Source organism: Xanthomonas sp. LMG 12460 (assembly GCF_009192895.1).
Lineage (GTDB): Bacteria > Pseudomonadota > Gammaproteobacteria > Xanthomonadales > Xanthomonadaceae > Xanthomonas_A > Xanthomonas_A sontii.
Genome location: NZ_NKUH01000073.1, coordinates 1 through 55,560 on the forward strand (window position 1 = coordinate 1; position 55,560 = coordinate 55,560).

53 protein-coding genes and 4 tRNA genes (1 of these 57 only partly in view) are annotated in these 55,560 nt (G+C 71.0%); 28 read left to right on the forward strand and 29 right to left on the reverse strand.

Annotated elements, in window-relative coordinates; all coding sequences use genetic code 11:
* Positions 1–411 precede the first annotated feature (411 nt).
* The 10 genes from CEK66_RS14505 (at position 412) to CEK66_RS14550 (ending at position 9,677) form a co-directional block, all read left to right on the forward strand.
* Positions 412–1,119 carry a response regulator transcription factor gene (locus tag CEK66_RS14505; RefSeq protein WP_017908858.1) on the forward strand — a complete coding sequence of 236 codons (708 nt, stop codon included), beginning with the start codon at positions 412–414 and terminating at the stop codon, positions 1,117–1,119.
* Complete coding sequence (locus tag CEK66_RS14510) at positions 1,116–2,540, forward strand: sensor histidine kinase (RefSeq protein ID WP_152237387.1); 1,425 nt, start codon at positions 1,116–1,118, stop codon at positions 2,538–2,540. Before CEK66_RS14505 ends, CEK66_RS14510 begins: the two co-directional genes overlap by 4 nt.
* A complete protein-coding gene (locus CEK66_RS14515) occupies positions 2,537–3,967 on the forward strand; it encodes an efflux transporter outer membrane subunit (protein WP_152237388.1) in 1,431 nt (476 codons plus the stop codon). The genes CEK66_RS14510 and CEK66_RS14515 overlap by 4 nt, the downstream gene beginning before the upstream one ends.
* The gene (locus tag CEK66_RS14520) at positions 3,967–5,100 is read left to right on the forward strand and encodes an ABC transporter permease (protein ID WP_017910964.1); all 1,134 of its coding nucleotides are present in this window, start codon (positions 3,967–3,969) and stop codon (positions 5,098–5,100) included. The genes CEK66_RS14515 and CEK66_RS14520 overlap by 1 nt, the downstream gene beginning before the upstream one ends.
* Positions 5,097–5,861: an ABC transporter ATP-binding protein gene (locus CEK66_RS14525; protein ID WP_152237389.1), complete on the forward strand. Its 765-nt coding sequence runs from the start codon at positions 5,097–5,099 to the stop codon at positions 5,859–5,861. Before CEK66_RS14520 ends, CEK66_RS14525 begins: the two co-directional genes overlap by 4 nt.
* Positions 5,858–6,757, forward strand: coding sequence for an HlyD family efflux transporter periplasmic adaptor subunit (locus CEK66_RS14530; RefSeq protein ID WP_148828404.1), 900 nt, complete (start codon positions 5,858–5,860; stop codon positions 6,755–6,757). Before CEK66_RS14525 ends, CEK66_RS14530 begins: the two co-directional genes overlap by 4 nt.
* A gap of 92 nt (positions 6,758–6,849) precedes the next feature.
* Positions 6,850–7,677 (forward strand): alpha/beta fold hydrolase, encoded by an 828-nt coding sequence (locus tag CEK66_RS14535; RefSeq protein WP_017910935.1) that lies wholly within the window; start codon positions 6,850–6,852, stop codon positions 7,675–7,677.
* Positions 7,677–8,039 (forward strand): EamA family transporter, encoded by a 363-nt coding sequence (locus CEK66_RS14540; RefSeq protein WP_017914162.1) that lies wholly within the window; start codon positions 7,677–7,679, stop codon positions 8,037–8,039. Before CEK66_RS14535 ends, CEK66_RS14540 begins: the two co-directional genes overlap by 1 nt.
* Positions 8,036–8,434, forward strand: a complete 399-nt coding sequence (locus CEK66_RS14545; protein WP_152181106.1) for a DMT family transporter — start codon at positions 8,036–8,038, stop codon at positions 8,432–8,434. The genes CEK66_RS14540 and CEK66_RS14545 overlap by 4 nt, the downstream gene beginning before the upstream one ends.
* Complete coding sequence (locus CEK66_RS14550) at positions 8,424–9,677, forward strand: DegT/DnrJ/EryC1/StrS family aminotransferase (RefSeq protein WP_152237390.1); 1,254 nt, start codon at positions 8,424–8,426, stop codon at positions 9,675–9,677. The genes CEK66_RS14545 and CEK66_RS14550 overlap by 11 nt, the downstream gene beginning before the upstream one ends.
* A gap of 146 nt (positions 9,678–9,823) precedes the next feature.
* Here the strand turns inward: CEK66_RS14550 and CEK66_RS14555 are convergent, their stop codons facing one another.
* Together CEK66_RS14555 and CEK66_RS14560 are read right to left on the reverse strand one after the other, a co-directional pair.
* The gene (locus CEK66_RS14555; RefSeq protein WP_152237391.1) at positions 9,824–10,702 is read right to left on the reverse strand and encodes an arginase family protein; all 879 of its coding nucleotides are present in this window, start codon (positions 10,700–10,702) and stop codon (positions 9,824–9,826) included.
* A 1-nt stretch (position 10,703) separates the two neighbouring features.
* The gene (locus tag CEK66_RS14560) at positions 10,704–11,771 is read right to left on the reverse strand and encodes a GNAT family N-acetyltransferase (RefSeq protein ID WP_152237392.1); all 1,068 of its coding nucleotides are present in this window, start codon (positions 11,769–11,771) and stop codon (positions 10,704–10,706) included.
* A 112-nt stretch (positions 11,772–11,883) separates the two neighbouring features.
* Here CEK66_RS14560 and CEK66_RS14565 point away from each other — a divergent pair, with 112 nt between their 5' ends.
* Together CEK66_RS14565 and CEK66_RS14570 are read left to right on the forward strand one after the other, a co-directional pair.
* On the forward strand, positions 11,884–12,159 hold the full coding sequence (locus CEK66_RS14565) for an acyl carrier protein (protein WP_010342598.1): 276 nt from the start codon (positions 11,884–11,886) through the stop codon (positions 12,157–12,159).
* A gap of 6 nt (positions 12,160–12,165) precedes the next feature.
* Entirely contained in the window at positions 12,166–13,404 is a 1,239-nt protein-coding gene (locus CEK66_RS14570) for a beta-ketoacyl-[acyl-carrier-protein] synthase family protein (protein WP_152237393.1), read from the forward strand.
* Positions 13,405–13,469: 65 nt separating this feature from the next.
* Here CEK66_RS14570 and CEK66_RS14575 read toward each other — a convergent pair whose 3' ends face one another.
* Both CEK66_RS14575 and CEK66_RS14580 read right to left on the reverse strand, forming a co-directional pair.
* Positions 13,470–14,825, reverse strand: coding sequence for an aminotransferase class III-fold pyridoxal phosphate-dependent enzyme (locus CEK66_RS14575; protein ID WP_198526533.1), 1,356 nt, complete (start codon positions 14,823–14,825; stop codon positions 13,470–13,472).
* A 122-nt stretch (positions 14,826–14,947) separates the two neighbouring features.
* Positions 14,948–15,640, reverse strand: a complete 693-nt coding sequence (locus tag CEK66_RS14580; protein WP_026143941.1) for an MtnX-like HAD-IB family phosphatase — start codon at positions 15,638–15,640, stop codon at positions 14,948–14,950.
* Positions 15,641–15,837: 197 nt separating this feature from the next.
* On the opposite strand from CEK66_RS14580, the gene CEK66_RS14585 reads away from it, so the two are divergent.
* Both CEK66_RS14585 and CEK66_RS14590 read left to right on the forward strand, forming a co-directional pair.
* Positions 15,838–15,924 (forward strand) — tRNA-Leu (locus tag CEK66_RS14585).
* Between the two features lie 313 nt (positions 15,925–16,237).
* Complete coding sequence (locus tag CEK66_RS14590; protein ID WP_152237394.1) at positions 16,238–16,474, forward strand: hypothetical protein; 237 nt, start codon at positions 16,238–16,240, stop codon at positions 16,472–16,474.
* Between the two features lie 180 nt (positions 16,475–16,654).
* Here the strand turns inward: CEK66_RS14590 and hemN are convergent, their stop codons facing one another.
* Both hemN and CEK66_RS14600 read right to left on the reverse strand, forming a co-directional pair.
* Positions 16,655–18,061 carry an oxygen-independent coproporphyrinogen III oxidase gene (gene hemN / locus CEK66_RS14595; RefSeq protein ID WP_193312666.1) on the reverse strand — a complete coding sequence of 469 codons (1,407 nt, stop codon included), beginning with the start codon at positions 18,059–18,061 and terminating at the stop codon, positions 16,655–16,657.
* A 44-nt stretch (positions 18,062–18,105) separates the two neighbouring features.
* Positions 18,106–18,636 carry a group III truncated hemoglobin gene (locus tag CEK66_RS14600; RefSeq protein WP_152237395.1) on the reverse strand — a complete coding sequence of 177 codons (531 nt, stop codon included), beginning with the start codon at positions 18,634–18,636 and terminating at the stop codon, positions 18,106–18,108.
* 142 nt (positions 18,637–18,778) lie between these two features.
* Between CEK66_RS14600 and CEK66_RS14605 the strand changes: the two genes are divergently transcribed.
* From CEK66_RS14605 to CEK66_RS14615, 3 genes are all read left to right on the forward strand, one after another.
* Positions 18,779–19,084: a hypothetical protein gene (locus CEK66_RS14605; protein WP_051067605.1), complete on the forward strand. Its 306-nt coding sequence runs from the start codon at positions 18,779–18,781 to the stop codon at positions 19,082–19,084.
* Between the two features lie 101 nt (positions 19,085–19,185).
* On the forward strand, positions 19,186–20,217 hold the full coding sequence (locus tag CEK66_RS14610; RefSeq protein ID WP_152237396.1) for a 4Fe-4S dicluster domain-containing protein: 1,032 nt from the start codon (positions 19,186–19,188) through the stop codon (positions 20,215–20,217).
* A 135-nt stretch (positions 20,218–20,352) separates the two neighbouring features.
* Positions 20,353–20,428, forward strand: a tRNA-Gly gene (locus tag CEK66_RS14615).
* A 145-nt stretch (positions 20,429–20,573) separates the two neighbouring features.
* Here the strand turns inward: CEK66_RS14615 and CEK66_RS14620 are convergent.
* Positions 20,574–21,020, reverse strand: a complete 447-nt coding sequence (locus CEK66_RS14620; RefSeq protein WP_226978618.1) for a DUF4087 domain-containing protein — start codon at positions 21,018–21,020, stop codon at positions 20,574–20,576.
* 63 nt (positions 21,021–21,083) lie between these two features.
* Here CEK66_RS14620 and CEK66_RS20390 point away from each other — a divergent pair, with 63 nt between their 5' ends.
* The 4 genes from CEK66_RS20390 (at position 21,084) to CEK66_RS14635 (ending at position 26,553) form a co-directional block, all read left to right on the forward strand.
* Positions 21,084–21,224 carry a hypothetical protein gene (locus tag CEK66_RS20390; RefSeq protein ID WP_193312667.1) on the forward strand — a complete coding sequence of 47 codons (141 nt, stop codon included), beginning with the start codon at positions 21,084–21,086 and terminating at the stop codon, positions 21,222–21,224.
* Between the two features lie 163 nt (positions 21,225–21,387).
* A complete protein-coding gene (locus tag CEK66_RS14625) occupies positions 21,388–23,058 on the forward strand; it encodes a hypothetical protein (RefSeq protein ID WP_152237397.1) in 1,671 nt (556 codons plus the stop codon).
* 98 nt (positions 23,059–23,156) lie between these two features.
* Positions 23,157–24,353, forward strand: a complete 1,197-nt coding sequence (locus CEK66_RS14630; RefSeq protein WP_152237398.1) for a DUF3142 domain-containing protein — start codon at positions 23,157–23,159, stop codon at positions 24,351–24,353.
* Between the two features lie 34 nt (positions 24,354–24,387).
* The gene (locus CEK66_RS14635) at positions 24,388–26,553 is read left to right on the forward strand and encodes a hypothetical protein (RefSeq protein ID WP_152237429.1); all 2,166 of its coding nucleotides are present in this window, start codon (positions 24,388–24,390) and stop codon (positions 26,551–26,553) included.
* Between the two features lie 345 nt (positions 26,554–26,898).
* Here the strand turns inward: CEK66_RS14635 and CEK66_RS14640 are convergent, their stop codons facing one another.
* Together CEK66_RS14640 and CEK66_RS14645 are read right to left on the reverse strand one after the other, a co-directional pair.
* On the reverse strand, positions 26,899–27,204 hold the full coding sequence (locus CEK66_RS14640; protein WP_152237399.1) for a hypothetical protein: 306 nt from the start codon (positions 27,202–27,204) through the stop codon (positions 26,899–26,901).
* 9 nt (positions 27,205–27,213) lie between these two features.
* A complete protein-coding gene (locus CEK66_RS14645) occupies positions 27,214–27,681 on the reverse strand; it encodes an STY0301 family protein (RefSeq protein WP_152237400.1) in 468 nt (155 codons plus the stop codon).
* A gap of 227 nt (positions 27,682–27,908) precedes the next feature.
* Here CEK66_RS14645 and CEK66_RS14650 point away from each other — a divergent pair, with 227 nt between their 5' ends.
* The gene (locus tag CEK66_RS14650) at positions 27,909–28,304 is read left to right on the forward strand and encodes a DUF2628 domain-containing protein (RefSeq protein WP_152237401.1); all 396 of its coding nucleotides are present in this window, start codon (positions 27,909–27,911) and stop codon (positions 28,302–28,304) included.
* 159 nt (positions 28,305–28,463) lie between these two features.
* Positions 28,464–30,626 (forward strand): TonB-dependent siderophore receptor, encoded by a 2,163-nt coding sequence (locus CEK66_RS14655; protein WP_152237402.1) that lies wholly within the window; start codon positions 28,464–28,466, stop codon positions 30,624–30,626.
* Positions 30,627–30,723: 97 nt separating this feature from the next.
* On the opposite strand, the gene CEK66_RS14660 is transcribed toward CEK66_RS14655, so the two are convergent.
* Complete coding sequence (locus CEK66_RS14660) at positions 30,724–31,908, reverse strand: hypothetical protein (protein WP_150408925.1); 1,185 nt, start codon at positions 31,906–31,908, stop codon at positions 30,724–30,726.
* Between the two features lie 388 nt (positions 31,909–32,296).
* Between CEK66_RS14660 and CEK66_RS14665 the strand changes: the two genes are divergently transcribed.
* The 4 genes from CEK66_RS14665 to CEK66_RS14680 all read left to right on the forward strand — a co-directional run bounded on the left by CEK66_RS14665 (position 32,297) and on the right by CEK66_RS14680 (position 36,140).
* Positions 32,297–32,370 (forward strand) — tRNA-Cys (locus CEK66_RS14665).
* Between the two features lie 192 nt (positions 32,371–32,562).
* Entirely contained in the window at positions 32,563–33,852 is a 1,290-nt protein-coding gene (locus CEK66_RS14670) for a divalent metal cation transporter (RefSeq protein ID WP_193312668.1), read from the forward strand.
* Positions 33,853–33,999: 147 nt separating this feature from the next.
* Positions 34,000–34,584 carry an SOS response-associated peptidase family protein gene (locus CEK66_RS14675; RefSeq protein WP_152237403.1) on the forward strand — a complete coding sequence of 195 codons (585 nt, stop codon included), beginning with the start codon at positions 34,000–34,002 and terminating at the stop codon, positions 34,582–34,584.
* A 224-nt stretch (positions 34,585–34,808) separates the two neighbouring features.
* Complete coding sequence (locus CEK66_RS14680) at positions 34,809–36,140, forward strand: sigma-54 dependent transcriptional regulator (protein ID WP_152237404.1); 1,332 nt, start codon at positions 34,809–34,811, stop codon at positions 36,138–36,140.
* Positions 36,141–36,217: 77 nt separating this feature from the next.
* Here the strand turns inward: CEK66_RS14680 and CEK66_RS14685 are convergent, their stop codons facing one another.
* The 17 genes from CEK66_RS14685 to kdsB form a co-directional block, all read right to left on the reverse strand.
* Positions 36,218–36,997, reverse strand: a complete 780-nt coding sequence (locus CEK66_RS14685) for a TIGR04290 family methyltransferase (protein WP_017912651.1) — start codon at positions 36,995–36,997, stop codon at positions 36,218–36,220.
* A gap of 31 nt (positions 36,998–37,028) precedes the next feature.
* Entirely contained in the window at positions 37,029–37,301 is a 273-nt protein-coding gene (locus tag CEK66_RS14690) for a hypothetical protein (protein WP_017917327.1), read from the reverse strand.
* Complete coding sequence (locus CEK66_RS14695; protein ID WP_052250951.1) at positions 37,288–38,406, reverse strand: glycosyltransferase; 1,119 nt, start codon at positions 38,404–38,406, stop codon at positions 37,288–37,290. The genes CEK66_RS14690 and CEK66_RS14695 overlap by 14 nt, the downstream gene beginning before the upstream one ends.
* Entirely contained in the window at positions 38,403–39,494 is a 1,092-nt protein-coding gene (locus tag CEK66_RS14700; RefSeq protein ID WP_226978619.1) for a glycosyltransferase, read from the reverse strand. The genes CEK66_RS14695 and CEK66_RS14700 overlap by 4 nt, the downstream gene beginning before the upstream one ends.
* Positions 39,487–40,611 (reverse strand): glycosyltransferase, encoded by a 1,125-nt coding sequence (locus tag CEK66_RS14705; RefSeq protein WP_017912646.1) that lies wholly within the window; start codon positions 40,609–40,611, stop codon positions 39,487–39,489. The genes CEK66_RS14700 and CEK66_RS14705 overlap by 8 nt, the downstream gene beginning before the upstream one ends.
* Positions 40,608–41,771, reverse strand: a complete 1,164-nt coding sequence (locus CEK66_RS14710; protein ID WP_043095831.1) for a glycosyltransferase family 4 protein — start codon at positions 41,769–41,771, stop codon at positions 40,608–40,610. Before CEK66_RS14710 ends, CEK66_RS14705 begins: the two co-directional genes overlap by 4 nt.
* Complete coding sequence (locus CEK66_RS14715; protein WP_043095832.1) at positions 41,761–42,774, reverse strand: Gfo/Idh/MocA family oxidoreductase; 1,014 nt, start codon at positions 42,772–42,774, stop codon at positions 41,761–41,763. Before CEK66_RS14715 ends, CEK66_RS14710 begins: the two co-directional genes overlap by 11 nt.
* On the reverse strand, positions 42,771–43,733 hold the full coding sequence (locus CEK66_RS14720) for a zinc-binding dehydrogenase (RefSeq protein WP_150408919.1): 963 nt from the start codon (positions 43,731–43,733) through the stop codon (positions 42,771–42,773). The genes CEK66_RS14715 and CEK66_RS14720 overlap by 4 nt, the downstream gene beginning before the upstream one ends.
* A complete protein-coding gene (locus tag CEK66_RS14725) occupies positions 43,730–45,850 on the reverse strand; it encodes an NAD-dependent epimerase/dehydratase family protein (RefSeq protein WP_152237405.1) in 2,121 nt (706 codons plus the stop codon). The genes CEK66_RS14720 and CEK66_RS14725 overlap by 4 nt, the downstream gene beginning before the upstream one ends.
* Positions 45,847–47,004, reverse strand: coding sequence for an NAD-dependent epimerase/dehydratase family protein (locus CEK66_RS14730; protein ID WP_226978620.1), 1,158 nt, complete (start codon positions 47,002–47,004; stop codon positions 45,847–45,849). Before CEK66_RS14730 ends, CEK66_RS14725 begins: the two co-directional genes overlap by 4 nt.
* Entirely contained in the window at positions 46,991–47,998 is a 1,008-nt protein-coding gene (locus CEK66_RS14735; protein WP_052250961.1) for a UDP-glucuronic acid decarboxylase family protein, read from the reverse strand. Before CEK66_RS14735 ends, CEK66_RS14730 begins: the two co-directional genes overlap by 14 nt.
* A 524-nt stretch (positions 47,999–48,522) precedes the next feature.
* Positions 48,523–48,598 (reverse strand) — tRNA-Gly (locus tag CEK66_RS14740).
* 36 nt (positions 48,599–48,634) lie between these two features.
* Positions 48,635–49,270, reverse strand: coding sequence for a CDP-diacylglycerol--glycerol-3-phosphate 3-phosphatidyltransferase (pgsA, locus tag CEK66_RS14745; protein WP_017912639.1), 636 nt, complete (start codon positions 49,268–49,270; stop codon positions 48,635–48,637).
* A gap of 9 nt (positions 49,271–49,279) precedes the next feature.
* Positions 49,280–51,139, reverse strand: coding sequence for an excinuclease ABC subunit UvrC (uvrC, locus tag CEK66_RS14750; protein ID WP_152237406.1), 1,860 nt, complete (start codon positions 51,137–51,139; stop codon positions 49,280–49,282).
* Complete coding sequence (locus CEK66_RS14755; RefSeq protein ID WP_152237407.1) at positions 51,136–52,557, reverse strand: redoxin domain-containing protein; 1,422 nt, start codon at positions 52,555–52,557, stop codon at positions 51,136–51,138. Before CEK66_RS14755 ends, uvrC begins: the two co-directional genes overlap by 4 nt.
* Positions 52,554–53,042, reverse strand: coding sequence for a low molecular weight protein-tyrosine-phosphatase (locus CEK66_RS14760; RefSeq protein WP_017917314.1), 489 nt, complete (start codon positions 53,040–53,042; stop codon positions 52,554–52,556). The genes CEK66_RS14755 and CEK66_RS14760 overlap by 4 nt, the downstream gene beginning before the upstream one ends.
* A complete protein-coding gene (gene kdsB, locus CEK66_RS14765) occupies positions 53,039–53,818 on the reverse strand; it encodes a 3-deoxy-manno-octulosonate cytidylyltransferase (protein ID WP_152237408.1) in 780 nt (259 codons plus the stop codon). Before kdsB ends, CEK66_RS14760 begins: the two co-directional genes overlap by 4 nt.
* Before the next feature lie 77 nt (positions 53,819–53,895).
* Between kdsB and CEK66_RS14770 the strand changes: the two genes are divergently transcribed.
* Positions 53,896–54,120: a hypothetical protein gene (locus tag CEK66_RS14770; protein WP_152237409.1), complete on the forward strand. Its 225-nt coding sequence runs from the start codon at positions 53,896–53,898 to the stop codon at positions 54,118–54,120.
* A 192-nt stretch (positions 54,121–54,312) separates the two neighbouring features.
* Here CEK66_RS14770 and lpxK read toward each other — a convergent pair whose 3' ends face one another.
* Positions 54,313–55,347 (reverse strand): tetraacyldisaccharide 4'-kinase, encoded by a 1,035-nt coding sequence (gene lpxK / locus CEK66_RS14775; RefSeq protein WP_152237410.1) that lies wholly within the window; start codon positions 55,345–55,347, stop codon positions 54,313–54,315.
* Positions 55,344–55,560, reverse strand: partial view of a lipid A export permease/ATP-binding protein MsbA gene (gene msbA, locus CEK66_RS14780; protein WP_152237411.1) — the 3' end only. 1,556 nt of this gene lie beyond the right edge of the window; only the last 217 of its 1,773 coding nucleotides appear in the window; the start codon falls outside the window, past its right edge; it ends in the stop codon at positions 55,344–55,346. The genes lpxK and msbA overlap by 4 nt, the downstream gene beginning before the upstream one ends.

Here is a 55,560-nt window from a genome sequence, read left to right on the forward strand (position 1 = left end):
CATGCCGGGGCCTCGTGCGTTTTCTTCCCTTCGATTCCGATCGCAGTGGCGCTGCGCCGATCCGTCGGCGCCTGCGGGAGCGAAACGTGGCCGGCGAATCGAGATCCGTTCGATTCCGTGCGAGCCGTCTCCCTGGCGCGGGAGCGGTGACGTTGCCGACCCGTTCATGATGCCGCGGACCCGGGGGCGTGAGGATCGGCGGATGCCGCGGCCGGCTATAGGGTTTTTCCTACCCGGCGGGGTCAGGACCGGCGAGCGCGCAGCGATGTCATGGATGATAATGGTCATCACCGCATCGCAGAATCTGGATACACACTCCATCGAAGCTACATCGACGTATGTGAACGTAGTGACTTCGCCGCCGCCGATTACGACGGTTTTCCCACATCCCCGTTGCAAGCATTTCGCATCATGCGCATCCTGGTCGCCGAAGACGATACGTCCATTGCCGTTGCATTGCGCGACTCGCTCGCCGAGTGCGGCCACGTAGTGGACCATGTCGGCGACGGTGCCGCCGCCGAGCGCGCGCTCGGTAGCGAAAGCTATCAACTGCTGGTGCTGGACCTCGGTCTGCCGCGCCGCGACGGGCTACAGGTGCTGCAGCGCCTGCGCGCGCGCCGCGACGAGATCCCGGTGCTGGTGGTGACGGCGCGCGATGCCGTGGAAGACCGCATCCACGCGCTCGACCAGGGCGCCGACGACTACCTGATCAAGCCCTTCGAACTGTCCGAGTTCCTCGCCCGCACCCGCGCGCTCCTGCGTCGCAGCAGCAGCGGTGGCGTACCGGAACTGGTGCTGGGACAGCTGCGCATCAATCTGGCCGGGCGCCGGGTATGGCTGCAGGACCAGCCGCTGGACCTGACCGCGCGCGAGTTCGCGCTGCTGGAGACCCTGCTGCTGCGCAGCGGTCGCGTGGTCAGCCGCAGCCAGCTGACCGAAGCGCTGTGCGACTGGCAGCACGAAATCACCGACAACGGCCTGGACATCTCCATGCACCGCCTGCGGCGCAAACTGCACGGCGCCGGCGTCGGCATCCGGACCATCCGCGGCCTGGGCTATCTGCTGGAGGAGTCGCGCGCCGCCTCACCGGCCGCCGACCACGCACAGATGCCGCAGTGAGCGCGACCGCGGCCGCGCAGTCGCCGGCATACCGCCACCCCAGCCTGCGCCAGCGACTGCTGGCGTTCCTGCTGATTCCGACCATGCTGCTGATGCTGGTGGTGTCGGCGCTGTTCTACCTGCTGATGCTCAAGTACACCAATCACGTCCACGACATGGACCTGAAGGAGGACACGCAGGGCCTGGCGAATGCGGTCAACGACCCCGGCGAGCGCATGCCGCTGACCCTGCAGGCGCGGCAACTGCTGGAGTACAGCAGCGACGGCCGGGTGTTCTTCAAGCTCGACAGCCGCCGCCACGGGGTGATCAGCGGCAGCACCCAGCCGATTCCGGCGCATCCGGATCCGGCCGAAGTCGGCCGGGTGATGCTGTACGACGACCGCATGGACAACGGCGTGCCGGTGCGTGTGGCCAGCCTGTTGCTGCCCTCGGCGCTGGAGCCGGGCGACTGGCTCACCGTGTCGGTGGCCGAGACCCTGGACGACCGTCACCGCCGCGCCCGCGAGATCCTGGTGCTGATGCTGCCGACCGAACTGCTGCTCACCTGCTCGCTGCTGGTGCTGGTCTGGCATGGCGTGCGGGTCGGCCTGCGCATGCTGGAGCCGGCGGTGCGGCGGCTCGACGACAGCCAGCGCGACCTCAGCCCGGTGTCCGGTCCCGACATCCCGATGGAGATCGTGCCGCTGACCCAGGCCATCGACGGCCTGCTCGGCCGCCTCAAGCACATGATGGCGCTGCAGGAACGCTTCCTCGCCGACGCCGCGCATCAACTGCGCACGCCGCTGGCCGGGCTGAGCATGCACGTGCAGCGCGCCCAGGCCAGCCAGCGCCCGGAGGACACCGCGCAGGCGCTGCAGCACATCCGCCAGCTGACCGACCGCGCCACCCGCACCTCCACCCAGCTGCTGGCGCTGACCCGCACCCAGGCCCCGCGCGAGAGCATCCGCCCGCTGCTGCCGCTGGATCTGGCGCAATGGCTGCCGCAGGCGCTGGCCGAGCGCATCCCCGACGCCCTGCACGCCGGCGTGGACCTGGGCTACGACGGCGGCGACGACGACGCGGCTGCGGCCTGGGTCGCCGCCGACGCCTATGCGCTGCGCGAACTGCTCGACAACCTGCTGGACAACGCGTTCCGCCACGCCGCCGGCCGTGTGGTCACGGTCAGCCTGCGGCGCGATCCGCTGTCCGTGCGCCTGGCCGTGGACGACGCCGGCAGCGGCATCGACGAGGCCCTGCTGCCGCGCCTGGGCGAGCGCTTCTTCCGCGCCCCGGACGCGCCCGAAGGCGGCACCGGCCTGGGCCTGGCGATCGTCGCCAACATCGCCGCCCGCCACCACGCCACGCTGCGCTACCGGCGCTCGGCGCTGGGTGGCCTGCGTGCGGAGCTGGACCTGCCGGCCGGCGCGGAGCCGCAGGCATGAGCCGGAGCCGGATCCGCCCGGCCAGCGTGCTGACGCTGGCCGCCGTACTGGCCCTGGCCGGCTGCGCCAGCACGCCGTTGCCTGACCTGCCGCAACAGTCGCTGCCCGCGCGATGGAGCAGCCCGACGCCGCAGGCCGCGGTCCCGCGCCCACCCGGCACGGCCTGGTGGCAGGACTTCCACGACCCGCAGCTCGATGCGCTGGTCGCGCAGGCGCTGCGCGACGACCTCAACGTCGGCCAGGCACTGGCCAAGCTGCGCGCGGCGCGGCGCCTGGATACCGTGGCCGGCGCATCGCAACGCCCGCAGCTGCGTGCGCGCACCCTCGACCCGATCGATCCCGACGCCAGCGCCTCGTTCCTGGTGGTCGGGCTCGACTCGGAATGGGAGTTGCCGCTGTTCGGCCGCGGCGAGGCGACCCGGCGCATGGCCCGCGGCGATCTGGACAATGCCCAGGCCGACCTGGCGCAGGTACGCGCGGCGACCATCGCCGAGGTGACCCGCAACTGGATCGACCTGCGCCACGCGCAGCAGGCGGAGCGGCTGCAGCAGGATGTCGTCGCCGCCCGCCAGCGCCAGGCGACCCTGCAGGCGACGCTGGTCGACCTGCATCTGGCCACGCCGGCTTCCGCGGCGCAGGCGCAGGCTGCCGCACTGCAGGCGCAAACCGCCCTGGACGAGCCGCGCGATGCCGCCGCCGCAGCCGCGCGGCGCCTGGCGGTGCTGCTGGGCCGCGACACGCCCGACCCGGCATGGAGCACGGCCGCGGCCAGCGCCGCGCCGACGGCGTTGCAGATCGCCGCGGTCGACAGCGTCCCGGCCGACCTGCTGCGCCGGCGCCCGGACATCGCCACGCGCGAAGCCGAGGTGCTGAGCGCGGCCGGCGCGCTGGATCTGGCCCGCGCCGATCAGTACGGCAGCATCGGCCTGGGCGGTTCGATCCGCTGGTCGACCACCCTGCTGAGCCATCGCCGCACCGCCACCCACGGCATCGCCTCGTTCGGCCCGGTGATCGACATTCCGCTGTTCGACTGGGGCATCCGCCATGCCAAGGCCAAGGCGCGCGGCGACCTGCTGGAAGCGGCCACCCTGGCCTACCGGCAGACCGTGCTGGAGGCAGTCAACGAGGTCGAGGACGCGCTGACCGCACTGGAACAGCAGCGGCGCAACGTCGAGACCCAGCAGCAGGTGCTGCAGGCACAGCAGCAGGCCAGCGAGGTCGCGCAGCAGCGCCGGCGGCTGGGCCTGGGCAGCGACCTGGACGTGGCCACGCAACAGGCCGCGCGCGACCAGGCCGCCCTGGAACTGCTGGAAGCGCAGCGCCAGCGCGACCTGGCCTACGTCGCCCTGCACACCGCACTGGGCAGCGCCACTGCGCCGATCCCCGGCACCGGCGCCGTCAGCAACCACGAAGGCGCGCAGCCCTGATGGTCGCGCTGGCCCGCCAGACCCTGCGCTACGAGTGGCGCCGCTTCCTGCCGGTGGTGGTGTCGGTGGGCTTCGCCAGCCTGTTGCTGCTGCTGCAGACCGCACTGGTGCTGGGCATCTTCGGCAGCGCCAGCGTCTATGTGTCCGGCTCCGATGCCGACCTGTGGCTGGGCTATCCCGGCACGCAGAGCGTGGACCAGGGCCGCGCCATCGATCCGGACGCGGCCGCGCCGCTGTACCTGGACCCGCGGGTGGCGCAGGTCGAGCCGTTCATCTGGTTCGACGGCGACTGGCGCGGCCCCGGCGACACCGGCGCGGTGTCGGTCTACATCTCCGGCATCGACACCCGCGACGGCGGGCTGATGTTCTCCCGTCTGCTCAGCCCCGCCCTGCGCGCGGCGCTGCGCGAACCGGACACCGTGGTGGTGGACCGCGCGGAACTGGACAAGCTCGGCGTCGGCGTCGGCAGCAGCGCGCGCATCAATGGTCATCGCGTGCGGGTGATCGGAGTCGGCCGCGGCCTGCGCGCGCTGGGCGGGGTCAACGTGCTCGCCTCGCTGGACACCGCGCGCGCGCTCAACAGCGACACCGCGCATCCGGACTGGCCGACCTACATGGTGGCCAGGCTGCGCCCCGGCGCCGACCCGCAGGCGGTGGCGCAGGCGATCGACAGCGCGGTCACGCGGCCGCGCGTGGAAGCCTGGAGCGCCGACGATTTCGCCCGGCGCAGCATCCTGTTCTGGATGTTCGACACCGGCGCCGGCTCCGGCGTGCTGTTCCTCGGCGGCATCGTGCTGCTGGTCGGCGTGGCCATCACCAGCCAGACCCTGCTCGGCACCGTGCTCGGCGCCGCGCGCGAGTACGCCACGCTCAACGCGCTGGGCGTGAGCATGCGCAATCTGCGCTGGGTGGTGCTGGAACAGGCCGCCTGGGTCGGTGCGCTGGGCCTGATCGGCGCCAGTGCGCTGGGCGCGGCGCTGGTCGCGCTGGCCCGCGCGCACGACGTGCCGGTGGCGTTCAACGCCAGCGGCTGGGGCCTGTGCGTGTGTGCGGTGATGCTGCTCACCGTGGTCTCGGCCCTGGCCGCGCTGCGCGGGCTGCGCCGCGCCGATCCGGCGTTGCTGCTGCGATGAGCCGCATCGTCGCCCCCGCCGCGCTGCACCCGGCCGCCGCCACCCTCAGCGGCAGCGGACTGTGCAAGAGCTTCGTCTCCGGCAGCCTGCGCACGCCGGTGCTGCGCGACGTGGAACTGCAGGTGTGGCCGGGCGAGCTGACCCTGATCTCCGGCCCGTCGGGCTGCGGCAAGAGTACCCTGCTGTCGATCCTCAGCGGCCTGCAGCGCGCCGACGCCGGCCAGGTGCTGGCGCTGGGCGAGGAACTGGGCGCGCTCGGCGCCACCGCGCTGGAGCAGTTCCGCCTGCGCCACACCGGCTTCATCTTCCAGGGCTTCAACCTGTTCCCGGCGCTGTGTGCGCTGGACCAGGTGCGGCTGCCGCTGCAGTACATGGGCCTGGCCCCGGCCGAAGTGCGCAGCCGTGCGGAGGAAGCGCTGGCCGAGGTCGGCATCGCCCACCGCCAGCACCTGCGCCCGGCCGAACTGTCCGGCGGCGAGAAGCAGCGCGTGGCGATCGCCCGCGCGCTGGCCAAGCACCCGGCACTGCTGTTCGCCGACGAACCCACCAGCGCGCTGGACGCCGGCAACGGCCAGATCGTGATCGACCTGCTGCACCGCATCGCGCGCCGCCACAACACCATGGTGCTGTGCGTGAGCCACGACCCGCGCCTGATCCGCCATGCCGACCGCGTGCTGTCGATGGAGGACGGCCGCATCCTCGACGACCGCCGCGTCAACGCGCCGCCCTCGCCCCTGCCCACACGGAATCCCGCACCATGAAAGCGTTCGCCGCCGCGCCCCTGCTGAGCCTGCTGCTGGCCGCATGCGCGCCCTCGGACCGCACGCCGGCCCCGGCGCCGGCCGCCACCCCGGCCTACCTGGCGGTGGCGCGCGGCCGCATCGATGTGGAAGGCGGCGTGCTCAAGCTCGGCCTGCCGGTCGCCGCGACCCTGCGCGAGGTACCGGTGCACGAGGGCGACGCGGTGCAGAAAGGCGCCGTGCTGGTCGCCGGCGACGACCGCGCCGCCGCGGTCGAGCTGGACATCGCCCGCACCCGCGCGCAGGCCGCGGCGACCCACCTGAAACAACTGCAGCAGCGCCTGCAAAGCGCCCAGCAGAAGCAGCGGCGGCTGGCCGAGGCCGCGCGCCTGGGCGCCGGCGACGGGCAGACCGCAGACGATGCCAGCGACGCGGTACAGAGCCTGGCCGACGCGCTGGACACCGCGCGCAGCGACGCGGCCCTGGCCGACGCGCAGGTACGGGCGGCAGAGTTGCAGCGCGCGCAGTACCGGCTGCAGGCGCCGGTCGCCGGCCGCGTCCTGCAGTTGTCGGCCGCGGTCGGCGCGCGCAGCGAGGCCAACGCGCCGCTGCTGACCCTGCTGCCGGACGCGCCGCGCCTGGTCCGCGCCGAATTGAACGAAAGCTATGCCGGCAGCGTCACCCCGGGCATGGCCGCCGAGGTCATCAGTGACGACGGCCGCCAGACCGTGCTTGGTCAGGCGGTGGTGCGTTGGCTGGCGCCGGCCTACGGCCCGACCCAGTTGCACGACGACGCCACGCCCGCCGGCAACGACCGCAGCGTGGCCTGCGTGCTGGCCTTCACCCAGCCCTCGACCCTGCGCCTGGGCCAGCGCGTACTGGTGCGCTTCCGCAACCCGGCCGCGGCCAAGCATTGAGCTTGCACGCCGCCGCGGCGGCGAAAGGCTGCTGAAACGCGCAGCGGCGACCCTGCACGGATTGCCGAGACTGCGCAGCCGCGCCCATTCACATGATCCAATCTGCCGAGTTCCACTTCGAAGGCGGCCGCAACGGCGTGCTGCTGATCCATGGCCTGACCGGCACGCCCAGCGAAATGCGTCTGCTCGGCAAGAGCCTGAACCGCGAAGGCTTCAGCGTCCATGGCGTGCAGCTGGCCGGCCACTGCGGCGACGAGGACGATCTGCTCGCCACCAACTGGCGCGACTGGTACGCCAGCGTCGAGGCGGCGGCCGCGCGCATGCGCCCGCAGGTCGACCGGCTGTTCGTGGCCGGGCTGTCGATGGGCGCGGTGCTGGCGCTGCGCCTGGCGCAGGAGCGTCCGCAGTGGGTGGACGGCGTCGGCGTGCTCGGCGCCACCTTCCGCTACGACGGCTGGAACATCCCCAAGCGCGCGCGGCTGGCGTTCCTGCTGCCCTGGTTCAAGCGCCTGGGCATCGGCAAGCGCCGCATGTTCCTGGAAGAGCCGCCGTACGGCCTGCGCGACGAGCGCATCCGCGCCCAAATCAGCAGCGCGATGCTCGGCGGCGACAGCAGCGCCGCCGGCCTGCCTGGCAACCCCTGGCACGCCCTGGCCGAGATGTACCTGCTCGCGCGCGCGGTGCGCCGCGACCTGCCCAAGGTCGTCGCGCCATGCCTGGTCGCGCACGCGACCGAGGACGACATCGCCGACCTGCGCAATGCGCGGCTGGTGATCGCCAACGTGTCCGGGCCGACGGAGCTGCTGCTGCTGCACGACAGCTATCACATGATCACCCTGGACCGCGAACGGCGCGTGCTCGGCGCGCGCCTGGCGCAGTTCTTCGCCGCCCTGTGCGCGCCGCAGCAGGCCGCCGCCTGATGGCGATGACCGGCTCGGTAGTGGGCATCTGGCTGGCGACGGTGGCGCTCGACACCGCCGGCCAATTGGCCTTCAAGTACGTGGCCAGCCACCCGCAGGGCACCGGCATGGCGCGCTGGCAGCGCATGGCGCGGCAGCCGCAGCTGTGGTTCGGCGTGGCCTGCTACGTGCTCGAATTCCTCGCCTGGACCGCGTTCCTGTCGCTGGTGCCGCTGGGCCGCGGCGTGCTGCTGGGCTCGATCAACATCGTGGCGATCATGCTGGCCGGGCGCTGGCTGTTCGGCGAACGCCTGGGGCGCATGCAGGTGGCCGGCATCTGCCTGGTCAGCGCCGGCGTGGCCGTGGTGGGGCTGGGCTCATGAGCCGGCCGCCGCTGCATCGCTATGCGGTGGGCTTCGCCCTGCTGCTGAGCTTCGACACCCTGGCGCAGATCGGCTTCAAGCTGGCCGGCACGCACGCGTTCCCGCCGCAGGCCGAACTGGCGTGGGTGCTGCGCCTGCTCGGCAGCCCATGGCTGTACGCCGCGTTGCTGGGCTACGTCGGCGCGTTCTTCACCTGGATGAAGCTGCTCGAGCATGCGCCGATCGGCCCGGCGTTCGCCGCCTCGCACCTGGAGGTAGTCAGCGTGATGCTGCTGTCGGCCTGGTGGTTCAACGAACACATCGGCCTGCTGCAGGCGCTGGGCGCGGCGCTGATCGTCGGCGGCATCGTCTGCCTGGCGATCGGCGAACGCGCGGATCCCGCCGATGCGCACTGAAATCCCACCGACCGCCGGCCTGCCGCTGCAGTGGGGCGACCTGTGGCCAGGCCGGCCGCGCGAACGCCTGGCCAGCGCGCTCGGCCTGCCGCAGGCCCTGCTGACCTGCTCGGGCACCGCCGCGCTGATCGTGGCCCTGCGCACCCTGACCGCGGCCAACCGGCGCCGGCAGGTGCTGGTGTCGGCCTATACCTGCCCGCTGGTGGCGCTGGCGGTGGCGCACTGCGGCCTGCAACTGGTGCTGTGCGATCTGCTGCCCGGCTCGCTGGAACTGGACCCGGTGCAGCTGGCGCAGCGCTGCGGCAGCGACACCCTGGCCATCATCGCCACCCATCTGGGCGGGCGTCTGATCGACCTGGCACCGCTGCGCCGCGCCGCCGAAGGCTGCGGCGCGCTGCTGATCGAGGACGCGGCGCAGGCGCTGGGCGGCGTGCACGCCGACGGCCGCCCGGCCGGCCTCGGCGGCGACATCGGCTTCTGCAGCCTGGCCGCCGGCAAGGGACTCACGCTGTACGAAGGCGGGCTGCTGATGTCGCGGCATGCGCCGCTGCAGCGCAGCCTGGCCGACACCGCCGCGCGCCTGGGCCAGCGCGACTGGCGCTGGGAACTGCGGCGCAGCCTGGAACTGCTCGGCTACGCCGCGCTGTACCGGCCGCAGCCGCTGCGCTGGGCGTACGGCGCACCGGTGCGCCGCGCGCTGCGCCGCGGCGACCGCATCGGCGCGGCCGGCGACCGCTTCGGCACGGCCATCGCCCAGCACGCGGTCGGCGCCTGGCGCGAAGGCGTGGGCGTGCGCGCCAGCGCCCGCTGGCCGGCATTTCTTGCGCAGATCCGCGAACAGGGCCGGCGCCGCAGCGCACGCCTGGCCGGCATCCCCGGCCTGAGCGTGATCGCCGATACCCCCGGCGCCCAGGGCAGCTGGCCGATCCTGATGGTGCTGCTGCCCGATACGGCCGCACGCGAATCGGTGCTGGGTGCGCTGTGGCCGCGCGGACTCGGGGTGGCGGTGCCGTTCGTGCATGCCCTGCCCGAGTACGACTACCTGGACGGCATCGTCGAACGCACGCCGATGCCCAACGCCAGCGACTTCGCCGCGCGCTGCCTGAGCATCAGCAACAGCCCCTGGCTGGACGAGGCGCGCTTCGAGACCATCGTGGCCACGCTGCAGGCGGCCTGCGCCGGCGCGGTCGGGCCGGCGCCGCTGGATGTCGACCTGGTGCACGCCGCTGCGCCGAGCGCTTGATCGGGCGACGTGCGACTTCGCCAGCGTCGCGATGACAACGCGCCGGTCGTAACGACGACAAAATCCTGCAGGCGCAGCTTCATCCGCGAGAAGCGTTACCGGTCATGCCCTCGCGGCGGAAGCCGCGCCCACAGAAACAGGCCGCGCTAGCCGACGCTGGCCGCATCCAGCGCCGCCAGCAGCCGCAGGTTCAACGCGTGCTGCTGCGCCTGCCACGCCGCCAGATCCGCCGGCGACGGTTCGGGTTGCGCATCCAGCGCCGCCAGCTTGCGCTTCCACCATTGCGGGTAATGGGCCAGCGAGACTTCGCCGGTGATGTCGCTGCCGCACACCTGCCCGCGCAGCGCCTCGATCGCCTGCAGCAACTGCGGCACGCGCAGTTGGCCCTGGTCCCAGTTGGTGCGCACGTCCTGCGGATCCAGCACGTCCTTGTCCAGCGACAGATAGGTCGGCATCGGCGTGCGCTTCAGGTGCTCGACGAAAGCATCGCTCAGCGCGCTCACGCTGTCGAAGCCGCGCACCGCCTGGCCCAGGCCCAGCCGCCGCGCCCAACCCACGTCCACGCCGCTGCACCAGTAGCGCAGCTTGCCGCGGTACAGCGGCAGCAGATGGTTTTCCCAGGCATGGCCCGGGCCCACGTCGCCGGAGGTGATGCCGGCCACCTCGACCTGCGCCACCTGCGGCAGCGCGGCGATGCGGCGCACCCACGACCCGCAGTGCACGCCGAACGGGAAGCGCATGTTGTCCGGATGGTTGTCGAACACCACCACCCGCAACGGCGCCTGCGCGCGCTGCGCCAGGCGCACGATCAACGGCAGGCTCAGGTGATGGAAATCGCCGCTGCCCAGCAGCACGGTGCCGTACTGCGCCGGCAGCGCCTGCTCCAGCGCCGCGCCGAAGCGGCGCAGCCGCGCCATCGAGCAGGCGAAGCGCAAGCCGTCGCACCAGTCGCGCAGCGGCAGGTGCACGGCATCGGGTACGACGCCCAGCGAATCATCGAGATCGAGCAGGACCGGGGTGCGCATCTCAGTCCTCCTCGGCGGCATCGGCGGCCGGCCCGACGTCGTCGGATTCGAACAGCGGCCGCAGCCGCCGCAGCACGGCGCGCAGCAACGGATTGCGCAGGTACACCGCATGCCAGGTATAGGTGAAGCTGGCGCCGAGCTGGGCCTTCACCTCCGGATCGGTCCAGCCGGCGACGTAGGCGGTGAGGCCATGGCGGCAGGCATAGTCGAGGTTCTCGATCCAGCTCAGCGCGTACAGGTTGTGGTCGCGCGCATCCGGGTAATGCAGGCCGATGTACTTGTCGAGCAGCCGGCCCTCGTGCACGTAGCACAGGTTCCAGCCGATGATGCGGCCCTTGTGCCGGTACACGAATACCTGCCCACCCGAGTCGGCGTCGGTCAGCAGCGCGTCGAAGAACGGCTCGGTCAGCAGGTCGAAATGGATCTCGCTCTGCGCGTACACCTCCTGGTACAGCGCATAGCAGTGCGCGCGCAGCGCCGGGTCGGCGAAGGCCGGGCCGGTCGGCAGCACCTCGATCTCCAGATTGGCGCGCGAGCGCAGCTTGCGGCGGATGTTGCGCCGGCGCCCGCGCGAGAGCCGCGCCAGGTACTCGTCGGTGGAGGCGAAGTCGATCGGCACCCAGGCCAGCGCCTGCCCGCGCAGCAGCACGTAGCCGTTGCGCTCGCAGGCGTCCAGGAACGCCTGCGCCCAGGCGTTGTCGGCCTCATCCAGCAACGGCGAACGCTGCGGCACGTCCTTGACGATCATCAGCGCGCGGCGCCGGCCCAGTTGCGTACGCCACTGCCGCGGCAACTGCGCCGGGTCGGCCGCGCGCGGCAGCCAGGCGTACTCGCTCACGGTGCTGCCGACGAAGCTGGTGCGCGGCCGCAGCAGGCGCTGCCACAGGCGCTGCAGCGGCAGCCGCGCCACCTTCGCGCGCAGCGCGGGTTCGGCGGTGGTGAGCAGGTCGAACTCGGCCTCGAAGGCCGGCACCCCGTGCTCCAGGGGCTGGATCAGGAAACCGGCTGGCGGGTGCTGCAGGAACTGCCGCTGCAAGGCCTGCGGCTCGAGTTGGTTGACGAAAGGCATCTGCAAGATTGATCGTCTAGCGTGGAGAATGGATGCTGCGGCCCAGGCCGCAGCGTGCGATCCACCGGCGGCGGGCGCCGCACGGTGGCCCTTCATTTCGCGGAGCACTGCCATGACCCCGTCCATCGAGTCGCAAATCCACAGCATCGTCGCCAAGCATGGCGAGATCGACCCGGCGCGCCTGACCCCGGATGCCAAGCTGCAGGACCTGGGCGTGGATTCGCTCGAGGCCATCGAAATCCTGTTCGACATCGAAGAACACTTCGACATCACCTTCCCGCAGCGCGACCCGAACCTGGACGACGGTTCGCTCGGCAAGCTGGTGCAGGCGGTCGAGGACGCGCTGGCGGCCAAGGCGGCGGCCGGCGCGGCGCAACCGGCGCACTGACGCGCCATGGGCGCCTCCCCGCACGCGCGGCGCGTCGTGGTCACCGGCATGGGCGCGGTCAGCGCGCTCGGCCTGGGCGCCGAGGCGCTGTGGAGCGCGATGCGCGAGGGCCGCAGCGGCATCGCCGCCCTGCCCTCGCCCGATCCGCTCAGCACGTTGAAGATGCGCGTGGCCGCGACCCTGCAAGGGTTCGCTCCGGATGCCACGCAGACCGGCGGCATCGCCCCCGGTCAACTCGACCGCATGACCCAGATGGCGCTGGTCGCCGCCCGCGAGGCGATCGCCCAGGCCGGTCTGCCGCACGGCGATGCCGCGCTCGGCGCGCGCTGCGCGGTGGTGGTCGGCACCGGCGTCGGCGCCGAACTCAGCCGCGACGAACAATCGCGCCGGCTGTACCGCGACCAGGCCGAACGCCTGCATCCGCTGACCATCGTGCGCAGCATGGCCAACGCGCCGGCCAGCCAGATCAGCATCGCCTTCGGCCTGCGCGGCCCGGCCTTCGCCGTGTCCAGCGCCTGCGCCTCGGCCAATCACGCCTTCGCCCAGGCCGCGCTGATGGTCCGCCATGGCCTGGCCGACGTGGCCATCGCCGGCGGCAGCGAAGCCTGCCTGAGCCTGGCGCTGATCCGCGCCTGGGAAGCGATGCGGGTGGTCAGCGACGACACCTGCCGGCCGTTCTGCGCGCAGCGCAGCGGCCTGGTGCTGGGCGAAGGCGCCGGCATGTTCGTGCTGGAAAGCGCCGAGCACGCGGCCGCCCGCGGCGCGCTGCCGCTGGCGGAACTGGCGGGGTTCGGCATGAGTTCCGATGCCGGCGACATCGTCGCACCCAGCGTCGACGGCGCCGCCACGGCGATGCGCCTGGCGCTGCAGGACGCCGGCCTGGCGCCGGAGCAGATCGATTACGTCAACGCCCACGGTACCGGCACGCAGGCCAACGACCGCTGCGAAACCCAGGCGCTGCGTCAGGTGTTCGGTGCGCACGCCGAGGCGCTGGCGGTCAGCTCCACCAAGGCGGTGCACGGCCACGCGCTCGGTGCGGCCGGCGCGCTGGAACTGCTGGCGGCGATCGGCGCGCTGCGCGAGCAGGTGGTGCCGCCCACGGCCAACTTCCTCGATGCCGATCCCGAATGCGATCTGGACTACGTGCCCAACCAGGCGCGCGCCCGCAACGTGCAAGCGGTGCTGAGCAATTCCTTCGCCTTCGGCGGACTCAATGCGGTGATCGCGCTGCGCGCGGCGGGCTGAAGCGCCCGCCGCCGCAAACAACGGCGGGAGGCAACGCGAACCGCGCGCGTCGTCTCCCGCCCGGCTCATGCGACCTGCTTGGCGCGGGTCAGCAACTGGTCCAGCAAGGACAGGCCCAGGTCGATCTCTTCGTGGCTGATGTGCAGCGACGGCGCCAGCGTGATCACGTTCTTGTAGTAACCGCCCACGTCCAGGATCAGGCCGATGCGCTTGCCGTTGTGGCGCAACTCGCCTTCCAGGCCCATGTCGACCATGGTGTCGAGCAGCTTGCGGTTCGGCGTGAAGCCGTCCGCCTGGCAGATTTCCGCACGCAGGGCCAGGCCCAGGCCGTCGACGTCGCCGATTTCCGGGTGACGCTTCTGCAGGTCGCGCAGGCCGTCCAGGAAGTGCGCGCCCTTGGCCATCACCATCGACTCGTAGTCGGTCTCGGCCAGCATGCGCATGGTTTCCAGGCCGACCGCGGTGCCCAGCGGGTTGGAGGCGAAGGTGGAGTGGGTCGAACCCGGCGGGAACACGGTCGGGTTGATCAGCTCCTCGCGCGCCCAGATGCCGGCCAGCGGGTTCAGGCCGTTGGTCAGCGCCTTGCCGAACACCAGCACGTCCGGGGTCACGCCGAAATGCTCGATCGCCCACAGCTTGCCGGTGCGGAAGAAGCCCATCTGGATTTCGTCCACCACCATCAGGATGCCGTACTTGTCCAGCACCCGCTTCAGGCCGGTGAAGAAGTTCGGCGGCGGGATCACGTAGCCGCCGGTGCCCTGGATCGGCTCGACGTAGAACGCCGCGTACTCGCACTGCCCGGCCTTGGGATCCCACACGCCGTTGTACTCGGTCTCGAACAGGCGCTCGAACTTGGCCACGCACTGCTCGCCGTACTCTTCCTTGGACATGCCCTTGGGGCCGCGGAAGTGGTACGGGAATTCGATGAACTGGGCGCGGTCGAAATGACCGAAGCGGCGGCGGTAGCGGTACGACGAGGTGATCGCCGAGGCGCCGAGGGTACGGCCGTGATAGCCGCCTTCGAAGGCGAACACCAGGCTCTTGCCGGCGCTGGCGTTGCGCACCAGCTTCAGCGAGTCTTCCACCGACTGCGCGCCGCCGACGTTGAAGTGCACGCGGCCCTTGCGGCCCCACTTGCGCTCGGCGTCGACCGCGATGGTCTTGGCCAGCTCGATCTTGGTCGGGTGCAGGTACTGGCTGGCGACCTGCGGCAGGGTCTCGATCTGGCGGGTCAGCGCCTGGTTCAGGCGCGGATTGGCGTAACCGAAGTTGACCGCCGAGTACCACATCTGCAGGTCCAGGTACGGCACCTCTTCGGTGTCGTACAGGTAGCTGCCGTCGCAGCGGCCGAAGATGCGCGGCGGCTCGCTGTAGTGCACGGTGTCGCCGTAGGAGCAGTACTGGGACTCGTCGGCCAGCATCTGCGCATCGGTCAGCGCGCGCTGGTGGTCGGCACCGGTGCGCAGCAGCGCCTCCGGATCGGGCGCGGCATCGCCATGCAGCGGTGCGAGCGAGGAAAGCGAAACATTCCGGTTCATCGGGATCAGGCTCGTTGGGTGACGGGAAGCGGGAAGGACACGGTGGTGGTCGCCGGCACCGCCAGGTCGGGCAGCAGGGCGATGGCGTCGTCGAAACCGGTGATCGCGCAATGGGCGATCCCGTTGGCGCGGCAATGGCGCAGCAGACCGTCCTTGGCGAACACCAGGTCGGCCTTGCCGGCCAGGCAGAAATCGGAGCGGCCGTCGCCGATCAGCAAGGTGGCGCGCTCGGGCGGCTGCTGCGCCATGACCGCGCACTTGCAGGTGCCGCTGGGGCAGTCCGGCCGCGCATGCGGCGAGGCCATGCGCCATTCGCCCGCGTCGGTACGCAGCAGGCGGTTGGCGATGATCGGCAGATGGTGCAGACCGTGGCGGGCCAGGATCCGCGCGATGCCGTAGTCCAGGCCGTCGCTGACGATGCTCAGCGGGATGCCCAGGCGTTCGGCCAGCGCCACGAAGCGCACGAAGGCCGGGTCGATCCGCACCGCATCCAGCACCCGGTGCAACGCATCGACATCGCCGTCGAGCAGCGCGACCTGCTTGCTCATGCACTCACGGGCCCCGATCCGACCGGCGACCCAGTCGTCTTCCAGCTCCTGCCAACCGGGGCGCCCGAGGTGCTCGAGCAGGCTGTCGGTCACGTCCTGCAGGGACACGGTACCGTCAAAATCGCAAAGGATGTTCCATTGGGCGCGCAAGGTGGCTCTCCGGCTGATGGGGGCAGAGCCTAGGCACGCTGTCTTTCGCACTCCTTTCGGCGAGGTGAAAGAAAGCGGAGCGTTCACATTGGGCGTGGTAGGTGCCCACGCATCCCCCTGACCTGCTGACCGCCCAACGCTGGGATGCGCTACACGGTTCCCAATTCGACCGCGATCGGGCAACCTACATGCACCAGGCCCGGATGGCGAAACTGGTAGACGCATCGGACTTAAAATCCGCCGGGGGCGACCCCATGCCGGTTCGATTCCGGCTCCGGGCACCACTTGCTGACAGGCGAAACCGACAGGCCACACAAGGCAAGGCTGCCCGCTCTGCCGCCTCGGCACGCCAATCATCCCGATTACCACAGATGCACCTCGTGCAAGGTGGTGTTTGACATGCGGGCTGTTCACTGAAGTGCCAAGCGCAGCTTTGCCCTTTCCCACTCCCAGTAGCGGAAAGCGCAAGAAAAGCACATCCAATTGTGGGATGGCCCGCAAACTGTCGGAACCCAAGGCAAGGCGTCGCATCGCCCCAGACGGCACCGTGCTAAAAAATTGCCACACCAGCTACGCCAGCTGCTTAGGGAGAAGCGAGTGAACGAGACCTACCAAAGAGAAAAGCGCGCGCGTACGTTCGCCCAATCCATCAGGGACACGTGGAGTGGTCCGCTTTCCAGCAACCAGAAGGAACAGTTGGGCAAGAGGATCCTCGACGAAGTGGATGGCGCACCGGATCGTGACAGCCTGGAGTCCATCATCATCGCCGCGCTCAGAGAGAAGAATATCGATCCAGACGACCTCGGCATCGAATGGTCTTTGGATGGAGATTGAAAGCCATCGCCCGGCGCTCTCGAAGACGCCGATCAGCTTGAATGCTCAAGACAAGCCCACAGGTCGCCCAGCAAAGGCGGGGATGCCAATGCCGCTCCAGCGACACGGCCACCGAAAAGTCCCCGGCACCGCCGCCACGGCGGCACCGGGGATGCCAACGGCAAGCGTGATTCGCGGCACTCAGATCGCGCGCGAGTAGCGCGCCGGCTGGTCGGGCTGGCGCAGGTAGCGGTCGAAGCACATGGCGATCAGGCGCAGCAGCGGGCGGCCGCGGGCGGTGGCCTGGACCACGCCGTCGCGGTAGTCGGCCAGACCGTCCGCGCACAGCGGCGCCAGTGCGCGCAGTTCCTCGCGGAAGTAGCTGGCGAAGTCGATACCGTGGCGCTGCGCCACCACTGCCGCGTCCACCCGCCCCTGGCACATCAGCTGCTGGATCAGCTCGGCGCGCAGGGCGTCGTCGGCACTGAGCTGCAGGCCGCGCAGCACCGGGCTGTCGCCGGCGTCCACGGCCGCTTCCCAGGCCGGCAGGTCGCGCTGGTTCTGGCTGTAGCTGGCGCCGATGCGGCTGATCGCGCTGACCCCCAGGCCCAGCAGGTCGGTGTCGGCGTGGGTGGTGTAGCCCATGAAGTTGCGGTGCAGGCTCCCCTGCCGCTGCGCGCGCGCCAGGTCTTCCTGCGGCAGCGCGAAGTGGTCCATGCCGATGTACTGGTAGCCCGCTGCAGAGAGCCTGCTGACCGCGAGGCCGAGCAGGGCCAGCTTCTGCTCGGCATCGGGCAGATCGGCGTCTGCGATGCGCCGCTGCGCTTTGAACAGCTGCGGCATGTGCGCGTAGCCGTAGACCGCCAGGCGGTCCGGGCGCGCCGCGATCACCGTCTCCAGGGTCTGTTCAAACCCGGCCAGGGTCTGCCGCGGCAGGCCGTAGATCAGGTCGACGTTGACCGAGCGCATGCCGTGCACGCGGCAGGCGCGCAGGATGTCCAGCGTCTCGTGCACGCCCTGGCGGCGGTTGATCGCCTGCTGCACCAGCGGGTCGAAATCCTGGATGCCCAGGCTGGCGCGATTGAAGCCCAGTTCGGCCAATGCGGCGATGTCCTGCGGCGTCACCGTGCGTGGGTCCAGTTCGATGGACATCTCGCGGTCCGGCGCCTGGCTGAAGCGGAACAGCCCGCGCAGGCCCTGCACCAGTTCGCCCAGCAACTCGGGAGCGAGGAAGTTGGGGGTACCCCCGCCCAGGTGCAGTTGCACCACCTCGCGCTCGCCCTCGAAACACGCGGCCATCATCGCGGCCTCGCGCAGCAGCCGCTGCACGTAGGTGCGGCCGCGCTGCGGGTCGCGGGTGATCACCCGATGGCAGCCGCAATAGAAGCAGGGATTGCGGCAGAACGGCACGTGCACGTACAGCGACAGCGGCCGCCGCGGATCGCTGGCCTGGACCGCGGCGAACAATTGCGCCGGGCCGAAGCCGGTCTGGAAATGCGGCGCGGTCGGGTACGAGGTGTAGCGCGGGCCGGGACGGTCGTAGCGGCGCAGCAGGTCGGCGTCGAAGGTCCAGGCGGCGGAGGGATCGGGCGCGGTCAGGATGTCCATGCCACGAGCATGCGCGGCGCCCGGCACGGCCGCCTTGACCTGGATCAATCCGCGCACGCAGCCGGCGGCAGCGGCGATGCCGGCTCGAACGGGCGCCAGCTCATCTGGTGACGGCGCCAGAACGTCTCGGCGATGCGCTGGGCGATGTCGTCGGCCAGCAGCCGCATCGGCATGTTGGGCAGCTCGGCGGTGGTGGCGCGGAACAGGCCCAGCCAGCGCTGGAACAACAGTGCGCTGAGTTCGCGCATGGCCATGTGCCGCGGCATCGGCGCGCCGCGGAAGCGGCGGGTGCCGCGCAGCATCGCCGACCAGAAATCGCACAGCTGCTGCTGGTGCGCGTCCCAGTCCTCGATGTGCGCGGCGAACACCGCCGACAGATCGGCGTCGGCGCGCACGCGGCGGTAGAACGTCTCCACCAGCGCCTGCACCTCGGCCTCGCTGCACAGGTCCGGCCCCGGCAAGGGCATGCCCTCGATCTGGTCCTGCATGGTCCGCTCCACGTCGCTCGACGCCGACAGTCTCCACGCCGCCACCGCGGCGGCCTTGATCAGGATCAATGTCGGCATGGCCGGCACTGCCTAGTCTGCCGCTGCGGCATGCGCCGACGCCGGTGTCGACGGGGGATCGGCGGCCAGGCGGCTGGCAGGCGCGGCGACGTGTGTGGCGCTGCCCCCTTGGCGCATGCCGCATCCTCCTTTCGCGATGGAATCCACCGTCATGGCCTCTCCCGACGATCCGCTGCTCGACCCGCTCGATCCCGGTACGCCACGCCCGCTGGTGCAGCGGCTGGGGGTGATCCTGTGGCCGAGCTTCCTGGTGGCCGGCGCGATGAGCGTGCTGTTCTTCGCCCTGGTCGATCCGCTGGCGCTGCGCGACATCACCTTCCCCGGCCGCCAGCTGAGCCGCGAGCTGGGCTATACGGTGGGCTTCTTCATGTTCTGGCTGGCGACGCTGGCCTCGAGCCTGCTGACTGGCTTCCTGTTGCGTCCGGCGCCGCACGGCGACGCCGCGCCGCTGTCCTGAGCCGGCTGCCGATGCCTCGCCCGATCCACTTGCATGTCGTCACCTCGCCCGCAGCCACGGCAGGACCGGCGCCGCCACATCGGTACACGCAGTTCCGACGCGTGGTGCTGTGGCTGCTGTTCGCCGCCTTCTATCTGCTGCCGTGGCTGCGCTGGCAGGGCCGGCAGGCGCTGCTGCTGGACCTGCCGGCGCGGCGCTTCGACGTGTTCGGCTGGACCCTGTGGCCGCATGACGTCGGCTGGCTGCTGCTGGCGCTGGGCGCCGCCGCGGCCTCGCTGGCGGTGCTCACCACCCTGGCCGGGCGCCTGTGGTGCGGCTTCGCCTGTCCGCAGACGGTGTGGAGCCATGCCTTCGCCTGGATCGAACGGCGCTTCGCCGACTGGCCGGCCGCGGCACGGCACCTGCTGTGGGCGACCGTGGCGCTGTGGACCGGGGTCAGCTTCGTCGGCTACTTCGTGCCGATCGCCGACCTGGTCGCGCGCCTGCATCCGTTCGCCTGGAGCGGCGGGGAGACGTTCTGGGTGCTGTTCTATGCGCTGGCCACCTGGGGCAACGCCGGCTTCCTGCGCAGCCAGGTCTGCCGCTACCTGTGCCCCTACGCGCGCCTGCAGCCGCTGCTGTGCGACCGCGACACGCCGCTGGTCGGCTACGACGCGATGCGCGGCGAACCGCGCGGCGCCCGCGCCTGCGGCACTGGCAGCATCGCCCAGCGCGGGCGGCGCCTGCTCGACCCCGTCACCGCCCGCGACTACGCCGTGCGCGCCAGCATCGCCCAGCTCGCCGGCCAGGGCGGCAGCCGCGGCGAGGCCCTGGCCGCGTATGCCGGCACCCTGCCCAAGTTCAGCGTCGAACAACTCGGCGACTGCGTGGCCTGCGACGCCTGCGTGCAGGCGTGCCCCGCCGGCATCGATCCGCGCAATGGTGCGCATTACGCCTGCACCGCCTGCGGCGCGTGCGTCGAGGCCTGCGACCGCAGCATGGATCGCCACGGTTTCGCCCGCGGCCTGTTGCGTCTGGCTGGTGCCAATGCCATCGATCGCCAGCCGCGGCACTGGTGGCGCCGGCCGCGGCTGCTGGGCGGCGCCGCCACGCTGCTGGGGGCGTTGCTGGCGTGGTGGTGGCTGGCGGCGTGAGCCGGGCCGAGTCGACCGTGGCGACTCATTGGGCGCGGCGGAACCGCTGCCGCCCCCTGGGGCAGCGACGGACATTTTTTTGCAACGAAGGGCTAGCGCACCTGCTGGCAGGCGTGTAGAATGCGCGGCTCCCAAGCGGGAATAGCTCAGTTGGTAGAGCGCAACCTTGCCAAGGTTGAGGTCGCGAGTTCGAGTCTCGTTTCCCGCTCCAAATAGCGTCACTTGCTTTCTACGATGCAAGTGAACCACCGAAAAAAGGAGCCCAGGCTCCTTTTTTCGTTTTCGCGCTCTGCGGACTCGACAGCGACGCTGCCCGAATCAGCGCCGATCCGCCAATCCGCCGCGCAGCGAACCTCTTACTTCAGCGGATTCTCCGGCTCCCTGCCCCGCAGTGCCTTGTCCTGCCGGCAGGTCTTCAAGGGCTGGGCCGTCGCCGACTCGATCGCGGTCACCTCGCGGGTGTCGTCGCGCGCATGCACCTTCAGGCAGGCGCAGCCGTAGCCGGCGCTGCCCGTCCCGGTCGCCACCCAGCGCGCCTGGGAGAACGTCGGCCATGTGCCCTCGGCCTGGTGCCCGCCCTGCTGGCCGACCGTCCACTCGCCGGCCTTGTCCACGAGCGTGGCGTTGCCTGGCGAGGGATTGTCGAACCAGCCGCAGCGCGTGACGGCGCCGGCAGGCGGCGCGGCATCGGAGACAGCGCACCGGCCGGTCATGGCAACCAGGGCCGCACCGAACACGCTTGCGAAACGCAAAACAGGTCGCGATGGATTCATGACATCAGGATCGAGGGACGAGACCGGCATCATCGCAAATCGGCGTCCGCCGGCGCTGCCGGGAGGCCCTGCAGGCGGCAAGGCGCAGCGCCGATGCCGCCTCTCCTGTTCGATGCGATGCCGCCGCGCGATCGCAGCGCCGTCGTGTATCCGTTCTACGACCTGTCCTGGTTCGACACCGTCGGCCGCCAGCTGTTCGTGCAGTACAGCCGGCGCTTCGGGGCGGCGCCGTAGCGGCGACGCAGCGTCGCCGGCGCCGGGCGCACCGCGGTCGCGGTCGCGGTCGCGGTAGGGAAAACCGCAGCTGGCTCGTCTATCTACCGCAACGTCGCCCTGCGGGAGACGCTGCCGCGCGCTGCTGCCGGGTCCCGCACCGTCTTTCCAGAGCATCCGCTGCATGCAGACCCTGATCCAACGCGGCATGGCCACCCTTCGCCAGAACGACGTCGACGGCCTGTACAGGCTGTGGTCCGGCGCGACCGTGCTCAACCATCTGCAGGAGGCCGACCTCGATGTGCTGATGCAGCGCTGCGACGCCCGGATCCAGGCCGCGCCGGGCGACCCGGCGCCATGGCGGCTGAAGTGCCTGATCTACCTCGACCGCAGCGCGCACTTCACCAGCGACCGCCGGCAGGCGCTGCGCACCGTCGCCGAGTGGGCCGGACGCGCGATCGGCCTGGTCCCGCACGACGCCGAGGCGCACCGCCTGCTCGGCAGCGCGCACTACTGGCTGGACGAACCCGCATCGGCGATCAGCGCCTACCGCAACGCCCACGCGCTGCAGCCGCAGGTGGACCTGCAGGTCCGCCTGTTCGAGATGGAATCACTGCCTGCCGGGCAGTCGCCGCAGCTGCTGCAGCTGGACTTCCGCGACGGCAACGCCTGCCACTACTACAGCGCCGGCGTCTCCATCGGCAAATGGAAACACGCCGGGATGGAGCCGGCCGATGCCGGCTACGTCGACGCGGTGCAGTTCGCCCTCTACGAGCACGGCACCACGCTGTTCCGGCAAGCCCTGGAACTGGGCGAGGCCGCCACCTGCAACACCGACCCCCATACCTTCGCGATGTGCTGCAACAACCTCGGCCTGCTGTACCTGGACCGGGGCCTGTACGCGCAGGCGCAGGCCATCCTCGAAGAAGGGCTGCGCCACAGCCAGTTCCAGTTCCTGTACCAGAACCTACGCGAGGCCTATCGCCAGCAGGGCATGCGCGCCGAGGCCGCGGATCTGGCGCTGACCCTGATGATGGACTACGAACTGGACACGCCGCTGTTCCTAGATTGCGCGCAGGCGGCATGCAGCCATCTCAACCGCGTCGGCCGCCATGCCGACGTGCTGGAAATCGCCGACGCGGCGCAGGAAGAGTTCGAGGCACTGCCCGACCAGGCCCAGGCCGATCCGGAACTGCTGCGGATGTATGCGCTGGTGCAGGCCCACCACCGTCTCACCGCGACGCGTGCCCTGGGCCGGCTGCAGCCGGAGCATGTGGATACCGCCCTGTCGCAGGCGGCAGCGGAGGCGAATCCGCACGACCTGGACACGCTGTTCGTGCACGCCAGCGCACTCGGCGAGGCGCGCGACTACCCGGCCGCGGTCGATGCCTACGCCTCTCTGATCGCCGAGGGCACGCAGCAGCAGGACCTGCAGGCGCTCAAGCGCGCGCGGCACGGACGCGGCTACCTGCTGCTGTACCATCTGCCCGACGCCAAGGCCGCACTGCAGGACTTCCTCGCCGTGCAGCGCGACGGCACGGACGACTTCTACACGCACTACTACCAGGCCAACTGCCATTACGTGCTCAAGGACTACCGCAGCGCACTGCCGGCCTGCGACGCGGCACGCGCCCTGCTCGACGACGCCGTGGTGCAGGCGGATCCCGGCTCGGCGGCGCAGCTGTACATGATGGAAGCCAATTGCCACATGAACCTCGGTGCCTATCCCGCGTCGGTCGCCGCCTTCGAGCGCTCGCTGGCGCTGCACGAACGTGCGGACGTGCGCGAGAGCTACGAGCTGGCCCGGCAACTGGCCGCCAAGCCGAAGAAGCGGCTGTTTGGGCTGTTCTCGTGATCGCCAGCGCATGAGCCACGCTTCGCACACTGCTCGCGCGAAAATCCAGTGGCAACGCTGCGGCCGCGTGTGGCCGCGCGTGTCCTGACCCGGCCGTCGTGTCGCTGCGCTGCGCGCTGCTCGGGCTGAGTCTGCTGCTTGGTGGCTGTGCGGCATCGGCCCCGACGCCGCTGCAACACCAGGTCTACGTCTGGCAGCGGCAATGGAGTGGCGCGCACGCGGTAGTGCTGGCACAGACCCGCGCGGACTTCTCGACGTTGCGCGTACTCGCGCTGCAGGCGCATCCGCGCGCCGGCTGGGGCCCCGCCGCGGTGGATCTGCGGCAGCTCGCCGCCGATGGCCGCCCGGTGATCGCGGTGGTGCGGCTGGACGGGCAATTGCCGCAACTGGACGCGACGCGCATCGACGCCGAGGTGCTGCACGTGGTGCGCACTTGGCGCACCGCCGGCGTGGCACTGCGCGGCGTGGAGATCGACCACGACTGCGCCACCGCGCGGCTGCCCGCCTATGCGGCGCTGCTGCGGCAACTGCGCGGCGCGCTGCCGGCGGACCTGGCGCTGAGCATCACCGCCCTGCCCGCCTGGCTGGACAGTCCGGCACTGACCGCAATGCTGCGCACGGTCGACAGCTCGGTGCTGCAGGTGCATGCGGTGAACGCACCGACGGCCGGCCTGTTCGATCCGGTGCAGGCGCGACGCTGGGCCGACCGTTACGCCCAGCGCAGCGCCACGCCGTTCTGGCTGGCCCTGCCCGCCTACGGCGTGGCCCTGATCGACGGCACCGACGCCGACGCTGCACCGCTGATCGAAAGCGAGGCGCCGCTGGCGGCGCGCGGCGCACGCCGCGAACTGCAGGTGTCGCCACAGCAGCTCGCCGCCTTCGTCGATGCGCTGCGCGCCCACCGCCCGCCGCGCCTGGCCGGCATCGTCTGGTTCCGCCTGCCGCTGCCGGGCGACCGCCGCGCCTGGCCGCTGGCGACGCTGCAGGCGGTGGTGCACGGACGTCCGTTGCAGGCGGCCGTGCAGGTGCAGGCCAGCGGCACCGGCCCGATCTACGACCTGACGCTCGCGAACGATGGCACGACCGCGGCCACGCCGCCGCAGCGCGTGGTCCTGCGCGGCAGCGCCTGCGAAGCCGGCGACGCACTCGGCGATTACCGGCTGCAATGGCCGGCACCGTCGCCCCGCTTCGAACGCACTCGCGCATCCCACCCCCTGGCCGCCGGAGAACGCCGTGCGCTCGGCTGGGTCCGCTGCCGCCGCCTGCACACAGGTGCCATCGATGTCCTGCCGTGATCCCCGACCCGCGGCCACGCCTGCCGCCGCGCTGATGCTGCTCCTGCTGCCGCTGGGCGGCGCCCGCGCCTGCGGCCCGGAGTTCCCGTACCGCCTGCTCGACGACCGTGCCAGCGCGCTGGCGCAATTGCCCGAAGGCAGCTTCGCTCGCGAAGTGCAGCGCCTGGGCGCACCGATCGCCGGCCTCGGCCGCGCCGGCACGGCGACCCTGCCGCGCTACTGGGACGCCAGCGCGCAGTTCCCGCAGCAGCGCGACGACGTCGAACGCAGGCAAGTGGGCACCGCGCGGTTCGCCCGGATCGAACAACTGCGCGCGCTGGACGATGCGCAGCAGGCCGAACGCGACGGCGCCGACCTGCCACCGGAACTGCGCCTGTACACCGCCGGCGCGGTGGCGTTCGCGCAGGGCCGCTATCCGTCGGCCGCGGACTACTTTCGCCAGGTGCTGGCCCTGCCCGAGGCACAGCGCCGGGCGCGCAGCACGTGGGCCGCCTATTCGCTGGGACGCAGCCTGGCGCTGGCCGCCGACGGCGCGCTGGCTGGCGATGCCGTGGCGCAGCGGCAGGCGTACCGGCAGCAGGCGCGGCAGGCCTTCCAGCAGACCCGCACGTTGCGCCTGGCCGGATTCGACGATCCGCTGGAGCTGGGCATCGCCAGCCTCGGCGAGGAGGCGCGTCTGCTGCTCGCCAGCGGCGACTGGAACGGCGCGATCGGCCTGTACGCGGTGCAGGCGGCACAGGGGTCGGACACTGGCCTGAGTTCGCTCAAGCAGGTGGCCGCCGATCTCGCCCGCCGCAGCGATGCCGAACTGGCGCCGCTGTTGCAAGGGCAGGCGGTGCGGCGGCTGTTGATCGCCCGGCTGCTCAGCGACAGCCACGCCTTCGATGCCGACTCCGGCAGCGTTCTGTCCTCGGCGCGCTTCCTGAACCTGCTGCAGGACGCAGCGGGCGATCCGATGGAAGACGCCGATCGCCTGGCCGCGCTGGCCTATCGCCAGGGCGATTACCCCAGCACCGCGCGCCTGCTCGCGCATGCCGGCGACAGCGGCCTGGCCTGGTGGCTGCGCGCCAAGATGGCACTGCGCGACGGCGACGCCGCGCGCGCCGCACAGGCCTACGCGCAGGCATCCCGGCGCTTCCCGCCGAACGAGGACTGGGGCACGCGCCGCAATGGCGACTGGAGCAACGAGACGCTCAAACCGCAGTGCCGCATCGAGGGCGAAGCGGCGATCCTGGCGCTGCAACGCGGCAGCTACGTGGAGGCGTTCGCACAGCTGTACCGCAGCGGCGACCTCTACTGGGAAGACGCCGCCGCGGTCGCCGAGCGCGTCCTCACCGTGCAGGAACTGCAGGACTACGTGGATCGCCACGTGCCCGCCACGCCGCCGGCCGCCGCGAACGCGGCGCCGGAGTATTGGGAACGGACGCCGGCCCTGAAACTGCGCGAACTGCTGGCGCGCCGGCTGATGCGCGACGGCCGCTACGACGATGCGCTGCCCTACTTCGCCCAGCCCGAATTGCGCGAGGCGGCGCGCCGCTATCGGGATGCGCGGCGGCAAGGCACATCGGCCTGGACCGGCATCGGCCGCGCCGAGGGCAATTACCGGGCTGCCCTGATCGCGCGCCGCCAGGGCATGGAACTGCTGGGCTACGAACTTGGGCCGGACAACCGGGTCTACGCCGGCAACTATGCCGAAGCCACGGCGCATGCGCAGCTGCGCCCCGGCGGCCTGATCGCCGCGGCCGAAGCACAGCGCTGGAACGCCACCGCCGCGCAGCCTTACCGCCGCTACCACTACCGCTGGATCGCCGCCGCCCTGGCCGATCGCGCCGCCGACGACCTGCCCGCACGCAGCCAGGCCTACGCCGCCGCGCTGTGCCAGGCGACCGACTGGCTGATCACCCTCGACCCCGCGCAGGCGCGTCGGTCCTACCAGCGCTATGTCGCGCACGGCGCACTCAATCCGGTGCCTGGCAAGGCCTATGTGTTCGGCGTGGGCGCCTGCGAGACGCCGGATTTCGAGGGCGCGCGGCGGCGCCTGTGGATCGAGCGCGGCCAGGCCGTACGCCAGTTCGTGCACACGCAACGGCTCGCCCTGGGCGCGGCCGGCCTGGCGCTGCTGGCCGCGGCAGGCTGGCTGGTGCGCCGGCGCATGCAGCGCAAGGCGCGGACAGTCGCAGCGCAAACGCCGCAGGACTGAGCCTGCGGCGCGGGTCGGCCGCGCTCCGCGCACGAGCGCACTGCTTGCCACCACCGGCGAAATCGTCAGGCCTGCACTGCGCCGCTCCGACCAATTCCCAATCCCGACTCCCCAATCCCGAAGGTAGGGATCGCCGCCCCCGCTCGTCTCTTCAACAGGACTTTCCTGTTTACCGCTGGAATCGCGTCGACGCACGCGGCGCCGGCCGCTCTGCCGTCCTGGACGACCGTTCTCCCGATGCAGCACCGCAGCACGCGCGACAAGGACGTCACCGCTCGCGGCATGCGCCGCGTGGCGTTCACGTGCCTGCGTCAGTCGCGCAGACACGCGGCCTTGAGACTGCGCTCAGTTCCTGCAGTACCAAGCCAGGCAGGCGATCGCCAGCGCAACCAGGCAGCACAGGCGCACGCTGCGGCGGCGGCTCAGCAGCGCGTGCACGCCCTGCAACAGCACCAGCACCGCCAGCACGCACAGGCCGACCAGCCGCCCGTTGCCGCTGTCCTGGAAATTGGCGGAGGACAACTGCGGATCGGCACCGTCCACCCATGCGTACGGGCGACCGGACACGGCGTACAGCAGCATGCCCAACGCATAACCGCTCCAGGACAGCACCTGCGCGGCGATCGCCACGGCCTTGCGCGCGCCTGCCATCGCGCGGCCTCACTCGCACACGAACAGGGTGCCGGCGGCCGGCCCGGTGCCGCTGGCACGCAGCGGCCTCGCCTCGCAACGCGCGACGTCGCCGACGTGCCGCGACACCTGCACCAGGCCATCGGGCCCATAGCCGCACACCAGGTAGAGACCGTGCGGGTCGGGCGCATCGAAGCGCCAGATCGACACGCCCGCATCACCCGGGCGGCGCGTGTCCTCGTTGCTCGGCACCAGCGCCGCCATTTCGCGCGGCGGCCCGGAATAGACGCCACTGGAGAACAGCCGCAGCGACGGCGCGGCGGCGAATGCGACGCGGGCGTCGGCCGGCAGGTCGGGACTCTGCAATGGCGCTTCGGCCACGCGCAGGCGCTCGGGACACTGCAGCGTCTGCCTGGCTGCGGCCGGCACCGCGAACAGCGTGGCGACCAGCAGCGGCAGCGCGCGGCGTGCCGTAGCGGAAATGTCCTTCAGAACCATCGCGAGCTCCTGGTCGACTGCGGCATCAAGACCGGCCAGGGCTTCCCTCCTGGCCTACCACTCCCGGCGCTCCCCGCAAACACGGCGAGCCAGCTCGGCGGAGCGCGCCTACGGTGCCCACGCCATCGCCAAAGGTCAACGCGCCACCACCAGGCCCGACCGGCGCGGTCGCGCGCGTCGACGCTCCCGCATTCCCCCACCCCAACCACCCGAAGAAGAGAACCCCGATGCACAGCACGACCCACGACTACAACCAGTACAGCCCGAAATGGCAGTTCCGCTTCACCTTCTACGACACCTACGGCGAACCCAAGTCGGCAAGCTTCAAGGAGGCGATGAAGGCGCTGCCGTTCAAGGAGAAGCTGCGCCTCAACATGAACTGGTTCGCCTTCTTCTTCGGCTTCATCTACCTGTTCGTGATCGGGTTGTGGCGCAAGGCGCTGATGCTGCTCGCCATCTCGCTGTGCTGCGGCATCGTGCTGACCTTCCTGCCGGACGCGGCCACCCGGGCCTTCGGCATCGCCTACTCGCTCCTGGTCGGCATGACCGCAAACTACGCCTACTATCTGGACAGGGTGAAGGGCAGCACCAGTTGGAACCCGTTCGAAGGCATCCGCTGGTAACCGCCCGCTCGCGCAACGCCCAGCACACGCAGTGTCCGCCGCCGCAACGGCGGCGGACCCATCATTCCCTCGCCACCCAGGCCCGCGCCCAGGCAGCCCTTCCCTCCGCCTGTGCGACCCGTTCGTCGCGCACAGGCATCGCAACGAAGGAGCCGCCTGATGTCGCCCCTGTTCTACCGCCCGGCGTTCGCGCGCCGCACCCGCCGCGTCGCACCGCTGGCCGCCGCCATCGCCGTCCTCGCCACGGCCAGCCCGCACGCCGCGCATGCGCAAGACGCCGCCACCCTGCCCACCGTGCGCGTCAGCGAGCGCAGCGATCCCGGCACGCGCAGCAGCACCGCCACCAAGACCGACACCAGCCTGCTGGAAACGCCGCAGTCGCTGTCGGTGATCGACGATGCGCGCATGCAGGCCCAGGGCGCACAGACGCTCAAGGACGCGCTGAGCTACACCCCCGGGGTGATCCCCACGCGCTACGGCACCGACTCGCGCTACGACTGGATCTCGTTGCGCGGCTTCGACGCCTATGCGCCCGGCTTCTACCTGGATGGCATGCCGCTGCGCAACAACGGCAACTGGGGCATCTGGCCGATCGAGCGCTATGGCGCCGAGCGCATCGAGGTGCTGCGCGGCCCTGCCTCGGTGCTGTACGGGCAGAGTGGCCCGGGCGGGCTGGTCAACGCGATCAGCAAGCGGCCCACCGCCGAACCACTGCACGAACTGCAAGTGCAGCTCGGCGATCACCAGCGCCGCCAGCTCGCCGGCGACCTGTCCGGACCGCTCAACGAGGACGGCACCGTCCTGTACCGCCTCACCGCCCTAGCACGCGAGGCCGAGCTGGCGGCCGGCGGCATGCGCGACGACCGCCGCTTCCTGGCCCCGGCGCTGACCTGGGCACCCAGCGGCGCCACCCGCCTCACCCTGCTCTCGCAGTTCGGCCGCACCCGCGCCGGCGTGTACCTGCGCATGCGACCTGCGGTGGGATCGCTGGTACCGACCGTGATCGGCACCTATCTCCCCAGCCGCCTGTTCGAAAGCGACCCGGTCTACAACCGTTTCGACCTGGACACAGCGATGCTCGCCGCGCTGTTCGAACACCGCGTCAACGAGGTGCTGCGCCTGCGCCAGAACGCCCGCTACGGCCGCCTGAAGGTGGACTACCGCAGCGTGCAGGGACGCGGCTTCGTCATCGATGATCCCGCCGATCCACTGGACCCGGCCAACTTCGCCCGACTGCGCCGCACCGCCTCGGACAGCAAGGAATCGGTGCACGCGCTGAACCTCGACAACCAGCTCGAGCTGCGCCTGCACATCGGCGCCATGCAGCACACGCTGCTGTTCGGCCTGGACTACCAACGCACGCGCATCGACCAGGTCAGCCACAGCGGCGGCACCACCACGCCGCTGGACATCCGCCATCCGGTCTACGGCGATCCGGTCCAGATGCCGGCGCCGTGGTACGACGGCATCGCCACGGTGAGCCAGACCGGCCTGTACGTGCAGGACCAGGTGCGCTGGCGCGAGCGTTGGCTGCTGACCGTCGGCGCGCGTTACGACCGCGCCGACAGCCGGATCGACAGCCGCCTGGACGGCAGCCGCAGCGACATCGTCGAACGCAAGGCCAGCAAGCGCGCCGGCCTCACCTACGTGGCCGCGAACGGCTGGGCGCCGTACCTGAGCTACAGCGAATCCTTCGTGCCGACCGCCACGCGCGACCCGCTGAGCGGCCGCGCGTTCCGCCCTGAAAGCGGGCGACAGTACGAAGCCGGGCTGCGCTTCCAGCCCGACGGCGGCGCCCAGTCGTACAGCGCCGCCGTGTTCGACCTGCGCCGGCGCAACTACCTGACCTACGACCCGGACTACGTCCCGCGCCAGACCGGCGAGACCCTGGTCCGCGGCCTGGAACTGGAGGCGACGCTGCACCCGCTGCCGCGTTTGCAACTGATCGGCTCCTACAGCTACACGCCGACGGTGCACGTCACCGCCAGCAGCAATCCAGGTGAACTGGGCAAGCCGCTGTCGGCGGTCTCGCGCCATGCCGCCGCGCTGTGGGGCGACTACCGCTTCGACAGCGGCATCCGCGTCGGCCTGGGCGCGCGCTACACCGACGCCAATCGCGGCGACCTGGACGCCGCGCGCGCCGAGGTGCCGGCATTCACCCTGTTCGACGCACTGCTCGGCTACGACCGCGACCGCTGGAGCCTGGCCTTGAACGTGCACAACCTCGCCGACAGGACCTACCTCAGCAACTGCGACGCCTACGGCAACTGCTACTACGGCGAGCAGCGTCGCGTGACGGCCACGGCGACGTATCGTTGGTGAGGCGGCGCGGGCGCGACGGCGGCCTGTGCTCCATCGCGCCCGCAACCTCGGCAAGGCGATGCGCAGGCTGCCTCTCGACACGATGCGGTGGCGAGGCTCACTCACCCACATTCGTTGCCTTGAAGCCGGCGCGCCCGCAGGCGGCGTCGTAGGCGTAGTCGCCCGCGGCGAGCAGGTGGCGACCGCTGTTGAGATGGGCCGGTGGCGTCTTCAGCGGCCCGCGCCACTGCACGCTGTCCGGCGTCGCCGCCTTGCCGTCGCCGACCGCGAAGGCATAGCCGAATACCGGCTGGCCCTTCGCGTCGACGACGTCGAGCCGCAGTTGGGTCGCGTCCGGCACCACGCGCGTGGGATGGCCGACGAGGTCCGTGGTGTGTTGCAGACTTTCTGGCGTGGCGGGCGGGACCACCGGGTTGAGCATCATGTAGGACACGCCGGTGTCGGGCAGCAGCTTGCCGCAGACGCGATAGTCGCTGCCGCTGCCCGGGAAACTGGCGCAAGCGGTGGGCGCCTGCCAGTCGCTGGGCGCGCCCGCCGTGGCCGCGCCACGCTGCAGCGGCACCATGGCGAACCCCTGCAATGCCGCCTGGCTGACGCCCAGGGTGATGCCCTTGGCGCTGACGATGTAGCCGGGGCTCATGTGCTGCGCACGCATCTGCACCAGGTTGAGGAACGGATTGCGCGCGGCGTCGACGCCGCGGTCGTAGCCCACCCCCATCATGCCGAAGCCCGGCGCAATGGTGCTGCAGTTGCGCAGCACCTGCGTGCTGCTGCTCAGCGCGGGGCTGCCATCGTAGCCGGCGCAGGTGGCGGGCACCTGCGCCAGCGGCTTGGGTGGCTGGGCCACGCTGGCGACATCGCAGGTGCACTGCGCGGCCAGCACGGTGATGCGATCCACGCGCGCCGCAGCGCTCTTGCCGTCGGCGGAAACGCCGAGCCGCATCGGCACGTCCACGTACTTGCCGGGATGGTACTTGCTGTCGCTCGAGTAGAAGATGTGTCCAGGCGTGTTGGACGCGTCCCAGGCGCTGCGCAGCGCGTCGCTCAGCGGCACCACCACGCCGGTGGAGCCGGTATCCACCTCCAGCACCTGACTGCCGCTGCTGCGGCCATCGGCATCGCTGCCGAGCTGCACGCGCACCTGATAGGCGAATTTCGGCGTGGCCTTGGAGACCAGCGGCAGGTTCACGGTCTGCGTCTGCAGCGCGCAGGTCTGCGCGGCGGCGGTGGCGCTCGCGGCCAGGCAAAGCACGGTGCCGCTCCAGCGTGTCCATCGGTTCATGGCGATGTCTCGGTTGGGTGTGGCGTCATGCTAGAGCGCGGCAGCACGGCGATCGTGCGCGAATCGGCGCGAGGCGGCGCTTGTCTACTGCCACCGGCATGGCGCTGTGGTCGGCATTCCAGTCGCGGCGCGGCGCGACGTGCGCATGCAAGGCCCTGCATCCAGCGGCTCGGCAATGCCTGCGCCCCGCGCAGTGCAGGGTTGCCAAGCCGTGGTGCTTGGTACACAATGCAGTCCGTTGCGCGCCGGGCTGATTCAAAAACATCTTTTGAATCAACGCGTTGGACGAGAGCCGCAAGGCAGCGTCCGATTCCCGCGCCAGGGCCCCGGCAGCGGGGCTTTGTTTTTGTCGGGCGCCCAGGGCGTTGCGGCAAGACGTCAGTCCACCGGCCTGGTGGCAGAGTGGTTATGCAGCGGACTGCAAATCCGCGTACGCCGGTTCAATTCCGACCCAGGCCTCCATCTTGTTTCGACGCCACGGGCCGCTTGCTGCGGCCCGTTTGCGTTGGTGGCTTGCGGTGCGATCGCCTGCCCCACGCAGGCGCCGCGATCGCGCTGCACCTGCCCGCCTTCACTTCGCGTACGCAGTACCGCCGACGCCGCATTTAGACCGGCCTGCATAGGGTCGATGTTCCGCCCGACCTGCCGATCGCGATGACCCCACCCGCCGCGCATGCCGAGCCCGCGCCTACCCGGCGGCGCGTGCTGTTCCGTCTGCTGGGGTCCGGCGTGGTCACCGGCGCCGCCGACGACGATCCGTCCGCCATCGGCACCTACGCCAGCGCCGGCGCGCGCTACGGCTTCGCGTTCCTGTGGATCGCGCCGGTGCTGTTGCCGATGATGTACCTGGTGGTCTACCTGTCGGCGAAGCTGGGGCGGGTGACCGGCAAGGGGCTGTTCGCGATCATCCGCGACCGCTATCCGCGCTGGGTGCTGTACCCGGCCGTCGGGTTCGCCTTCGCCGGCAACGTGATCGAAGCGGCGGCCAATCTCGGCGGCATCGGCGCGGCGCTGAACCTGCTGATCCCGCTGCCGGTGCCGGCGATCGTGGTCGCAGCGGCGCTGGCGATCTTCCTGCTGCAATTCTTCGGGTCCTACCGCCTGCTGAAACGGATCTTCCGCTGGCTGGCGCTGGCGCTGTTCGCCTACGTGGCCGCCGCGCTGCTGGCGCGCCCCGACCTGCGCCAGGTGTTGCGCGGCACCTTCGTGCCGTACGCCGAGTTCAGCCGGGAGTATCTGTCGATGATCGTCGCCTGCATCGGCACCTCGCTGTCGGCCTATATCTTCACCTGGCAGTCCAACCAGGAAGTGGAAGAACAGATCGCCGCCGGACGGCGCAGCGTGGCCGCGCGCCAGGGCGCCAGCGCCGGCGAACTGCGCCGCACCCGTCGCGACGTCCTGGTGGGCATGCTGTTCTCCAACATCATCCTGTACTTCATCCTGCTCTCCACCGCCGCCACCCTGCACCGCTCCGGCCAGACCGAGATCGCCACGGCGGCACAGGCCGCGGCCGCGCTGGAGCCGTTGGCCGGGCCCGCGGCCAAGTGGCTGTTCGCGCTGGGCGTGGTCGGGGTGGGCTTCCTGGCGGTCCCGGTGATGACCACCGGCGCTGCCTACGACCTGGTGCAGGGCATCGGCCACAAGGGCAGCCTGCACGCACAGCCGCGCGAGGCGAAGCTGTTCTACGCCACCATCGCGCTGGTCACGGCGATCGCGGTGGGGCTGAACTTCCTCGGCGTCAACCCGATGAAGGCGCTGGTGCTGTCGGGCATCGTGCAAGGCATAACGGTCCCGCCGTTGCTGTTGCTGATGATGCGGATGAGCAACGACCGCACGCTGATGCGCGGCCGCGTCAACAGCCGCCTCACCAACGCGCTCGGCTGGATCACCGTGACGGTGACCTTCGCCGCCGGCGCCTGCCTGCTGGTCACGCTGCTGCGGTAGGCGCGCAAAAGCTGCGCGACTGAAAAACTTTCGCTGGCGCGCGCCGCTGGCTGCGCGGCGCAGGGCGCAACGACGCACTGGGAGGGAAGAAGAAGATGCTGGCACGCGTCCTGCGTTCCCAAGGCATCCGCTTTCGGCCGCACCGCGATGATCCTCAGCTTTCTGCAATCCCGCCTGCCCGCCTGGCCGGTGCAGGATCCCGTCACCGCCGGACGTACCAGCGAGATCGCTGCCGGCCAGCAAGCGCAGATCCTGGTGCTGTGGGGCGGCGAAGTGCGCAACGAGCGCGCCCTGTTCGGGCGCCGCGATGCGCCGCAGGATCCGCTGATCACCAGCGAACGTCGCGAACGCGCCTGGCAGGGCGCGCAGACCGCGGTGTGGGAAACGCAGCGCTGCCTGGTGCCGATCGCCGGCTTCCGCAGCGCCGTCGCCGCGCGTGGCGGCCCCTGGATCTGCGAAGACCCGGGTCCGCTGTTCGCCGCCGGGTTGCGCAGCAGCATGCAGACCCAGGAGGGCTTTCATCTCTCCTGCTTCTCACTGCTCACCGAGGCACCTGCAGTGCCCGCACTGCCGGACGAAGTGCCGGTCCTGATCGGCGCCGACGACGTCATCGAATGGTTGTACCTGGATGGGCAGGACGCATTGCGGCGACTGGATGTCGCGCAGCAGCGGCGCTTCGTCAGCGTCGATGCCCTGCTGCGCGGTCCGTTGCCACCCGAGCGCATGCATTGAGCGCAGCCGCGCGCGGTCGGGAATGTGCCGGATGCCGCAGGCAGGATGCGGCGTCGCGCACAGGCGGTGCTGCAGAGCTGCTCCATGGACGCGCGCGTTGCACACATTGCTGAAGCGACCCGAATCCGCTTCAGCATGATGAGGGCTCGAATCAGGACGTTTTCGCCTTGCGCTCACACATGCGGAGGACGATGGAATGACCTGATTCGCGGAGTACAACCCGCATGACCAAACCCCTGCTTGCGATCGTGGATGGCAACAGTTCGTTGTCGGACCATGTGTCCACCTTCTCTCAGCGCCGCGGCCTGGCGCTGACCCGCCTGCCCTCGCTCGAACACGCGCGGCACTGGCTGCAGCAACAACGCGCCGACCTGCTGCTGCTCGACGGCGACGCCGAGCGCGGCGCGGCGATGGACCTGATCAACGGCCTGGCCGGCCGCTCGGACGCGCGCGTGGTGCTGCTGGCCACCGAGGCGCAGATGCCGAAATGGCGCGGGCTGGCCGGCGACAGCGTGGAGCTGCTGCAGCGGCCGCTGCCGTGGACGCAGTTCGACGGTCTGCTCGATCAGATCCTGTACCGCCTGCCGCCGCGGCGCGGGATGGCACGCTTCGGCCTGGTCGGCGAATGCGCGGCGATCGCGCGCGTGCAGCGCGACATCGCCCGCGTCGCGCCGTTGGACATCTCGGTGTTGGTCGCCGGCGAAACCGGCACCGGCAAGGAACTGCTGGCCAAGGCCATCCACGAGGCCAGCGGCCGCAGCGGGCGCCTGGTCGCGGTGAACTGCGGCGCGATTCCGCCGGAACTGCTCGCCAGCCAGCTGTTCGGCCACGAGCGCGGCAGCTTCACCGGCGCCAACCAGCGCCACGCCGGCTATTTCGAACAGGCGCAGGGCGGCACGCTGTTCCTGGACGAGATCGGCGAGATGGCGCCGGAACTGCAGGTGTACCTGCTGCGTTGCCTGGAAACCGGCGCGATCACCCGCGTCGGCAGCGACGCGGAAGTCCGCCTCGACGTGCGCATCGTCGCCGCCACCCACCGCGACCTGCTGGGCGAGGCCAGCACCTTGCGCCGCGACCTGTATTACCGGCTGTCGCAGTACGTCATCGAGTTGCCGCCGCTGCGCGAGCGCGGCGACGACGTGCACCTGATCGCCGACACGCTGCTGGACACGCTCAATCGTCGCTATGGGACCAGCAAGCAGTTCGACACGTTCTCGCGGACCGTGCTGGGACGGCACCGTTGGCCGGGCAACGTGCGCGAACTCTCCAGCGCAGTGACGCGCGGCTATTACCGTGCCGACGGCGAGGTGGTGACCATCGAGCCGCTGCTGCACGGCGAGGTGCCCATGGCGCAAGACGTGCCTTGCCACTGCGGCAACACCGGCGACGCGGTGACGTTCCGCGTGGGCACGCCGCTGAAGCAGATCGAACAGGAGATGCTGGTGCGCACCCTGCGCATCACCGGCGGCGACAAGTCCGCGGCGGCGCGCAGCCTGGGCATCAGCGTGCGTACCATCTACAACCTGATGTCGCGCGGCGACCGTGACGTCAACTGAGCGCGGCAGGGCGCGCCGTCGCGACGCGCCCTGCCGGGCGATCTGCAGCCACGGCGGTCAGTGCGCGGCCGGGCGGATCAGTCCAGGCCGCAGGCCGCGCGCAGTTCCTCTTCGATCGGTGCGACCTGGCCGGGCGGCCGCTGCTGCGGCCGGCATAGGTAGGTTTCCTCGGCGATGCGCGCGTCCACCGCGAACCCCGCGCTGCGCAGCATGGCTTCCACGCCGGCATGGTTCGGTGCCCACCAGTTGGTGGGATCGTCGGCCAGGCGATGCTCGATGAAGGCCATCTTCGGCCAGCCGGGCTCGCACATGCGCCCGCGCTCTAGCATGCCGATGTCGCGCGGCGCCGGATAGACCTCCTCGCCGGGCATGGTCATGGTCTGCAACACCAGCATGCGGCGACACAGGCGACGCACGATGTCCAGGGCCAGCAGCGGATGCCGCAGGTGGTACAGCACGCCCATCATCCACACCAGGTCGTACTGCTCGGCTTCGCGCGCCAGCGCATACAGCTGCATCTGCCGGAAACGCACGTGGCGCTCCAGCCCGAACTGCGCCGCTGCCCATTGCGCCTGCCGCAGGTAGTGCGGATTCATGTCGATCGCCACCACCTCGGCGCCGCGCCTGGCCAGCTCGAAGCTGTAGAAGCCGGCGTTGCAGCCGATGTCCAGCACCCGCCAACCGCGAAGATCGGCCGGGACATGCGGCGCGATCTGCCGCCACTTGCAGGCCGGGAAATCGCCGTACGGATGCGTCGGCAGGGTCTGCCGGCCATCGGGCAGGTGCAGGTTGTGGAACCACGGCCCCAGCGCCTGCATCGGATCGACCGGGTCGAGGGACGGAACGGCGGATTGCATGGCGGTCTCCCGGGAAGGCGCCGAGCGCGGCTCAGCGGTTGACGAACTTGAAGAAGCGGCTCTGGCTGCCGTCGCTGGTCTTCTCCTGATACAGGAAGGCCAGCTCTTCTTCTTCGAACTTGTCGAAGAAGTCGTCCCAGCTGATTTCTTCCAGCGCCGCATCGTCGCGGAACAGGATGCGCAGCACGCCGGCATCCTCGTCGGCTTCGGTGCCGCGCACGCTGGCCGGACGGCCGCCGCGCGCCTCGGCCCAGCGGCGGATCTCGTCGTGATCGGTGGTGGTCTTGGCGTCATGCGAGGGCATGCGAGGATCTCCTGGCGGAGGTGGATGGCGCCGCGTCGGCGACGCGGTCGAGGGCATCGTGCAGGGCCTGCGCGCGATGCGCGGCGGTGTGTTCGGCGAGCACGCGGCGGCGCCCCGCCTCGCCGATCGCCATGCGCTGCGCTTCCGGCAGCTCGCGGAGCCAGCCCAGTACGTCGGCCGCACGCCGTGCGATCAAGATTTCCCTGCCAGGCGCGAACAGCGTTTCCAGGCCTTCCCAGGGATCGGAGATGATCGGCGTGGCGCAGGCCGCCGCTTCGAACAGGCGCACGCTGGGCGACCAGCCGGCCAGCACCATGTCGGCACGGGTCAGATTGAGGGTGAAGCGCTGCTGGTTGTAGAAGTCCATATGCTGCGCCGGCGGCAGGTGCGCGCAGCGCTGCACGTTGTCCGGCCAGACGATGTGCGGCGGATACAGCGGACCGGCGATCACGAAGCGGCCCTGCGGCCAGGCCAGCGCCGGCTGCAGCAACAGCCGCTCCAGCGGCGGCTGGCGGTCGTCGCTGTAGGTGCCCATGTAGCCCAGGTCGTAACGATGCGCCTGCGGCTGCGGCCGGTATTGCTCCGGATCGAACGCGCAGTACAGCGGCACCGCGCGCGGCGCGCCGTAGACGCGTTCCAAGCGTTGCAGGGTCGGTCCGCCGGTGAAGGACAGATACAGGTCGTAGTGCGGAATCAGCGCCGGCGAGAGATAGGCGCAGTCGCCGCGCTGCAGCGCCGCCACGGTCACCGGCGTATCGATGTCGTAGAAGGCGACCACGCCGCGTGCGGTCCGCTGCACCCAGGCGCCGACGTCGATGCCGTCGGGCACGTAGGAGCCGACGATCACCAAGTCCGCCGCCGCGATCGCGGCCGCGTGCCGATCCTGCAATTCCTCGAGGCTGGCGTACAGCACCGGCGCGCACGGCAACTGCGCCGGTGGATCCTGGTGTTCGGCGTACCAGGGCACATCGCGCTCCAGGAACAGCACGTGGTCGCCGCGCGCCTGCAGCGCGGCGATCAGGGCGCGGTAGGTGGTGGCATGGCCGTTGCCCCAGGACGAGCGCAGGCTCAGGCCGAGGATGACGATGTCGCGCGCGGCGATCACGCCGCCTCCCGCTGGCGCGCGTCCAGCAAGGCTTCCACCTCGCGCGCACGGTGCGTGTAGGTGTGGTCGCGCAACAGACGCTGCCGCGCCCGTGCGCCGATCGCCTGCGCCTGCGCGGCGTCGATGCATTGCAGGTAATGCGCCACCTGCTCGCTGTCGTACGCGACCAGTACCTCCGACTGCGGGGTCAGGAACGCCTCGATCCCATCCCAGGCATCGACGATCAGGCAGGCGCCGGCACCGGCTGCCTCGAACACCCGCGTCGGCGGCGACCAGCCGAAGCGCGCCATGCTGTCGCGGTTGACGTTGAGCACCATGCGCACGCTGCAGTTGAAGGCGTTGTGGTCGCGCGTGGACACGTGGCCGAGCGTGCGCACGTTGTCCGGCAGGTCTGCGTCCCAACCGCTGCCGCCGAGCAGGAATCTCGCGTCAGGCAGGCGCCGCGCCGGTTCCAGGAAGAACTGCCGCACCCGCGCCTCGCGGTCCGGCAGGCGGTTGCCGAGGAAGCCCAGGTCGGCGGCAAAATCCCGCTGCGCCGGCGACGGATGGTGGCTCGAGGGGTCCAGCGCGTTGTAGATCGGCACGCATTCGGCCGCGCCCAGTGCGCGATAGGCGGAGACCACGCGCGGCCCGCCGCCGTAGGTCAGCACCAGGTCGTAGCGCGGGATCTGCGCGCGGAACGGATCGCCCGCATCGGCCTGCACCCGCTCCAGCGTCGCCGGCGCGTCCACGTCCCAGAACAGCACCTGGGTGCGCGGCGAGCGCAGGCCCAGCACTTCGCGCTCCAGGAACGCATCGAACACGCCGACGCCGCTGGCCTTGACCACCACGTCGGCGCCGCGTGCCTGTTCCAGTGCGCGCGCCGCGTCCGCTTCGGCCGCACCGGGATAGACGGTGACTTGGGCCCACTCCGGATCGTCGATATCGCGGTGCTGCTGGCGCCCGAACGCATCGGGTTCGAAGAAATGGATGCGGTGGCCGCGCTGCGCCAGCGCGTGCAGCAGGCCGCGGTAGTAGGTGGCGGCGCCGTTCCAGTACGAGGACACCAGGCTGGAACCGAAGAAGGCGATGTGCAACGGGCTAGGCATGACTGAGGCTCCGGTGGTCGGGGTGCGCCGCGGGCGCGTCGAGTTCGGCGAGCACGGCCAGCAGTTCGTCGACACGATGCGCGCAGCTGTGGCGGGTGCGGATGGTGTGCAGGCCGTGCATGCGCAGCGCCGCGGCGAGCTCGGCGTCGTGCAGCACATCGTGCAGGTGGCGCTGCATCTGCGCGCCGTCGCGCGCCACCAGGTAATCGCGCCCGGGCGCAAACAGCTGCTCGACGTCGTCCCACGGTGCGCAGACCAGCGGGATGCCGCAGGCCAGCGCCTCGAACACGCGGATCGTGGGGATGCCGGGCAACGCGCGCACGTACGGCCGCCGCGGCACGTGCACGGTGACGCGGAAATGCGCGAACGCCTGCGGCGCGCGGTGGTTGGGCAGCCAGCCGGCATAGTCGATGCCGGCCTCGGCCAGCGCCTGCAGGGCCTGCGGCGGATAGCGCACGCCGTGGATGCGCGCGCGCAGGCGCAGCCGTCGTACCGGCTGGATCAGGAACGTGTCCAGTTCCTGCGCGCGCTCGTCGTCGCCCCAGTTGCCGATCCACAGCAGGTCGCCCTGCTGCGCCTGCCCGAGTTGCGGCTGGAACACGCGCAGATCCGCCGCTTCGTGCCAGGTCCATACGCGCCGGCTCCAGCCGTGGCGCAGATACTGTTGGCGCACCGCCTCGCCGAAGGCGAGCACGCCGTCGTAGTCGGACAGATCGAACCGCGCCATCTCGTCGGGGGCGCTGACCGAGCGGTGGTGGGTGTCGTGGAACAGCACGCGGCAGCCGACAGGCGCTTCGCGGCCGATCCGCGCGATCAGCTCGGGCGCGTTCCACTCGTGCACCAGCACCACGTCGGCACCGTCCAGCACCTGCGCCAGATCCAGTGTGGCCAGGTCGTAGCGCGTGCTGCGCAGCTGCGGAAAGGCGTCCGCGAAGGCCTGCAACGGCGCCTCGCCCTCCTCCGCCTGCAGTTGCGCGCGGCTCCAGCTGTCGTGCGGCTCGTACACCGCCACCGCATGCCCGCGCGCCTGCAGGTCGGCGACGATCCCGCGCAGGAAATGCGCATTGCCGTGGTTCCAGTCCGACACCAGCGAGTGATAGAACAGCACGAAGTTCATGCACCGACTCCGATCGAGGAGAACATGGGGACCGGCGGGCCGGCCCGTCCGGTCACGCGCGGCGTGCCGCGATGCGCGATCAGCGCCCGATAGCGCTGGCGATAGGCCGCGGCCATGGCAGTGGCGGTGTAGCGGCGCGCCTGCGCGACCGCGCGCCGGGCCATGCGCTGACGCAGCAGCGGATCGCCGATCAGGCGCTGCAACTGCGCCGTCAGCGCCTGCGCGTCGTCCGGCGCGACGTACAGCGCCGCCTCGCCCCAGACCTCGCGCAGGCTGGGGATGTCCCCCAGCAGCAGCGCGCAGCCGGCCTGCGCGGCTTCCAGCGCCGACAACCCGAACGGTTCGTAGCGCGCCGGCAACGCATACACGCTGGCGCGTGCCATCCAGCGGCGCAGGCGCGACGGCGGCAGCTGGCCCAGCAGCAGCGCCTGCGCGATCGCCGCGCTGCCGCCGTCCGGATGCGCCGCCTCGCCGGCGATGCGTAGCGCCCACGGCAATCGCGGTGCGACCGCCGCCAGCGTCCGCAGATTTTTCGCTTCGTCCCACAGCCGCCCCGCCGCCAGCACCAGCGGTCGCTTGGCGCTGGCCGGCACCGGCCGCGACAGCGGCACGGCGCCGTTGGCGATCACGCTGCATGGCGTGTCCAGCGGATACTGCGCACGCAACGCCGAAAGCATTGCCTGGGTCGGCGCGACCACGTGATCGGCCGCCGCCAGGCCCGCGGCGACCGTGGCGCGGTAGTGATCCCACTCGGGCGGCAATGCCTCGCCGCACACCGCCTGCCACCAGGAACCGACGCAGGAATGCGCGGTCATCAGCACCGGCGCCGGCCACGCCAGCGTCCCATGCGCATAGTCGTTCAGATGCACCACGTCCGGCCGCACCTGCGCGGCCAGCGCCTGCAGCCAGCGCCCGGCGGCGGCGACATCGGCCCAGGGATCGGCCATCCACAACAGCCGGTAGCCACTGGCGTGCAGACGCAGCCCCGGGATCGCCGCGGCCTCTCGCCACTGCGCCGGCGTCGGGGTCGCGCCCATCGTCGCCAGTTCCACGCGATCGCCCTGCGCGGTCAGCACGCGGCACAGGCTCAGCGCGTACTGCCACACGCCGCCGACGGTGTCGGCGGTCATCAGGATCCGCAGCGGCCGCTCAGCGTCCATAGAGCGCATCCACAGTGCGGGCGACCTCGAGCAACTGCAGCGCCGCCGGGTCGAACCCGGGGTCGGCGCCCAAGCGCTCGGCCCAGTCCAGCAAAGCGCGCCCGCCCCAGGCATCCGGTGGCGAGGCCAGGCGCTCGCAGCGCGTGCCGTCGAAACGGTCCACGGCGAAGTCGAAGAACGAGCCGTCGACATTGCGCAGCGCCGCGCCGCCACCGGTGCCGTACACATGCGCCTGGATCACCGCATCGCAGCCGGCAGGCAGGCGCCAGGAACAGGCCATGCGCACGCTGGCGCCGTTGTCCATGCGCCACTGCGCGCTGGCGTAGTCCTCCACCTGCCGCACCGGCCGGGTCAGCGGCCGGCCCTGCGCGTACAGCGCCGCCTGCAGGTCGTGGTGGCCGCCGCTGCCGGTGAGCCACATCGCCAGGTCCAACAGGTGGATGCCCAGGTCGATCACGCAGCCGCCGCCGGAACGGGCGATGTCGTAGAACCAGTCCTTGTCCGGGCCGTAGGCGTTGTGGAACAGCAGGTCGATCGCGAACACCTCGCCCAGTGCGCCCTGCGCGATCTGCTCGCGCAGCGTCGCCATGCCCTTGGCGAAGCGATAGCTGAAATCCACCGCGAGCAGACGGTCGTGGCGTTGCGCCAGCGCCAGCAGCTGCTCGGCTTCGGCCGCTGTGCGGGTCAACGGCTTCTGGCAGAACACCGCCAGGCCGCGCTGCAACGCCGCAGCGGCCTGCGCGGCGTGCGCACCGCTGGGCGTGGCGATGACCACACCGTCCAGGTCCTCACGCGCTAGCAGCGCCTCCAGGTCGGGCAGCAGGTCCGCGGCCGGTGCGTCCTGGCGTGCGTCGTGCAGCGCCGTCGCGCTGGCATCGGCGATCGCCACCACCTCGCCGAGCCCGCTGTCGGCCAGGGCGCGCATGCGCGCGCGTCCGATCCAGCCGACGCCAAGAAAGCCGAGTCGCGGTGCACGCCACCGCGGTTGCGCCCACGCGTTCATGCCAGCACCACGCCTTTGAGGAAGCCCTCGGGGCGCGCCTCCATGTCCGCGAATGCCTGCGGCAACCGGTCCAGCGCATAGCGGTGGGTCAACAGCGGAAACGGATCCAGGCGCCCGTCGGCGACCGCCTCCACCGCCTCCTGCAGGCCGCGCAACGCCACCCGCGGATCGCGCTCGTGCGCGTTGACCACGTCCAGGCCGCGCCAGTTCCACTGCTGCATGTCGACCTGGCGCGGGCCGTCCTGGTGGTAGCCGGCGATGACCAGGCGCCCGCCTTCACTGCACAGCGCACTGGCGATGTCGAGGGTGACCTGCTCGCCGGCGGCCTCGATCACCCGCAGGCAGCCGCTGCCGCCGGTGAGTTCGTGCACCGCGCCGATCGCCGCGTACCGATCCTCTGTGGCGAGGGTTGCGCTAGCGCCGCACTCGCGTGCGACCTGCAGGGCGTACTCGCGCCGCGACAGCGCGATCATCTGCGCACCCAGCCCGGTGGCCAGTTGGATCAGCAGCGCGCCGATGAAGCCGACGCCGACCACCGCTACGGTCTGCCCGGGGCGGATGTCGCTGCGGCGCAGGATGTTCATCGCGCAGGCCAGCGGCTCGCCCGGCAGGTCGAGACCGGACAGCGCCGGTGGCAAGCGCACCAGCGCGTCGGGTTCGGCGATGTCGTACTCGGCATAGGCGCGGCCGGACAGCAGCGCGACGCGATCGCCCGGCGCCCAGTCGCGGACCTCGGCGCCGACCGCGTCGACCTCGCCCCAGCCTTCGTGGCCGGGCGCACCTGGTTCGAACGGATAGGCGAACCACGGCCGGCCGGCCCACACCGGCAGATTGGACGCGCACACGCCGCAGCCGTGCAGGCGCACCCGCACCTGCTGCGGCGCAGGTTCGGGGCGTGGCTGGCGCTGGGTGACGATGCGGCCTGGGCCTTCGAAGACGGCGGCATGCATGCTGTTCATGCGGCGTGGATCCTCCGTTGCGGTGGGGAAACAGGTACGGCGCGCTCGGCCTGCGTGTGCAGCCAACGGTGCAGGCGCGCGATGCCGGCATCGGCGCCGACGCGAGGCGACCAGCCGGTGGCCGCGGCGAAGGCGCGTGTGTCGGAGACGTAGTAGCGCTGGTCGCCGACCCGCGGCGCGGCGTGCGCCAGCTCCAGGCGATGGCCGACCAGGACCTCGATCCGCCGCAGCACCTCGCGCAGGCTGGCGGCATTGGCCGGGCCGCCGCCCATGTTGAACGCCCGCCCGGACAGCCGCGGCATCTGCGCCTGGCATTGCAGGAACGCCTCCACCAGATCGTCGACGAACAGCAGGTCGCGGACTTGGCGGCCGTCGCCGTACACGGTGATCGGCTGCTGCTGCAACGCGCGGATCAGGAAATGCGCGACCCAGCCCTGGTCCTCGTTGCCGCACTGGTGCGGGCCATAGATGCAGCTCATCCGCAGCACCACCGCCTGCAGGCCGAAGCTGCGCGCATAGTCCAGCACGTACTGGTCGGCACCGCCCTTGGAGCAGCCGTAGGGGCTGTGGAAATCCAGCGCGCGGCGCTCGTCGATGCCGCGCGCGCGCAGCAGCGGATCGCTCGGCTGGTAGCGCTGCGCGTCGGCTTCCAGAGCGACGTCGTCCAGCGCGCCATAGACCTTGTTGGTGGAGGTGAACAGCAGCGGCGGCGGGCGCCGCGCGCCGCGGATCGCCTCGAGCACGTTGAAGGTGCCGCGCAGGTTGACCTCGAAGTCGTGCGACGGATCCTCCAGGCTGGAGGTCACCGCCACCTGCGCGGCGAGGTGGAACACCTGCGCCGCCTGCGCCACCGCATCGCCGAGCAGATGCCGATCGCGCACGTCGCCCACCTCCACCTGCAGACGCTCGCCGGGATAGTGGCGACGCAGCCACTGCAGGTTGTGCTCCACGCCCGGGCGCGACAGGTTGTCGTAGACGATGACCCGGCGTCCGCTGTCGAGCAGGCGCGCGGCCAGATTGGTGCCGATGAAGCCGGCGCCGCCGGTGATCAGTACCGCATCCTGCCCACGCGTCCGCGGCAGGGTGTGGACCGGCGCGCGCGCGTCGGCGCGTGGCGCGACCGTCGGCGCCGACGCGAGGTCCGGGCGCGGCGCGCGCGACAGGTTGGCGCCGTGCTCATGGTGCAGCGACGCCAGCGCCTGGATGCCGTCGTAGCCCTGCTCGGCCCAAAGCCGGTACAGCAGCTTGGCGCGGCCGCGCTCGTCGCGCAGGCCGAAGTGATAGTGACGCTCGTCCTCGTGGAAACCGTCCTGGTGGCTGATGCTGCCGTGCAGATCGCGCGCGGCATACCAGTACAGCCGCTCCACCGGCGCATCCAGGGTCTCGCGCAACTGCCGTACCTGCTCGATCTCGTCATGCCGCCAGGTCGAATACCCGGTCTCGCTGAGCCAGACCTGCGGCTGCAGACCGTGCGCGGCCAGCACCGCGCGGACGTCGCCGAGCACCTCCGCCCACGGCCGGCGGCGGAAATCCCAGGTGCCGGGGAAGCCGTGCACACCGACCGCATCGATATGCGCCAACGCCCCGCGCTGCGCCATCAGCGCCAGCCAGTTCGGATCGGTCGGGCACATGCCGCCGAGCAAGGTCTTCTTGCCCAACTGGTGCGCCCAGTGCGCGGCCTGGCCGATCATCTCGGCGAAGCGCTGCCAGTCGTGGTCCAGGTGCCAGTCCCAGTCGTTGAGGTTGTTCGGCTCGTTCCACAGTTCGATCCACTCGAAGCCGGCGCCGAAGCGATCCACCACCTGGTCGATGAAATCGGCGAAGGCCTTGCTGTCGCGCGGCGGCGACGCCGTGCGCGGCTCCAGCCCCAGCGACGGCGGGGTGTAGCAGAAGCACGGCAGCACCTCGCAGTGGGCGCTCAGCAGCGGCATCAGCCAGGCGTACCAGCGCTCGCCTTCGGCGGTGTGCCAGTCGGCCCAGGAGAACTGCGTGCGCAGCCGGCGCACCCCGAGCTCGCGCATGTCGTGCAGCAGCGCATGCACCGCATCCTCGTCGCCGATGCGCAACCATTCGATCAGGCCGATCTCGGCCAGCCGTTCGCGTGCCTGTGCGCTCATCCCTGCAACCCCCGCCGCGCCAGCTCGGCATTGGCCGCCTCCACACCGTCGGCGGCGGTCTGCTCGCGCAGCCACTCCACCAGTTCCTCCAGGCCCTGCTGCAGGTCCACCTGCGGCGCATAGCCGATGCGTTCGCGGGCCAGCGCGATATCGGCGAAGCAGTGGCGGATGTCGCCGACCCGGTAGTTGCCGGAGACCTGCGGCGGCAGATCGTCGATGCCCATCGCCGCGGCGATGCGCTGCGCCACTTCGTTGATGCTGACCGCCTGGCCGCTGCCGACGTTGAGCGCCAGGCCGGCGGCGCTCTCGCATTCGTAGGCCAGGCGGCAGGCGCGCGCGACATCGCTGACATGGACGAAGTCGCGGCGTTGCGCACCGTCCTCGAAGATCACCGGCGGTTTGCGGTTGAGCAACCGCGCCGCGAAGATCGCCAGCACGCCGGTGTAGGGATTGGACAGCGCCTGGCGCGTGCCGTAGATGTTGAAGAAGCGCAACGCGGTGGTCGGGATCGCATACGCCTGGCCGACGATCAGGCACAGGCGCTCCTGGTCCAGCTTGGACAGCGCGTACACCGAGGACGGTTCGGCCGGCTTGCGTTCGTCGGTCGGCACCGGCTGCAGCGGGCGCCCGTCCACGCTCGGCTCCCACTGCGCACGGCGCAGTTGCGCCAGCGGGCGCTCGCGCACCGGCACCGGCGTGCCGTCGGCATCGACGTAGGCGCCCTCGCCGTAGATGCTCATGCTCGACGCCACCACCAGCCGCTGCACCGGTCGCTCCACCAGCGCTTCCAGCAGCACGGCGGTGCCGAGATTGTTGGTATGGGTGTAGTGTGCGATCTGGTACATGCTCTGGCCCACGCCGACCGCCGCGGCGAGGTGGAACACCCCGTCCACATCGCGCAGCGCAAGCCGTACCGCCACCGGATCGCAGACGTCGCCGACCATCAGCTCCACGTCCTGCGCGAGATACGCCGGTCGCGCGGCCTGCGTGCCGTGCACCTGCGCGCACAGGTTGTCCAGCACCCGCACCCGGTAGCCGTGGACAAGCAGTTCGTCGGCCAGATGCGAGCCGACGAAGCCGGCGCCACCGGTGATCAGCACGCGCTTGCCGGCGTGCGCGCGGCTGGCGCTGCTCCTGAGTTCATGCACAGTCACGTTCCACCTCCAGGTCCGGGATGTCGTGCAGATGCGCCTGGAACCAGGCGATGGTGCGGCGCAGGCCCTCGTCCAGCGCCACCCGCGGTTCCCAGCCGAGCTCGCGCCGCGCCAGCCCGATGTCCGGACAACGCCGGGTCGGATCGTCCTTGGGGATGGGCCGGCGCACGATGTGCGAGGACGAGCCGGTCAGCGCGAGGATGCGCTGCGCCAGTTCGGCCACGGTGATCTCGTGCGGGTTACCGAGGTTGACCGGGCCGGTCCAGCCGCGCGGGCTGCGCATCAGTTGCACGATGCCCTCGACCAGATCGGAGACGTAGCAGAACGAGCGGGTCTGGCTGCCGTCGCCGTACAGGGTCAGCGGCTGCCCGCGCAGCGCCTGCACGATCAGGTTGGACACCACCCGGCCGTCGTCGTTGCGCATGCGCGGCCCGTAGGTGTTGAAGATGCGCCCGACCTTGATGTCGGTGGCATACAGACGGTGATAGTCGAAGAACGCCGCTTCGGCGCAGCGCTTGCCCTCGTCGTAGCAGGCGCGCGGGCCGATCGGGCTGACCGCGCCGCGATAGTCCTCGCGCTGCGGATGCACTTCCGGCTCGCCGTAGACCTCGCTGGTGGAGGCCTGGAAGATGGTCGCGCCATTGCTGCGCGCCACCTCCAGCAGATTGATCGCGCCTTCCAGGCAGGTCTGCAGGGTGTGCAGCGGACGCGCCTGGTAATGCGTGGGCGACGCGCAGCAGGCCAGGTTGAACACCCAGTCGACCTTGGCCTGATACGGCTGCACTACGTCGTGGGCGACGAAGCGGAAACGCGGACGCGCCAGCAGGTGCGCGATGTTGTCCAGCGAACCGGTCAGCAGGTTGTCCAGCACGGTGACGTCGTAACCGTCGTCCAGCAGACGCTCGCACAGATGCGCGCCGACGAAGCCGGCACCGCCGGCGACCAACGCGCGCGGTGGCGCTTGGGTAGTAGGGGAAGGAATTGCGCCATCCATCATCGACTCCTCGCAGAGGCCGGGCGTCATCGCCTGGCGTGGGAGACTCAGCGCAAATCGCGTGCCAAGTACCGGCGAAACCGCAGCGCAATGCGGCGGACGGCGTCGCTGCGCGCGATGCCGCGGACGTTTCGGCGACGGCCTGTCCCGTTCTGTGACCGACGCGTACGCAATGCGTGCATGCGCGCGTGGGCGTGACGTGAAGTCAGCCGCGCGCCTGCAAGGCGCGAAGGAAAAAATTGCCGGGCTGGGGCCGCGTCAGCGCGTAACCTGCGCCAGCGGCGCGGCCCATGCTGCAACGGTCGCGAATGCTCGGCCAACGGGGCCGCAGTGAGGGAGGCGGGACGTTCTCGCCTCCGCGCGGCTGGCACGACAATCGGGACGGCGCATCCGCACCGGCGATGCGCCATGCCCCGGGTCAGGCGAGCGCCGTGGCTTCGGCCGGCATGCAGGCATGAAAAAAGGGCCGAAGCCCTTTTTCGGACATCCTGTGCATCTGCACTGGATGTCGGTACTGCTGAATGTGGAGCGGGAAACGAGACTCGAACTCGCGACCTCAACCTTGGCAAGGTTGCGCTCTACCAACTGAGCTATTCCCGCTTGAGGCCGCGAATTCTACCGGGACCACGCAGCCTGTCAACCGTTGCCTTCGATTTTTTTCGCGTTCTTTTCCGCCATCGCCGCGCGCTCGTCGTCGCGCAGGCTCGGCCAGGCCGCATGCAGGTACTGGATGCCCGACAACAGGGTCAGGATCGACGCGATCGCCAGGGTCCAGTCGCCGACGTGGAAGATGAACAAGCCCATCCACACGCTCTCCGGCGGCGAGCCGTCGGGCATCACCGAGTACAGCAGGCACAGCAGCGCCACCATCTGCGCGGTGGTCTTGATCTTGCCGATCATCGCCACGCGCACCTTGGCGCGCTGGCCGATCTCGGCCATCCACTCGCGCAGCGCCGACACCGCGATCTCGCGGCCGACGATCACCGCCGCCCAGAACGCCATCCACGGCGTCGGGTGGCCCTGCACGATCAGGAACAGCGCCACCGCCACCATCAGCTTGTCGGCCACCGGATCCAGGAACGCACCGAACGCGGAGTACTGGTGGTAGCGCCGCGCCACCCAGCCATCCAGCCAGTCGGTGAACGCGGCCAGGCCGAAGATCGCCGCCGAGGCGAAGTTGGTCCAGGTGTACGGCAGATAGAACACCAGCACCAGCACGGGGATCATCACGATCCGCAGCAGCGTGAGCCAGGTGGGGATGGTCAACTTCATTGCGCTGCTCTACTCGCCTGCCGGATCGGGCACCGGCAGTCCGTGCAGGTTAGCGTAGATTCGTGCGGCCAGTGCGTCGTTGATGCCTTCCACCCGCGCGATCTCGGCCTCGCCGGCGGCCTTGAGTCCGGCCAGCCCGCCAAAATGCTTGAGCAGGCTGGCGCGGCGGCGCGGGCCGATGCCGGGGATATCCTCCAGCTTGCTGGTCATGCGCGCCTTCTGGCGGCGCCCGCGGTGGCCGGTGATGGCGAAGCGGTGCGCTTCGTCGCGCACCTGCTGGATGAACTGCAGCGCCGGCGACGCCGCGCCCGGGCGCAGTTCGCGCCCGTCCGGCATCACCAGGGTCTCGTGGCCGGCGCGGCGCTCGGCGCCCTTGGCCACGCCGATCAGCAGCACCCCGTCCACGCCCAGGTCGGCCAGCGCGCCGGTGGCCTGCGCCAGCTGGCCGGCGCCGCCATCGATCAGCAGCACGTCCGGCAGCACCACGTCGCCCTTGCCCTCGCCTTCGGCGGCGCGGCGGAAGCGGCGCTCGATCGCCTGGCGCATCGCCGCGTAGTCGTCGCCCGGCCCGATGCCGCTGATGTTGTAGCGCCGGTACTGGCTGCGCACCGGGCCGCTGGCGTCGAACACCACGCACGAGGCCACCGTGGCCTCGCCCATGGTGTGACTGATGTCGAAGCATTCCACCCGCTTGACCGGCTCGGCCAGGCCGAGCATCTCGCGCAGCGCCTCGCTGCGCGCGTGCTGGGCGTTGCGGCTGGTCAGTTCGGTGACCAAGGTGGCCTGGGCGTTGCGGCTGGCCAGCTCCAGGTAGCCGGCGCGCTCGCCGCGCACGTTCCACTTCAACTGCACCTTGCGCTCGGCGGCCGAGCTCAGCGCCGCCTCGATCAGCTCGGCGTCTGGAATCTCGCGGTCCAGCAGCACCTCGCGCGGCGGCGCGTGCTCGACGTAGTACTGCGACACAAACGCGCCCAGCACCTCGGCGGCACTGTCCTCGCCGTTGGTCTTGGGGAAGAACGCGCGGGTGCCGAGGTTGCGGCCGTCGCGGAACGCCAGCAGCAGCACGCAGGCGTTAGCGCCCTGGGTGGCGCAGGCCAGCACGTCGAGGTCGGCGGCACGGCCGTCCACATATTGCCGGCTCTGCATGCTGCGCAGCGAGCCCAGCAGATCGCGCAGGCGCGCGGCGCGTTCGAACTCCAGACGTTCGCTGGCGGCCTGCATGGCCTGCACCAATTCCTCGCCGAGCTGGTCGCTGCGCCCTTCCAGGAACAGCGTGGAGCGGCGCACCGCCTCGGCGTACTCGTCGGCCGCCACCAGCGCCACGCACGGCGCGCTGCAACGGCCGATCTGGTACTGCAAACACGGCCGCGAGCGGTTGCGGAACACGCTGTCCTCGCAGCTGCGCAGCTTGAACAGCTTGTGCATCAGGTTCAGCGTCTCGCGCACCGCGGTGACGCCGGGATACGGCCCGAAATAGCGCCCGGGCACCGCGCGCGGGCCACGGTGCAGGGTGATCCGCGGCCACTCCTCGCGGGTCAGCAGCACGTAGGGATAGCTCTTGTCGTCGCGCAGCGACACGTTGTAGCGCGGCGACAGCGACTTGATCAGCTGGTTTTCCAGCAGCAGCGCCTCGCCCTCGCTGCGGGTGACGGTGACGTCCATGCGCGCCACCTGCGCCAGCATGGCCATGGTCCGCGCGTTCTTCGGCGAGCCGCTGAAGTAGCTGGACACGCGCTTGCGCAGCGCGCCGGCCTTGCCGACGTAGAGCAAGGTGTCGTCGGCGGCGTACATGCGGTAGACGCCGGGCGCGGTACTGAGGTTGGCGGCAAAGGCCTTGCCGTCGAACGCGGGCAATGCGGGGGTACTCATTCGCCGATCGCGAGGTCGCGCAGTTCGCCGCTGGCGATGTCGTAGCGCAGCACCGCATGCGCATCGGTCTCGGCGATCCACACCGTGCCGGCGCTGACCGCCAACCCGCCCGGGCCATGCAGGCGCCGCGGCAAGGCCGCGGTGGACAGTTCGCCGCCGCCCAGACGCAGGCTGCGCAGACTGCCGTTGCCGCTGTCGGCGATCCACAGCAGCGGCGCGTCCGGGCTCAGCGCGATCGCCTGCGGGAACTGCAGGCGGGCGCGGCTGCGCGGCCCGTCCTCATTGCCGAAATCCCACGGCCCCTGGCCGCCGAGCAGGGTCTGCACCAGGTCGCCGCGCAACTGCATCGAGCGCACCGCCGAGCCCAGCGCATCGCACACGTACAGCACCTGCTGCACCGCGGCCAGGCTGCACGGCTGCGCGAACGCGGCCAGGTGGCCGCTGCCGTCGCGCAGCTCCAGCGCGCCGGCACCGGCGCGCCAGCGCAGGCTGCGGCTGCCCAGATCGTAGCTCCAGATGCGGTTGTCGCCGGCCATCGCCAGGTGCACCTGGTTGTCGGCGATCACCACGTCCTGCGGATGGTTCAGCGGCGCCAGCAGCGGTTGCTCCACCGGGCCTTCGACCGGCTCGCCGGCGCGACCGTTGCCGCACAGCGTGTCGACCTGGCCGGTGAGCAGGTTGATCCGGCGCAGCGCATGGTTGCCGGTGTCGGCCACGTACAGCACGCCGCGCTCCAGGGCCAGCCCGCGCGGACGGTGGAACGCCGCCTCGCCGATCGCGCCGTCGATGAAGTCGGCGGTGCCGATGCCGAACTGGCGCAGCACGCGGCCGCTGGTGCTGCATTCGAGGATGCGGTGATGGCCGCTGTCGGCGACGTACAGGCGATCCTCGGCCACCGCCAGGCCGGTCGGGAAGCGCAGCGGCAGGCGCGGCTCCGGCTGGGTCTCGCGGGCGTCGCGCAGGTCCTCGTCCAGCGGCAGCGGCTGCCCGGCGCAGAGCGCGTGCAGCGCCTTGTCCAGTTCCGCGCCACCGATGCCGACCAGGCGCTCGCGCTCCACGCCGCCGGCGTCGATCAGCACCAGGGTCGGCCAGGCCTGGACGCCGAAGCGCTGCCAGGCGGCCCAATCGGCATCGAGCAGGACCGGCGCGGACACGCCCTGGCTGCGCAGCAGCTTCAGCGCCCGCTGCGGCTCGCGCTCGCTGTCGAAGCGCGGCACCTGCACCACGATCACCTGCAGGCGTCCGGGATTGCGCGCCTGCCACTGGCCGAGTTCGGCCAGACGCTGCGCGCACCACACCGAGGCGGCATTGACGAAGGCCAGCACCAGCGCCCGCCCCTGCAGATCGCGCAGGCGGATCGGCTCGGCGTTAAGCCAGGCGCCGGACGCGGGGAGTTCCAGGGCGGCGATGGAATTCATCGGCCGATTATGCCGGAGCCGAGGTCGACGGACAGTCGCGCCACGCTGCCGGCGGCGGCTTCGTCTACCAGTTGCCAGACCTGCTCGAACTGGGCGCTGCCGCCGGTGTACGGATCCGGAATCTCGCGGTGGCCGTGCACCCCGGCCCACGGCAGCCACAGCGCCACGCGCTCGTGCGCCGCCGCCGGGGCGCGCTGGCGCACGTCGCGCAGGTTGGCCGCATCGGCGCACAGGATCCAGTCGAACTCGGCAAAGTCGCGGTCGCGCAGTTGCCGGGCGCGCAGGCCGGCGATGTCCACGTCATGGGCGGCGGCGCAGGCGACCGCGCGCCGGTCCGGCGGCTCGCCGCGGTGCCAGTCGCCGGTGCCGGCCGAGTCGACCTCCACCACACTCGCCAGCGGCGAGCGCTGCAGGTGGTGGCGCAGCGCGCCCTCGGCCATCGGCGAACGGCAGATGTTGCCCAGGCACACCAGCAGCAGCTTCATGCCTGCCCCTGCAGGTAGGCCTCGGCGCGCGCCAGATCCTCGGGCGTGTCCACGCCCGGCGGGAACGGCGCCGGCGACAACGCCACCGCGATGCGGAACCCGGCTTCCAGCACCCGCAACTGCTCCAGCGACTCGATCCGCTCCAGCGTGCCCGGCGGCATCGCCGCGAACCGGCGCAGGAAGCCGGCACGATAGGCGTAGATGCCGATATGCCGCAGCCACGGGCCGGGTAGCGGCAACTGCGTCTGCGAGGCGGCGAAGGCGTCGCGGTGCCAGGGGATCGGCGCGCGGCTGAAGTACAGCGCATCGCCGGCGGCGCTGCGCACCAGCTTGACCACGTTGGGATCGAACAGGTGCTCGGCCGCGTCCACCGGCGTGCCCAGGGTCGCCATCTCGGCGCCGCTGTCGGCCAGGGTCCGGGCCACCGCGACGATGCCGGCCACCGGTGCGAACGGCTCGTCGCCCTGCAGATTGACCACCAGGGTCACATCGTCCCAACCGGCGATGTCGGCGCACTCGGCCAGGCGGTCGGTGCCGGAGGCGTGGTCGGCAGAGGTATTGGCCACATGCACGCCGTCCAGGTCGGCCACGGCGGCGGCGATGCGGGCATCGTCGGCGGCCACCCACACCTGGGTGGCACCGGCGGCGAGCGCACGCCGCGCCACGTGGCGGACCAGCGGCTCGCCGCCGAGCGCACGCAAAGGCTTGCCCGGCAGCCGCGAGGCGGCGTAGCGGGCCGGGATGGCGACGACGAACGGCGGCACGGCGGCGCTCATGCGCGGGTGGCGCCGGCAGCGGCGCGCGTGCGCCGGGGATATCGCGAGAAGACCGTCATCGAAAGCTCTCCGCATGGTTGGCCGAAACGGCCTGGTGGGCGCCGGGCAGCGGCCCGGTGGCCGCCGCACGCCGCAACGGCACTGAGGGTCATTGTATCGACCACGCCGGGATCGCCGGTGTGCAGGTGGTGGCGCCGGCCGGCGACCGCACGCGCGCCTTGCCCAGCGGCGCGGAAAGCGTCGGCTCGCTGCGGCTTGCGCTCACGTCGCGCGCGCGGCACGCGCGCCGTATTGGCGCCTAGGAGGCGCGCGGAGGTGGCGCGCCACGCGCAGCGATGACACGGCGTCGTGCGCGCAGCACCAGTGCCCTTAGGACTGAAGATGGCGGACGCACCGCTGAGGCCGCGGCTTGGATTCGACCATTGCCCAGGCTACGCCACGCGCCGGTGGCGCTCCTGCAGGCCAACCGCGGGCGCACGTGATGGGGGAACGCCCTAGTCGCCGGTCCCGCCCGCGCGGCCGCGCAGCTTGTCCAGCCGGTCCAGCAGGCCGATCCAGAACGCCGCCGGCAGCTCGGCGACCAGCGGCACGCTGAAGCACCAGTCGTTGACGAAGGCGGCGCACTTGACCGCGTCCTTCTCGGTCATCAGCACCGGCAGTTCGCTGCCGAAGGCCAGATCCGCGGCGCGGTACTGGTGATGGTCGGGAAACGCATGCGGCACCACGCCGATGCCCTGCGCGCGCAGCATGTCGAAGAAGCGCTGCGGATGGGCGATGCCGGCCACGGCATGCACGCGCTGGCCGGCGAAACTGCGCAGCGGCCGCGCACGGCCGCCGCGCAGCGGTTGCGCGCTGTCGATGCGCAAGCGCATCGCCCATTCGCCGAAGCCGGCTTCGAGCGCACCGCTGTCGCTGGCCTGGCCCAGATTGATGACCCGGAAATCGCATTCGTTGCCGCGCGCCACCGGCTCGCGCAGCGGCCCGGCCGGCAGCAGGCGGCCGTTGCCGTAGCGGCGCTGGCCGTCCACCACCTCGATCTCGATGTCGCGCTGCAGCCGGTAATGCTGCAGGCCGTCGTCGCAGACCACGATGTCGCAGCCGGCCTGCAGCAGCGCGCGCGCCGCGGCCACGCGGTCGCGGTCCACCCGCACCGGCACGCCGGTCTTGCGCGCGATCAGCACCGGCTCGTCGCCGCCCTGCTCGGCCGAGGTGCCCGGCTCGATCCAGCGCGGCTCCTGCGGCTGGCTGCGGCCGTAACCGCGGCTGGCCACGCCCGGGCTCCAGCCGGCGTCGCGCAGGCGCTGCACCAGGGCGATGGTCAACGGCGTCTTGCCGGTGCCGCCGGCGGTGAGGTTGCCGACCACCACCACCGGCGCGGCGATGCTGTGGCGCTTGCGCCAGCCGCGCCGGTACAGCGCGCGGCGCAACGCGATCGCCGCCGCGTACAGCGGGGTCAGCACGCGCGCGTGCAGCGGCGGCGAACCCGTGCCGTACCAATAGGCGGGGGTGTGCGGCCCGCGCTCGCTCATCCGAACTGCCTTTCGCGGAACTGCATGCTGTGCAGGTGCGCATACACCCCGCCCAGCGCCAGCAGCTCGTGGTGGGTGCCGCGCTCGACGATGCGGCCGTGGTCCATCACCAGCACCTGGTCGGCGTGTTCGATGGTCGACAGGCGGTGGGCGATGACCAGCGTGGTGCGGTCGGGCATCAGCCGGTGCAAGGCGTCCTGCACCAGCCGCTCG

Coding starts and splice junctions, on each gene's coding strand:
- CEK66_RS14560 (WP_152237392.1), bottom strand. CDS start 11,771: ATGCCTTTCGTCAACCAACTCGAGCCGCAGGCCTTGCAGCGGCAGTTC.
- CEK66_RS14715 (WP_043095832.1), bottom strand. CDS start 42,774: ATGAACGCGTGGGCGCAACCGCGGTGGCGTGCACCGCGACTCGGCTTT.
- CEK66_RS14645 (WP_152237400.1), bottom strand. CDS start 27,681: ATGGTTCTGAAGGACATTTCCGCTACGGCACGCCGCGCGCTGCCGCTG.
- CEK66_RS14655 (WP_152237402.1), top strand. CDS start 28,464: ATGTCGCCCCTGTTCTACCGCCCGGCGTTCGCGCGCCGCACCCGCCGC.
- CEK66_RS14635 (WP_152237429.1), top strand. CDS start 24,388: ATGCTGCTCCTGCTGCCGCTGGGCGGCGCCCGCGCCTGCGGCCCGGAG.
- CEK66_RS14660 (WP_150408925.1), bottom strand. CDS start 31,908: ATGAACCGATGGACACGCTGGAGCGGCACCGTGCTTTGCCTGGCCGCG.
- CEK66_RS14515 (WP_152237388.1), top strand. CDS start 2,537: ATGAGCCGGAGCCGGATCCGCCCGGCCAGCGTGCTGACGCTGGCCGCC.
- lpxK (WP_152237410.1), bottom strand. CDS start 55,347: ATGAGCGAGCGCGGGCCGCACACCCCCGCCTATTGGTACGGCACGGGT.
- CEK66_RS14505 (WP_017908858.1), top strand. CDS start 412: ATGCGCATCCTGGTCGCCGAAGACGATACGTCCATTGCCGTTGCATTG.
- hemN (WP_193312666.1), bottom strand. CDS start 18,061: ATGGACATCCTGACCGCGCCCGATCCCTCCGCCGCCTGGACCTTCGAC.
- CEK66_RS14550 (WP_152237390.1), top strand. CDS start 8,424: ATGCGCACTGAAATCCCACCGACCGCCGGCCTGCCGCTGCAGTGGGGC.
- CEK66_RS14720 (WP_150408919.1), bottom strand. CDS start 43,733: ATGAACAGCATGCATGCCGCCGTCTTCGAAGGCCCAGGCCGCATCGTC.
- CEK66_RS14670 (WP_193312668.1), top strand. CDS start 32,563: ATGACCCCACCCGCCGCGCATGCCGAGCCCGCGCCTACCCGGCGGCGC.
- CEK66_RS14760 (WP_017917314.1), bottom strand. CDS start 53,042: ATGAAGCTGCTGCTGGTGTGCCTGGGCAACATCTGCCGTTCGCCGATG.
- uvrC (WP_152237406.1), bottom strand. CDS start 51,139: ATGAGTACCCCCGCATTGCCCGCGTTCGACGGCAAGGCCTTTGCCGCC.
- CEK66_RS14700 (WP_226978619.1), bottom strand. CDS start 39,494: ATGCCTAGCCCGTTGCACATCGCCTTCTTCGGTTCCAGCCTGGTGTCC.
- kdsB (WP_152237408.1), bottom strand. CDS start 53,818: ATGAGCGCCGCCGTGCCGCCGTTCGTCGTCGCCATCCCGGCCCGCTAC.
- CEK66_RS14575 (WP_198526533.1), bottom strand. CDS start 14,825: ATGCTGGCCGACGAGTCCCAGTACTGCTCCTACGGCGACACCGTGCAC.
- CEK66_RS14605 (WP_051067605.1), top strand. CDS start 18,779: ATGGCCTCTCCCGACGATCCGCTGCTCGACCCGCTCGATCCCGGTACG.
- pgsA (WP_017912639.1), bottom strand. CDS start 49,270: ATGAAGTTGACCATCCCCACCTGGCTCACGCTGCTGCGGATCGTGATG.
- CEK66_RS14705 (WP_017912646.1), bottom strand. CDS start 40,611: ATGAACTTCGTGCTGTTCTATCACTCGCTGGTGTCGGACTGGAACCAC.
- CEK66_RS14520 (WP_017910964.1), top strand. CDS start 3,967: ATGGTCGCGCTGGCCCGCCAGACCCTGCGCTACGAGTGGCGCCGCTTC.
- CEK66_RS14620 (WP_226978618.1), bottom strand. CDS start 21,020: ATGCCGGTCTCGTCCCTCGATCCTGATGTCATGAATCCATCGCGACCT.
- CEK66_RS14640 (WP_152237399.1), bottom strand. CDS start 27,204: ATGGCAGGCGCGCGCAAGGCCGTGGCGATCGCCGCGCAGGTGCTGTCC.
- CEK66_RS14625 (WP_152237397.1), top strand. CDS start 21,388: ATGCAGACCCTGATCCAACGCGGCATGGCCACCCTTCGCCAGAACGAC.
- CEK66_RS14555 (WP_152237391.1), bottom strand. CDS start 10,702: ATGCGCACCCCGGTCCTGCTCGATCTCGATGATTCGCTGGGCGTCGTA.
- CEK66_RS14690 (WP_017917327.1), bottom strand. CDS start 37,301: ATGCCCTCGCATGACGCCAAGACCACCACCGATCACGACGAGATCCGC.
- CEK66_RS14525 (WP_152237389.1), top strand. CDS start 5,097: ATGAGCCGCATCGTCGCCCCCGCCGCGCTGCACCCGGCCGCCGCCACC.
- CEK66_RS14710 (WP_043095831.1), bottom strand. CDS start 41,771: ATGGACGCTGAGCGGCCGCTGCGGATCCTGATGACCGCCGACACCGTC.
- CEK66_RS14565 (WP_010342598.1), top strand. CDS start 11,884: ATGACCCCGTCCATCGAGTCGCAAATCCACAGCATCGTCGCCAAGCAT.
- CEK66_RS14650 (WP_152237401.1), top strand. CDS start 27,909: ATGCACAGCACGACCCACGACTACAACCAGTACAGCCCGAAATGGCAG.
- CEK66_RS14735 (WP_052250961.1), bottom strand. CDS start 47,998: ATGGATGGCGCAATTCCTTCCCCTACTACCCAAGCGCCACCGCGCGCG.
- CEK66_RS14680 (WP_152237404.1), top strand. CDS start 34,809: ATGACCAAACCCCTGCTTGCGATCGTGGATGGCAACAGTTCGTTGTCG.
- CEK66_RS14530 (WP_148828404.1), top strand. CDS start 5,858: ATGAAAGCGTTCGCCGCCGCGCCCCTGCTGAGCCTGCTGCTGGCCGCA.
- CEK66_RS14545 (WP_152181106.1), top strand. CDS start 8,036: ATGAGCCGGCCGCCGCTGCATCGCTATGCGGTGGGCTTCGCCCTGCTG.
- CEK66_RS14535 (WP_017910935.1), top strand. CDS start 6,850: ATGATCCAATCTGCCGAGTTCCACTTCGAAGGCGGCCGCAACGGCGTG.
- CEK66_RS20390 (WP_193312667.1), top strand. CDS start 21,084: ATGCCGCCTCTCCTGTTCGATGCGATGCCGCCGCGCGATCGCAGCGCC.
- CEK66_RS14755 (WP_152237407.1), bottom strand. CDS start 52,557: ATGAATTCCATCGCCGCCCTGGAACTCCCCGCGTCCGGCGCCTGGCTT.
- CEK66_RS14540 (WP_017914162.1), top strand. CDS start 7,677: ATGGCGATGACCGGCTCGGTAGTGGGCATCTGGCTGGCGACGGTGGCG.
- CEK66_RS14570 (WP_152237393.1), top strand. CDS start 12,166: ATGGGCGCCTCCCCGCACGCGCGGCGCGTCGTGGTCACCGGCATGGGC.
- CEK66_RS14685 (WP_017912651.1), bottom strand. CDS start 36,997: ATGCAATCCGCCGTTCCGTCCCTCGACCCGGTCGATCCGATGCAGGCG.
- CEK66_RS14725 (WP_152237405.1), bottom strand. CDS start 45,850: ATGAGCGCACAGGCACGCGAACGGCTGGCCGAGATCGGCCTGATCGAA.
- CEK66_RS14675 (WP_152237403.1), top strand. CDS start 34,000: ATGATCCTCAGCTTTCTGCAATCCCGCCTGCCCGCCTGGCCGGTGCAG.